This window comes from Lentzea sokolovensis (assembly GCF_033949975.1).
Taxonomy (GTDB): Bacteria; Actinomycetota; Actinomycetes; order Mycobacteriales; family Pseudonocardiaceae; genus Lentzea; species Lentzea sokolovensis.
Genome location: NZ_JAXAVU010000009.1, coordinates 619465 through 674311 on the forward strand (window position 1 = coordinate 619465; position 54847 = coordinate 674311).

The 54847-nt window shown below is 67.2% G+C and carries 59 protein-coding genes and 4 tRNA genes (2 of these 63 running past the window's edge); 38 read left to right on the top strand and 25 right to left on the bottom strand.

Annotated features, from left to right (window positions below):
- On the top strand, positions 1-344 hold the end of the coding sequence (locus tag SK854_RS20455; protein ID WP_319976699.1) for an acyl-CoA thioester hydrolase/BAAT C-terminal domain-containing protein. The gene continues 532 nt to the left of window position 1, outside the view; only the last 344 of its 876 coding nucleotides appear in the window; its start codon lies beyond the left edge, outside the window; the stop codon is at positions 342-344.
- 403 nt (positions 345-747) lie between these two features.
- Here the strand turns inward: SK854_RS20455 and SK854_RS20460 are convergent, their stop codons facing one another.
- Positions 748-1479 carry a DUF7873 family protein gene (locus SK854_RS20460; protein WP_319976700.1) on the bottom strand — a complete coding sequence of 244 codons (732 nt, stop codon included), beginning with the start codon at positions 1477-1479 and terminating at the stop codon, positions 748-750.
- Positions 1480-1621: 142 nt separating this feature from the next.
- Positions 1622-1894, bottom strand: a complete 273-nt coding sequence (locus SK854_RS20465) for a hypothetical protein (RefSeq protein ID WP_319976701.1) — start codon at positions 1892-1894, stop codon at positions 1622-1624.
- Between the two features lie 733 nt (positions 1895-2627).
- Here SK854_RS20465 and SK854_RS20470 point away from each other — a divergent pair.
- Genes SK854_RS20470 through SK854_RS20480 form a run of 3 tightly spaced genes read left to right on the top strand, consistent with a single transcriptional unit; the run spans position 2628 to position 4993 of the window.
- Positions 2628-3665: a DUF6414 family protein gene (locus tag SK854_RS20470; RefSeq protein WP_319976702.1), complete on the top strand. Its 1038-nt coding sequence runs from the start codon at positions 2628-2630 to the stop codon at positions 3663-3665.
- Positions 3666-3711: 46 nt separating this feature from the next.
- Entirely contained in the window at positions 3712-4407 is a 696-nt protein-coding gene (locus SK854_RS20475; RefSeq protein WP_319976703.1) for a hypothetical protein, read from the top strand.
- Positions 4408-4411: 4 nt separating this feature from the next.
- Positions 4412-4993 (top strand): HD domain-containing protein, encoded by a 582-nt coding sequence (locus SK854_RS20480; RefSeq protein ID WP_319976704.1) that lies wholly within the window; start codon positions 4412-4414, stop codon positions 4991-4993.
- On the opposite strand, the gene SK854_RS20485 is transcribed toward SK854_RS20480, so the two are convergent.
- Both SK854_RS20485 and SK854_RS20490 read right to left on the bottom strand, forming a co-directional pair.
- Positions 4978-5451: an NUDIX hydrolase gene (locus SK854_RS20485; protein ID WP_319976705.1), complete on the bottom strand. Its 474-nt coding sequence runs from the start codon at positions 5449-5451 to the stop codon at positions 4978-4980. The genes SK854_RS20480 and SK854_RS20485 overlap by 16 nt on opposite strands.
- Positions 5452-5461: 10 nt before the next feature.
- On the bottom strand, positions 5462-6205 hold the full coding sequence (locus tag SK854_RS20490) for a DUF5919 domain-containing protein (RefSeq protein ID WP_319976706.1): 744 nt from the start codon (positions 6203-6205) through the stop codon (positions 5462-5464).
- Positions 6206-6363: 158 nt separating this feature from the next.
- Here SK854_RS20490 and SK854_RS20495 point away from each other — a divergent pair, with 158 nt between their 5' ends.
- The 8 genes from SK854_RS20495 to SK854_RS20530 all read left to right on the top strand — a co-directional run bounded on the left by SK854_RS20495 (position 6364) and on the right by SK854_RS20530 (position 12402).
- Entirely contained in the window at positions 6364-6819 is a 456-nt protein-coding gene (locus SK854_RS20495) for a hypothetical protein (RefSeq protein ID WP_090066053.1), read from the top strand.
- A gap of 3 nt (positions 6820-6822) precedes the next feature.
- Positions 6823-7023 carry a hypothetical protein gene (locus SK854_RS20500; protein WP_090066052.1) on the top strand — a complete coding sequence of 67 codons (201 nt, stop codon included), beginning with the start codon at positions 6823-6825 and terminating at the stop codon, positions 7021-7023.
- Positions 7023-7283, top strand: coding sequence for a hypothetical protein (locus SK854_RS20505; protein ID WP_319976707.1), 261 nt, complete (start codon positions 7023-7025; stop codon positions 7281-7283). Before SK854_RS20500 ends, SK854_RS20505 begins: the two co-directional genes overlap by 1 nt.
- Positions 7270-7530 (top strand): AMED_5909 family protein, encoded by a 261-nt coding sequence (locus SK854_RS20510; RefSeq protein ID WP_319976708.1) that lies wholly within the window; start codon positions 7270-7272, stop codon positions 7528-7530. The genes SK854_RS20505 and SK854_RS20510 overlap by 14 nt, the downstream gene beginning before the upstream one ends.
- Before the next feature lie 391 nt (positions 7531-7921).
- Positions 7922-9412: an FtsK/SpoIIIE domain-containing protein gene (locus SK854_RS20515; RefSeq protein WP_319976709.1), complete on the top strand. Its 1491-nt coding sequence runs from the start codon at positions 7922-7924 to the stop codon at positions 9410-9412.
- Positions 9409-11013: a replication initiator gene (locus SK854_RS20520; protein WP_319976710.1), complete on the top strand. Its 1605-nt coding sequence runs from the start codon at positions 9409-9411 to the stop codon at positions 11011-11013. Before SK854_RS20515 ends, SK854_RS20520 begins: the two co-directional genes overlap by 4 nt.
- Positions 11014-11029: 16 nt before the next feature.
- Complete coding sequence (locus tag SK854_RS20525) at positions 11030-11224, top strand: helix-turn-helix transcriptional regulator (protein ID WP_065915790.1); 195 nt, start codon at positions 11030-11032, stop codon at positions 11222-11224.
- On the top strand, positions 11224-12402 hold the full coding sequence (locus tag SK854_RS20530; RefSeq protein WP_319976711.1) for a site-specific integrase: 1179 nt from the start codon (positions 11224-11226) through the stop codon (positions 12400-12402). The genes SK854_RS20525 and SK854_RS20530 overlap by 1 nt, the downstream gene beginning before the upstream one ends.
- Before the next feature lie 78 nt (positions 12403-12480).
- Here the strand turns inward: SK854_RS20530 and SK854_RS20535 are convergent.
- Positions 12481-12556: transfer RNA gene (locus SK854_RS20535), tRNA-Lys, on the bottom strand.
- Between the two features lie 535 nt (positions 12557-13091).
- On the opposite strand from SK854_RS20535, the gene SK854_RS20540 reads away from it, so the two are divergent.
- Together SK854_RS20540 and SK854_RS20545 are read left to right on the top strand one after the other, a co-directional pair.
- Entirely contained in the window at positions 13092-14210 is a 1119-nt protein-coding gene (locus SK854_RS20540; protein ID WP_319976712.1) for a serine hydrolase domain-containing protein, read from the top strand.
- Positions 14207-15229 carry a serine hydrolase domain-containing protein gene (locus SK854_RS20545; RefSeq protein ID WP_319976713.1) on the top strand — a complete coding sequence of 341 codons (1023 nt, stop codon included), beginning with the start codon at positions 14207-14209 and terminating at the stop codon, positions 15227-15229. The genes SK854_RS20540 and SK854_RS20545 overlap by 4 nt, the downstream gene beginning before the upstream one ends.
- 2 nt (positions 15230-15231) lie before the next feature.
- Here SK854_RS20545 and SK854_RS20550 read toward each other — a convergent pair whose 3' ends face one another.
- Together SK854_RS20550 and SK854_RS20555 are read right to left on the bottom strand one after the other, a co-directional pair.
- The gene (locus SK854_RS20550) at positions 15232-16140 is read right to left on the bottom strand and encodes a CobW family GTP-binding protein (protein WP_319976714.1); all 909 of its coding nucleotides are present in this window, start codon (positions 16138-16140) and stop codon (positions 15232-15234) included.
- Positions 16141-16151: 11 nt separating this feature from the next.
- Positions 16152-16949: an LLM class F420-dependent oxidoreductase gene (locus SK854_RS20555; RefSeq protein WP_319976715.1), complete on the bottom strand. Its 798-nt coding sequence runs from the start codon at positions 16947-16949 to the stop codon at positions 16152-16154.
- A gap of 92 nt (positions 16950-17041) precedes the next feature.
- On the opposite strand from SK854_RS20555, the gene SK854_RS20560 reads away from it, so the two are divergent.
- From SK854_RS20560 to SK854_RS20570, 3 genes are read left to right on the top strand one after another with little or no spacing between them, the layout of a single operon-like run.
- On the top strand, positions 17042-17569 hold the full coding sequence (locus SK854_RS20560) for a hypothetical protein (RefSeq protein WP_319976716.1): 528 nt from the start codon (positions 17042-17044) through the stop codon (positions 17567-17569).
- A 2-nt stretch (positions 17570-17571) separates the two neighbouring features.
- Positions 17572-19497: a flotillin family protein gene (locus tag SK854_RS20565; RefSeq protein WP_319976717.1), complete on the top strand. Its 1926-nt coding sequence runs from the start codon at positions 17572-17574 to the stop codon at positions 19495-19497.
- Positions 19494-23912: a DNA repair ATPase gene (locus SK854_RS20570; protein WP_319976718.1), complete on the top strand. Its 4419-nt coding sequence runs from the start codon at positions 19494-19496 to the stop codon at positions 23910-23912. The genes SK854_RS20565 and SK854_RS20570 overlap by 4 nt, the downstream gene beginning before the upstream one ends.
- On the opposite strand, the gene SK854_RS20575 is transcribed toward SK854_RS20570, so the two are convergent.
- Together SK854_RS20575 and SK854_RS20580 are read right to left on the bottom strand one after the other, a co-directional pair.
- Positions 23902-24387, bottom strand: coding sequence for a hypothetical protein (locus tag SK854_RS20575; RefSeq protein WP_319976719.1), 486 nt, complete (start codon positions 24385-24387; stop codon positions 23902-23904). The genes SK854_RS20570 and SK854_RS20575 overlap by 11 nt on opposite strands.
- 88 nt (positions 24388-24475) lie before the next feature.
- The gene (locus SK854_RS20580; protein ID WP_319976720.1) at positions 24476-24886 is read right to left on the bottom strand and encodes a PPOX class F420-dependent oxidoreductase; all 411 of its coding nucleotides are present in this window, start codon (positions 24884-24886) and stop codon (positions 24476-24478) included.
- A gap of 34 nt (positions 24887-24920) precedes the next feature.
- Here SK854_RS20580 and SK854_RS20585 point away from each other — a divergent pair, with 34 nt between their 5' ends.
- Entirely contained in the window at positions 24921-25733 is an 813-nt protein-coding gene (locus tag SK854_RS20585) for an oxygenase MpaB family protein (RefSeq protein WP_319976721.1), read from the top strand.
- 82 nt (positions 25734-25815) lie between these two features.
- Positions 25816-26631 (top strand): glutamate ABC transporter substrate-binding protein, encoded by an 816-nt coding sequence (locus SK854_RS20590; RefSeq protein WP_319976951.1) that lies wholly within the window; start codon positions 25816-25818, stop codon positions 26629-26631.
- On the opposite strand, the gene SK854_RS20595 is transcribed toward SK854_RS20590, so the two are convergent.
- Entirely contained in the window at positions 26628-27668 is a 1041-nt protein-coding gene (locus SK854_RS20595; protein WP_319976722.1) for a L,D-transpeptidase, read from the bottom strand. The two genes, SK854_RS20590 and SK854_RS20595, sit on opposite strands and share 4 nt — an antisense overlap.
- A gap of 454 nt (positions 27669-28122) precedes the next feature.
- Here SK854_RS20595 and SK854_RS20600 point away from each other — a divergent pair, with 454 nt between their 5' ends.
- Positions 28123-28326, top strand: a complete 204-nt coding sequence (locus tag SK854_RS20600; RefSeq protein WP_030477903.1) for a cold-shock protein — start codon at positions 28123-28125, stop codon at positions 28324-28326.
- Between the two features lie 90 nt (positions 28327-28416).
- Here the strand turns inward: SK854_RS20600 and SK854_RS20605 are convergent, their stop codons facing one another.
- The 4 genes from SK854_RS20605 to SK854_RS20620 form a co-directional block, all read right to left on the bottom strand.
- The gene (locus SK854_RS20605; RefSeq protein ID WP_030477904.1) at positions 28417-28722 is read right to left on the bottom strand and encodes a hypothetical protein; all 306 of its coding nucleotides are present in this window, start codon (positions 28720-28722) and stop codon (positions 28417-28419) included.
- Positions 28723-28966: 244 nt separating this feature from the next.
- Positions 28967-31150 (bottom strand): heavy metal translocating P-type ATPase, encoded by a 2184-nt coding sequence (locus SK854_RS20610; protein ID WP_319976723.1) that lies wholly within the window; start codon positions 31148-31150, stop codon positions 28967-28969.
- The gene (locus SK854_RS20615) at positions 31150-31356 is read right to left on the bottom strand and encodes a heavy-metal-associated domain-containing protein (RefSeq protein ID WP_319976724.1); all 207 of its coding nucleotides are present in this window, start codon (positions 31354-31356) and stop codon (positions 31150-31152) included. The genes SK854_RS20610 and SK854_RS20615 overlap by 1 nt, the downstream gene beginning before the upstream one ends.
- Before the next feature lie 55 nt (positions 31357-31411).
- Complete coding sequence (locus tag SK854_RS20620) at positions 31412-31672, bottom strand: hypothetical protein (protein ID WP_319976725.1); 261 nt, start codon at positions 31670-31672, stop codon at positions 31412-31414.
- A 153-nt stretch (positions 31673-31825) separates the two neighbouring features.
- Here SK854_RS20620 and SK854_RS20625 point away from each other — a divergent pair, with 153 nt between their 5' ends.
- The 5 genes from SK854_RS20625 (at position 31826) to SK854_RS20645 (ending at position 33246) form a co-directional block, all read left to right on the top strand.
- Positions 31826-32071, top strand: a complete 246-nt coding sequence (locus tag SK854_RS20625; RefSeq protein WP_093605799.1) for a hypothetical protein — start codon at positions 31826-31828, stop codon at positions 32069-32071.
- A 125-nt stretch (positions 32072-32196) separates the two neighbouring features.
- Positions 32197-32826, top strand: coding sequence for a ScbR family autoregulator-binding transcription factor (locus SK854_RS20630; RefSeq protein WP_319976726.1), 630 nt, complete (start codon positions 32197-32199; stop codon positions 32824-32826).
- Between the two features lie 148 nt (positions 32827-32974).
- Positions 32975-33047: transfer RNA gene (locus SK854_RS20635), tRNA-Glu, on the top strand.
- 37 nt (positions 33048-33084) lie between these two features.
- Positions 33085-33158, top strand: a tRNA-Asp gene (locus tag SK854_RS20640).
- A 14-nt stretch (positions 33159-33172) separates the two neighbouring features.
- A tRNA-Phe gene (locus SK854_RS20645) sits at positions 33173-33246 on the top strand.
- A 49-nt stretch (positions 33247-33295) separates the two neighbouring features.
- Here SK854_RS20645 and SK854_RS20650 read toward each other — a convergent pair.
- The gene (locus tag SK854_RS20650) at positions 33296-34006 is read right to left on the bottom strand and encodes a hypothetical protein (protein ID WP_319976727.1); all 711 of its coding nucleotides are present in this window, start codon (positions 34004-34006) and stop codon (positions 33296-33298) included.
- Positions 34007-34067: 61 nt separating this feature from the next.
- On the opposite strand from SK854_RS20650, the gene SK854_RS20655 reads away from it, so the two are divergent.
- Complete coding sequence (locus SK854_RS20655) at positions 34068-34277, top strand: helix-turn-helix domain-containing protein (RefSeq protein ID WP_086665473.1); 210 nt, start codon at positions 34068-34070, stop codon at positions 34275-34277.
- Positions 34274-34801 carry a Clp protease N-terminal domain-containing protein gene (locus tag SK854_RS20660; RefSeq protein ID WP_319976728.1) on the top strand — a complete coding sequence of 176 codons (528 nt, stop codon included), beginning with the start codon at positions 34274-34276 and terminating at the stop codon, positions 34799-34801. The genes SK854_RS20655 and SK854_RS20660 overlap by 4 nt, the downstream gene beginning before the upstream one ends.
- On the opposite strand, the gene yczE is transcribed toward SK854_RS20660, so the two are convergent.
- Positions 34752-35405, bottom strand: coding sequence for a membrane protein YczE (gene yczE / locus SK854_RS20665; protein WP_319976729.1), 654 nt, complete (start codon positions 35403-35405; stop codon positions 34752-34754). The two genes, SK854_RS20660 and yczE, sit on opposite strands and share 50 nt — an antisense overlap.
- Positions 35406-35466: 61 nt before the next feature.
- Between yczE and yczR the strand changes: the two genes are divergently transcribed.
- Positions 35467-36903, top strand: a complete 1437-nt coding sequence (gene yczR / locus SK854_RS20670) for a MocR-like transcription factor YczR (protein ID WP_319976730.1) — start codon at positions 35467-35469, stop codon at positions 36901-36903.
- 297 nt (positions 36904-37200) lie between these two features.
- Here yczR and SK854_RS20675 read toward each other — a convergent pair whose 3' ends face one another.
- Entirely contained in the window at positions 37201-37998 is a 798-nt protein-coding gene (locus tag SK854_RS20675) for a hypothetical protein (protein WP_319976731.1), read from the bottom strand.
- Positions 37999-38382: 384 nt separating this feature from the next.
- Between SK854_RS20675 and SK854_RS20680 the strand changes: the two genes are divergently transcribed.
- Positions 38383-39093, top strand: a complete 711-nt coding sequence (locus tag SK854_RS20680) for a S8/S53 family peptidase (RefSeq protein ID WP_319976732.1) — start codon at positions 38383-38385, stop codon at positions 39091-39093.
- Here SK854_RS20680 and SK854_RS20685 read toward each other — a convergent pair.
- The 4 genes from SK854_RS20685 to SK854_RS20700 all read right to left on the bottom strand — a co-directional run bounded on the left by SK854_RS20685 (position 39063) and on the right by SK854_RS20700 (position 43203).
- Entirely contained in the window at positions 39063-41060 is a 1998-nt protein-coding gene (locus tag SK854_RS20685; RefSeq protein ID WP_319976733.1) for a CHAT domain-containing protein, read from the bottom strand. The genes SK854_RS20680 and SK854_RS20685 overlap by 31 nt on opposite strands.
- Positions 41057-41416, bottom strand: coding sequence for a hypothetical protein (locus SK854_RS20690; protein WP_319976734.1), 360 nt, complete (start codon positions 41414-41416; stop codon positions 41057-41059). The genes SK854_RS20685 and SK854_RS20690 overlap by 4 nt, the downstream gene beginning before the upstream one ends.
- Entirely contained in the window at positions 41413-41943 is a 531-nt protein-coding gene (locus SK854_RS20695; protein WP_319976735.1) for an RNA polymerase sigma factor, read from the bottom strand. Before SK854_RS20695 ends, SK854_RS20690 begins: the two co-directional genes overlap by 4 nt.
- Positions 41944-42039: 96 nt before the next feature.
- Complete coding sequence (locus tag SK854_RS20700) at positions 42040-43203, bottom strand: pyridoxal phosphate-dependent aminotransferase (protein WP_319976736.1); 1164 nt, start codon at positions 43201-43203, stop codon at positions 42040-42042.
- Between the two features lie 29 nt (positions 43204-43232).
- Between SK854_RS20700 and SK854_RS20705 the strand changes: the two genes are divergently transcribed.
- Positions 43233-44480 (top strand): DUF445 domain-containing protein, encoded by a 1248-nt coding sequence (locus SK854_RS20705; protein ID WP_406601795.1) that lies wholly within the window; start codon positions 43233-43235, stop codon positions 44478-44480.
- On the opposite strand, the gene SK854_RS20710 is transcribed toward SK854_RS20705, so the two are convergent.
- A complete protein-coding gene (locus SK854_RS20710) occupies positions 44453-44950 on the bottom strand; it encodes a CGNR zinc finger domain-containing protein (RefSeq protein WP_319976737.1) in 498 nt (165 codons plus the stop codon). The two genes, SK854_RS20705 and SK854_RS20710, sit on opposite strands and share 28 nt — an antisense overlap.
- Before the next feature lie 86 nt (positions 44951-45036).
- On the opposite strand from SK854_RS20710, the gene SK854_RS20715 reads away from it, so the two are divergent.
- The 3 genes from SK854_RS20715 to SK854_RS20725 are packed head-to-tail and all read left to right on the top strand — an operon-like array spanning position 45037 to position 48463.
- Complete coding sequence (locus SK854_RS20715) at positions 45037-45561, top strand: PadR family transcriptional regulator (protein WP_319976738.1); 525 nt, start codon at positions 45037-45039, stop codon at positions 45559-45561.
- Complete coding sequence (locus tag SK854_RS20720; RefSeq protein ID WP_319976739.1) at positions 45558-46232, top strand: ABC transporter ATP-binding protein; 675 nt, start codon at positions 45558-45560, stop codon at positions 46230-46232. The genes SK854_RS20715 and SK854_RS20720 overlap by 4 nt, the downstream gene beginning before the upstream one ends.
- Positions 46229-48463 (top strand): FtsX-like permease family protein, encoded by a 2235-nt coding sequence (locus tag SK854_RS20725; RefSeq protein WP_319976740.1) that lies wholly within the window; start codon positions 46229-46231, stop codon positions 48461-48463. Before SK854_RS20720 ends, SK854_RS20725 begins: the two co-directional genes overlap by 4 nt.
- Here SK854_RS20725 and SK854_RS20730 read toward each other — a convergent pair.
- Positions 48399-50426 (bottom strand): NACHT domain-containing protein, encoded by a 2028-nt coding sequence (locus tag SK854_RS20730; protein WP_319976741.1) that lies wholly within the window; start codon positions 50424-50426, stop codon positions 48399-48401. The two genes, SK854_RS20725 and SK854_RS20730, sit on opposite strands and share 65 nt — an antisense overlap.
- 72 nt (positions 50427-50498) lie before the next feature.
- Positions 50499-51566: a methyltransferase domain-containing protein gene (locus tag SK854_RS20735; protein WP_319976742.1), complete on the bottom strand. Its 1068-nt coding sequence runs from the start codon at positions 51564-51566 to the stop codon at positions 50499-50501.
- 118 nt (positions 51567-51684) lie between these two features.
- Here SK854_RS20735 and SK854_RS20740 point away from each other — a divergent pair, with 118 nt between their 5' ends.
- From SK854_RS20740 to SK854_RS20760, 5 genes are all read left to right on the top strand, one after another.
- Entirely contained in the window at positions 51685-52062 is a 378-nt protein-coding gene (locus tag SK854_RS20740) for a helix-turn-helix domain-containing protein (RefSeq protein WP_090066023.1), read from the top strand.
- Between the two features lie 5 nt (positions 52063-52067).
- On the top strand, positions 52068-52730 hold the full coding sequence (locus tag SK854_RS20745; RefSeq protein ID WP_319976743.1) for a hypothetical protein: 663 nt from the start codon (positions 52068-52070) through the stop codon (positions 52728-52730).
- A gap of 103 nt (positions 52731-52833) precedes the next feature.
- Positions 52834-53127 carry a DUF2516 family protein gene (locus tag SK854_RS20750; RefSeq protein ID WP_093605924.1) on the top strand — a complete coding sequence of 98 codons (294 nt, stop codon included), beginning with the start codon at positions 52834-52836 and terminating at the stop codon, positions 53125-53127.
- Positions 53124-53780: an alpha/beta fold hydrolase gene (locus SK854_RS20755; protein WP_319976954.1), complete on the top strand. Its 657-nt coding sequence runs from the start codon at positions 53124-53126 to the stop codon at positions 53778-53780. Before SK854_RS20750 ends, SK854_RS20755 begins: the two co-directional genes overlap by 4 nt.
- A gap of 9 nt (positions 53781-53789) precedes the next feature.
- Positions 53790-54335: a type 1 glutamine amidotransferase domain-containing protein gene (locus SK854_RS20760; RefSeq protein WP_319976744.1), complete on the top strand. Its 546-nt coding sequence runs from the start codon at positions 53790-53792 to the stop codon at positions 54333-54335.
- 28 nt (positions 54336-54363) lie between these two features.
- Here the strand turns inward: SK854_RS20760 and SK854_RS20765 are convergent, their stop codons facing one another.
- Positions 54364-54847 carry the 3' portion of a MerR family transcriptional regulator gene (locus SK854_RS20765; RefSeq protein WP_319976745.1) on the bottom strand. It continues 275 nt past the right edge of the window, so 484 of the gene's 759 nt are visible here — the last part of the coding sequence; the start codon falls outside the window, past its right edge; it ends in the stop codon at positions 54364-54366.

The window sequence follows — 54847 nt, forward strand, 5'->3', positions numbered from 1 at the left end:
TGCGAGGCTGGTACGAACACAGCCGCGAGCTCTACCCCGACCACTACGAGGCAGCGGCCATCCCAGCGGAGAACACCAAGGCCGAACTGGTCCTGGTCGCCGGCGGAGACGACCAAACCTGGCCGTCGCTTCCCGCCGCGAGAACACTGCGAGACCGCAGGCTCGCCACCGGACTCCCCACCGTGCTGATCGAACGGCCCGCCGCAGGCCACCGCCCCCGCCTGCCGGGAGAAGAACCCGCAAGCCCGTCGACGTACCTCTGCTACGGCGGCACCGACGCCGACGACGCGGCCTTGGGAACAGCCGCCTGGCCGCACGTCCTGAACGCCCTGCGCGGCCCCTGAACGCGGGTGGGGCCCCGGACATGTCCAGTCCAGGGCCCCGTTTTGCCGCCCATTTGCGCACACCAGCGACGTTTAAGAGACGGATCAGTCCTTAGGTCGCCGCGCTCTTCCGTTGAGCTACGGCCGCACGAGCAGAGCGGCCAGCAGGATTCGAACCTGCACCTCGGCGAGTCTTGTCCGTTCTCGGGTGATCTGGCGTTCGGCGGAAATGCTGATTCTGGAGCGAGAGTCTGAGCTTGATCCCGGCTGCCTCTACCGATTGGGCTACCCCGGCGTGATGGTGCCGGGGACAGGATTCGAACCTGCACTGGTGACCGAGTGGTTCAGGCTGACGTTTCAGTTTCAGCTTTCACGCTCCCAACGGGAGCGCACCCCCGCGCTCCAGCGGGGGAGTCTGTGGACGCTATCGGAACAGGTAGTCGAAGACCACCGCACCGACACGCTCGTCGGTGATCTCCATGTTGTTGGCTTCCTCGCGGGCGAACTTCACCGCGTGCTGAAGCTTCTCCACCCGGTCGACGAGCTCGTTGACCCGACGGGCAGGCAGCGCACCGGAGAACTTCACCGTGGTCCAGTAACCCACCGGAATGTCCTCGTAGTACACCTCGACCTGCGCCGGGTGCTTCTCCGTCGCCTCAGCCTTGACGTGGTTGCGCGGCACCTTCTTGGTGCGAATGGTCCGAACCTGCTCGGTGCGCCAGTAGTCAGCGGACTCGTCGAAGTTCCAGTCCTCGGCCGCGTCCAGCAACGGCAGCTTCTTCACGAAGGTGTGCAGGTCGGTCAGCTGCTTCTCGAGGAACAGCAGATACGACACAGGCACGTCGCGAAGCAACGTCTGCCCGTCCACCACCACATCAGCCTTCGCGACGCAGTTGGCCCAGTCCTTGGTCGCCGTGACGTCGAAGAGCCGAGTCATCACGGAAGCGGTCTTCCGCAGCACGTCCTCGGCCTTGATCTGCACGCGAGTGGACTCCGGCGGCAACACCTCGCCGTCCTCGTCCTTCGGCTGGTACGTCCGGGAGATACCGGCCAGCAGCGCGGGCTTCTGCAACCCGTGATGCGCGTCGGTGAGGTCCCGAAGCGTGCCCCCTTTGACACTCTTCTCCACCGCGATGATCTGGTTCAGCTTCGTCATGCCGCACCCCCCTTTGGTCTCGCGCACCCTACGTGCCGGAAAGCCGTGCCTGCACGCGATTTCAGCTCGCCGCGGCAACGGACGCCGGTTGAGTTTGGGCCAAGGTGCTCATTCCTGTCCCGAAGCGGTGCTGCCGGCCATGTCATGCCGGCACGTCGGGGTCCTGCGCCTCGCCCGGCAGAACCTGGTCGACCCATGCGAGCAACGCGGGCAACGCTTTGTCGGAGCTGTAGCAGTCTCGGTCGGTGCCGAGCACCTGCGCTTCCAGATGCGGCCATCCCATGCGCAAGGCGTTGTAGTGCGCCTGGCCTTCGCGCTGATCGGGGTATCGCCGCATGACCTCTTCCACGAGATCGAGGTATCTGCTGATCGCGTCCACGGCGTCTCCCTCGGGTGAGGCCAGGCCCGTGGCCATGCCCGGAGTTGTGAGGCTAAGTGAGGGGTGGCTCCGCCAATGCGAAACCCCCAGGCCTGTGACCTGGGGGTTTGGTGGGCCGCCAGGGACTCGAACCCTGAACCCGAAGAGTAAGAGCCTTCGCTTGGCGTTGTTCGTCGATCTTCCTCGACAGTGCTCACTACCTGCGCGGATGCGGTCTTGATCTGAGCACTGTGGACAGTCGCTTTGCGACGTTTATCGACGTTTTGCGAGACTAAAGCACATCATGATCTTGGTCCTTCTGGGACCGTCCACACCCCTGCCATCATCCCGACACTGAGCCAAGAACGCGGCCGGTGGTGCTGGGTCAAGGTACTCGTTCCAGCCTTGACGCGGCGCTGTCGGCCGTTGTCATGCTCGTGGCGTCGGGGGTGGCCCGGCTTGGTGCTCATCGAGCGCTCCTGCGGCTTCGCCTGGTGCCTGATCGGTGGCAAGGCGGCGAAGCCGGCGCGGCAGTCGAGCGCCAGGACCGGCAGTCCGCGGTGACCCTGACGGCGCTCGTAGGGAGCTGCTGGCCGGCATGGCACTACGGGCGAGCTCGTCGGCTTAGGCAAGGCCGGAGGACGGTGCGCTGCGCCGCCCGGCCGACCGGCGCAGCGAAGCGGATGCCGGGAGTGCCGGGATGGAAGGTGTTCGCCGTACACGCGGAGCGTGCCGCCAGCGGCGGCCTTGATCCAGTAGAGGACAATTCGGCAAGGTGTTATTGTCGCGTATGACTAGCGAAGATAGGTTTCCTCGCCAGATTCTGCGGGACTACCTTTATGTTGATGTTGACAAGGTTAAGTCCATTGCTGGCCAACTGGATTCGGGTGTGCCAGAGGAATCAAGGCTGACCGCTAAAGACAATAGTAGAACGACCGTGGGCTGGAACAAGGTACTTTCATACGCTCCGGAGCATGGTTCAGAGTCGTATATTCAAAGGTCAATGCTTGACTCGCTTTTCCCTGAGCTTGAGGAAGCGCTAGAAGACGGTTGGCTGACTGATATTAGTGATCTCTTCAGTGAGGACGGTGGAGAGGTATTCGACGATGTGAAATCGATCTGTCCTGAGGGCTCTCTATTTCGCCTGACTGCCGATGGGTTTTTGTTTGACAGCACGTATCTTGGGGCGATGTTTGGCAATCTGTCTACAGCGCTAGCGGGTTACCAGGCGTTTAATTCCGCTATTGAAGAGATGTCCGGGCAAGAGGAGGATCAGCCCGTTCGATCAAAGAAGAATCAGCCCAAGCGTCCAAGTAAGTTGCCGTCCGGCGAGAAGCAGGTGGTGGAAGATACTAGACTTGAAAGTAAGATCGAGGATTTTGGGGCAGAGTTTGGTTACTCTGCGGATTTCTTGCGTGCGATTGTGCGGACCTCGCGAGGTCTGTTCTCCCCCGGATTGAACCTGGTCCAGGTGAGTTCGGGTGCGCGCAACAACATGACTGTTAATGCAAGGCTTCTTGAGAATCGTCGCTACTTGGATGCGGATGCCCCCATAATCGGATCCCGGTTCGGCGCTTCATCCCAAAGCTGGACGGTGGTGGGCACGGTCGGTCACTACTCAAAATCAACCGAAGAGGTCGAGGGGCGAACTGTGGAGAACTCTGCATCTTCGCAGGCAATGCAAGGAAAATTCGACCGGAACAATTTTGTTCGAATGGTTAATGGAATGATTGAGGAAGTGGCTGCCACGGGATTGACGGATCTGCCGCAGCATCCTGCTCTTTCGGTCATTCCAATTGCGGTTTATCGGGTTATTGAACGAAAGTAGATGCTGAGTTTTTCTTGGGCCTTGTTTGGTGGAGTCATGACTCCAGTTGGAGCGCCGTCAAGGTAATGCACGTGCATGGATCTCGATGCTGGCTAATAGTGGCAGGAAGGCAATGGCGACACCGATGGAGTCGAGTTATGATGCGCCGCGAAAGTATTTCGATCAGCTGAGGCTCGTTGTTTTTGAGACAGAAGACCAGATGGCCGAAGAGGCTTCTAGTGAATGGCATCTGATTGTTCATGGTGGCGGCAAAGGTATTGATCTAGGTGAATTTGAGGTTGCTGTAGAGAGTTTCATTCGCGAAGCTGGTAGCGTCGAATATGAAGGCGTCAAGCAGCCTCCATATTTCAACCTGAAGATCGAGAAGAGCCACTTCAACTGGGGTGCCGATGCAGTAGTAATCGGTGCTGTTGTTGCGGTGTCAGGCTGGGTTGCCTCGAATGTGGCGTGGGATCTGCTGAAGTTTTTCGGGCGTAAGTTGGGGGATCGCGTATTCGACGAGCCTTACGTGGAGCCGCTTACCGAGGATGAGGCGGTTCGTCTGGTCAAAGGTATGATTTATCGTCGACACGCGGTCTCGCCTGATCTGCTTAGGCTGACTAGCGCAGATGTAAATGAGCAAAATCATGCCAGGCTTGCGTTCGTCGACCATAACGAAATTGAATATGACGTCAACGTCAAGAAGGATGCTGGAGTGGCTTTCATTGTGAATATTTCTCGCAAGTTCCCTCTTGGTGAGTAGTTAGATGGCACGCGACTCGGTTGTTGATCTAGAAGCTGCGTTCTTTCTCTCGAAGAAGGCGCTTGCAAAATCGTTGCCTCGTCGGTGGCGACATGTTCAGGGTGTAGCTCGGGCGGCTGAGTTGTGTTCCCCTCTGTTCTCACGCGACGATGCAGACCTACTAGTGGCAGCAGCTGTGCTTCATGACATCGGATACTCTCCTGAGCTGGCGAAGACAGGATTTCATCCGCTTGACGGGGCTTGCTATCTGAGGGGCGTCGGTATGGATGGGCGCCTTTGTGCGTTGATTGCTCATCACTCATGTGCATACCGTGAAGCGGAGTTGCGCAATCTTTCTGCGCAGCTCGCAGTATGGGGTGACGAGGAGGGCGCGCTTCGTGACGCCTTATGGTGGGCGGATATGACGACGACGCCCGACGGTAAGCCAACGAACGTGCATGACAGAATCGAAGAGATCCAGAAGCGGTACGGCCCAGAAGACCTGGTGACTTTCTTCATTCGGCAGGCCAAGCCCGAGTTGGTCGCTGCGGTCGAGTGCACTGAAGAACGCCTCCGCGCGGCAGGAGTCGACTACACCGCGAAGTAGGGCGTCGATCGCTCCTCGAACCCGTGCTCGATCCGAAGCCGGATGGACGGGTGGATGTTGAGCACGTCGAGGTCTCCGCGGCTTACCCAGTGAACTTCGCTGGACTCGTTGCTCGTCCGCAGCTCGCCACCGATCAGCCGTGCCCGGAAGCAGATGGAGAACTGCTGCCGCACCTCGCCATCCGTGTAGGCGATGACGTGCGCAGGGTCGGAGTACACGCCGATGATGTCGACGGGCTCAACGTCGATCCCGGTCTCTTCCTTGACCTCGCGGATGACGGTGTGGCCGATGGTCTCGCCAACGTCCTGCGCCCCGCCAGGGATTGAGTACAGGTCGTTGTCGGTCCGCCGGATCATCAACAGCCGGCCTTGCTCGTCCTGCACGAACGCCGTCACCGCTACGACGATGTTGGTCGCCTTCGGTGCGTTCGGGTCGTTGTAGTGATCAGTGCGAGCCATGCCTACCTGCCTACCACTTCGGCGGCTTCGCGCCATCCCAGACGCCTTGGAAGCTCTCGGCGTACGTCTCGAACAGGTCGCCCCCGGACAAGCGCCGCAGGTGCAGGACCGGCGCGTGGGCTGCCATGAAGCCGTGCACGTGCGTGTTCACGAGCATCTCGTCATCGAAGCGGTAGATCGAGTTGTAGAGCGTCGTGCCGTGCACGCGGATCTCCACGCCTGACACCTCGGCCAACGGCTTGTAGACCGCGAGGGCGTTACGGATCTTCGCGCCAAGCGTGGTCTTGCCGATGCCCTCTTCTTCGCTGCGGCGCGCGACCTCACGGCTTGCGGGGTCTCCGAGCAGCAAGCGGATCTTGACGCCGCTCTCCGCCTTCTGGCGCAGCGTCTTGATCAAGGCTGGGTTGTCCACCATGAACATGCCGGCATAGACGAGGATCGAGATGCTGATCTTGGACTGCTCGATCAGGTGTCCCCAGATCTCCTGCGGCACGGCATGGCGGTGTGCGTAGACCTGCACGACCTCGGACTCGTTGATCTCTTTCTTCTTCTCTGGCGCGACGGCGTCTGGCCAGAGGTAGGTCTCGGTCTCGCGGACCATCGCGGCGATGGCGTGTCGGTGGCGTGGGTACGGTGTCCGGTCCTGCGTGATCCACCGTTCGACGGTCTTCGGGTCTACGCCGGTTGCCTTGGCGACTTCATCGAAGCCCAAAGTGTTGCGCAGCAACGCATCCCGCAGGCGTTGGTTCGGCATGAGCCACCCTCCGTACAACTAGGGACGACTTCAATGTAGCTGAGACGTCTGTAGTTGTCCTGTTGTGTGGTGTTGACGTCCTCTCGATTCGTCGAAAGTCGTAGGTGTCGAGATGTCGGGGAGCGGCCCCGACCGGCACAAACGTCAGGAGAACGACGATGGCGATCACAGGTGGGAGCAGGTTCCCGGCGGGTCACGACTTCGTGTTCCCGAGGGGCGCGCTCGTGATGGGCGTCGAGCCGGTGCTCAAGTTCCAGTCGGCTGAAGAGCGCGCCAAGGGCCTCCCCGTCGAACAGGAGAAGGACAAGGAGACCGGTCAGCTCGTGTGGTCCGTCCTGGTTATCGACCAGGCTGCGGAGCGCAAGGCGGACGCTGCGGTCACGGTCAAGATCTCGGCACCTCACCAGCCGGTGCCGCCGGAGGCGATTCCGGGTACGGACATCCGCCCGGCGATGTTCGAGGGCCTGACGGTGACGCCGTGGATCGATGACAAGGGCTGCCGTGGCGGCCACGTCGGTGAGCGGCACCGCTGCCGGGCGAAGCTGGGTTACAGCCTGCGGGCCACCGGCATGAAGGCCATCGTCGCGGCCAAGCCCGCACCTAAGGCGGCGTGATCCGTGCCCGACTTGATGCGTCTGCACCTGACGGCGAACCTGCCGATTCGGGTGGAACCGCTCGTCTTCGCCGGACGGGTCGAGTTCCGGTTGGGCAACGCGTTTCCGGCAGTCCTGGTGGTCGACGCGGAAGCGCTGCCCCGGCTTGCTGAGGCGGTCGCGGAGGGTCAGACGGCTCTCGATGCGGCGCGGGGTGGTCAGTGATGGGGTTCAACGCCACCTGCACGCCCGGTCAAGACGCGGGCGCGGCCATGGTCCGGGTGACGCCTGAGGTTCCGGCGCTGGCCATCTACCTCGACCCGGTCAACATCGCGATTCAGCTCCCGCCCTTCCCCGGCGGCTCGGACGTGCTGATGCGGTTCTGCCGGGAGTTGTCGCGTGAGGCTTCCAAACTGGCGGATCACCTCGGCGGTCAGGAAGGCCGGCACGCCTTGGCGGAGGGAGATCCTGATGTCCGCAGTTGAGGCGATGCACTGGGGCCTTGCTGAGCAGGTTCGGACGCTGAGCGAGGCGCACGACGTGCTGAGCAAGCTCCTGCCCAATCCCAAGTCTGCGCCCGCTGTGTTGAAGGACTACTACCTCCGCTCGGCCGCCGTCTATGCACGCGTCGCGGAGACCGATCGCAGCCACCACCACGAGGCCATGTATTGGGCGAACCGTGAGCGTGAGAAGGGGGAGGCGATCAAGGTCACGAAGACGGCGAAGAAGTAGCAACAGTCCTTATTGGACGGAGCGCGTGACTCTGCTGGGTCATGTGGCGATTCCGCACGTCTTGTTGCGGTGCAAAGAGAACGTGAGACGCAGGAGCGGAACCCGGCTACCAACCTCGCCGCTCCTGCGTTGTCCACCCAACTCAGGAGTGAACAACGATGAGCGTAGAGCCTGAGCGCATTCGTGCGCTAGACGGGGATCGGATGATCTCCACCAGGCAGACCGTTTCCAGCTACGTCGTGATGCTCGATGGCGGCTCGCTGGAGACGATGGAACTCACGGCTGCGCAGGCTAGGGGCTTCGAATGCCTGACCTGTAGGGCGCAGCACACCGCCGCTTCGGGAGCGTTCCAGCCTGTTGGGCGCATCCCGAGCGTGGGCAGCGTCTTTCAGTGCCTCAAGTGCGCTGGCGGTGCGCGATGAAGGGCAACCGCTGGGTCGATCCCGCGCCGTTCGAGGGCGCACGTCCGCAGGTCCCTTGGTGGGTATGGCTTCCCGGCTGGGTCAAGCTCGTGCTCGCGCCGTTCGCGCTGCTCTGGCTCGCCGTCCGCCTGGTCGCGCTACTGGCTGTTCTGGCGGTTCGATACCCGGTCGCAGCCACGGCCGGCCTCGGCGGCTACGGCGCCTATCACCAGTTCGGTCTCTCGCCGTTGGTGATCGCGTTGCTGTCGCTCGTGTGCGCCCTGACCGTCTGGTACGGCCTCGATCGAGACTCGTTCCTGCGGCACGGCTGGTACCGCGTCCTGACCGAGTGGCGGCGGCTCACGGTGTACGTGCCGCAGTGGCGCACCGTCATGCGATTGGCTGAGCTGTCCAAGGACAACCGGGGGCGTGAGTACCGGCCGAAGCTGCGCCGTGTGCGCTCCGAGGGCTGGCGGGACAAGGTCCGGGTGCGCATGATCCCGGCGCAGTCGCCTGAGCAGTGGGAGCTGCGGCGGGAGAACCTGGCGCACTCGTTCAACGCGCGGTCCTGCCGTGTTCGTGTGCTCAAGCCTCGGGTGCTTGAGCTCGACTTCATCCACGCTGACCCGCTGGCGCGTCCGGTCGCGGTGCCTCAGCTCGCCGACCCCGGAGAGGTCGACCTCAAGCGCGTAGTCGTCGGCCGTACGGAGACCGGCAAGCCCTGGCGGCTGCGGCTGCTCGGCTCTCAGGTACTCGTGGTCGGCGTGCCCGGTGCGGGCAAGGGCTCGGTGCTGTGGTCGATCGTCTGGCAGCTCGCCCCAGCCATCAAAGCTGGAATGGTCCGCCTCGTCGGCATCGACCCCAAGGGCGGCATGGAGCTGGGGCAGTGTCCGGACGCGTTCGAGAAGGTCGTCTACGACAACGGCCCGGAAGCTGTTGCCCTGCTTGAAGAAATCGCCGCTGAGGTCAAGGAGCGCGCCACTCGATACCGGGGCATCCGGCGGCTCTGGGCGCGCAGCACTGGTGAGCCGTTCACGGTCCTGATCGTGGATGAGCTGGCGGACCTGATCGCCTACCAGTCGGACCGGAACCTGCGTGAGCGCGCGACGCGGGCTATCCAGACGATCACATCTCAGGGACGTGCACCTGGCTACGCCGTCGTCGGCCTGGTCCAGGACCCGCGCAAAGAGATCGTCGGCTTTCGGCACCTGTTCACGACTCGTGTGGCGTTGCGCCTCGATGAGCCGGTGCAGGTGGACATGGTCCTCGGGGATGGCGTTCGGCAACGGGGTGCGGCTGCTCACGAGATCAGCGAGAACACGCCTGGTGTCGCCTGGGGCAAGGAAGACGGGCAACGCGAACCCGAGCGTGCAAGGGCCTTCAACGTCACCGACGCGGACTTGGTCGAGCTGGGCGTCTACCTCGCCCCGGCCACGGTTCACGAGTTCCCCGAGTGGACGGATGGGAGGGCTGCGGCATGACCGAGTACCTGACGCGCTCAGAGCGAATGAAGCAGCCGGCCGCGCTCGACGTGGTTCGTGCCGTCGCTGAAGAGCACGGCGTGTGCATCCGGCCGTTGGCCAAGGAGCGGATCGACCTCGACACCGGGCGCGTGGACATCGTGCCTGTGCCGTGCGGCTCGACCGTGGCCAGTGTGTGCCCCACCTGCGCGGAGAAGAACCGGCGTCTGCGGATGGCGCAGTGTCGCGAGGGATGGCACCTCACTGAGGAACCCGACTTCACGCCGGACGCTCCGAGCGACGATCAGCGGGAGCTGACCGCCTACCGGGCTGACCTCGTGAAGGCCTTCCGCCTGGCCCTCGACGAGGGCGACGAAGTCGGAGCCGAAGAGGTTCGGGAAGACGTCGCGGAGGTCGACACCGAACTTCGACAACTCGGAGTCCGCGGTTCACTCCCCTCCCTGGAAGTGCCGCTCAAGGCAGCTCGGAAGCGGTCGACCAAGCGGCGGCAGGACGCGCCCAACCTGCCTCGGCGGCCGGTCAGCAAGCGCACGGTCGGCAAGGTCTTTGGAGGCAAGTACCAGCCCTCGACGTTCCTCACGCTGACGCTCGACACCTACGGCAAGGTCCGGAGCGATGGCACGCCTGTTGATCCGGCCACCTACAACTACCGGCGTGCTGCTCGGGACGCGGTGCACTTCGCGGCGCTGCTGGACCGGTTCGTTCAGAACCTTCGGAGGTGCGTCGGCTGGGAGGTTCAGTACTTCTCGGCGGTCGAGCCGCAGAGGCGGTTGGCTCCGCACTGGCACGCGGCGGTTCGGGGCAGCATCTCGCGGGCTGAGCTGCGCGCGGTTGCTGAGGCCACGTATCACCAGGTCTGGTGGCCCGAGCACGACGAGATCAAGTACAGCGGTGACAACCTGCCGGTCTGGGACGTCCGGGCCAAAGGGTTCGTTGATCCGCAGACTCGAAAGGCCTTGCCTACCTGGGAAGACGCCATCGACCAGGTGGAGCGACCCGCACACGTCGCGCGGTTCGGGGTGCAGGTGCACTCGAAGGGCATCCTCGGCGGCACGGAAGAGGCCGGCCGCCACATCGGCTACCTGACGAAGTACCTCACCAAGAGCATCAACGAGTGCTTCGACGCCCAGACCGCCCGGCAGGAAGACCACGCCGAACGGCTGTGCGCTGAGCTGGCCGTGACGCCCTGCTCGCCGCAGTGTCCCGTGTGGCTGCTCTACGGCGTCCAGCCTCGGGGAGCGCGGCTGTCCACGGTGCCGGGCAAGTGCAATGGCAAGGCACACAAGCGAACCACGCTCGGCGTTGCTGGTCGGCGGGTGCTCGTGTCGCGGAAGTGGTCCGGGAAGTCGCTCGCTGACCACAAGCACGACCGGAAGACGTTCGTTCGGCAACTGCTCGCGGACGTCGGCATCAAGCACGAGGACCAGCCCCAACGGGTCGTCTGGAACAACGTCGAGCCCGGCGACCCGAACGTGCCACCACGGGCACACCTGCTGTTGAGCGCCGTTGCAGAGCGCCGCAGGTGGAAGGCCGAATACACGGCCGCGCTGCTTGCATCCGCCGGACCTCCGGGGAGTTCGGCAACACCGCACGCTGCTTGATCTAAGGGGGAACATCATGGAGACACACCAGTTTGAGCCACTGTGGACAGTCAGTGACGTTGCGGCCTACCTGAACGTCCCGGTCCACACGCTCTACGGCTGGCGGACGAAGAACTACGGCCCGCCCGCACGGCGCTTGGGGAAGCACCTGCGGTACCTGCCGTCCGAGGTGCGGAGCTGGTTCGAGCACCTGCTTGAGGAGGCGGCCTGATGCCTCGTCCACCACTCGACATCGGCACGTACGGCAAGATTCGTTGCAATCAAACGGAAGCAGGCTGGACCGCCGTCGCGAACTACCGCGATTTCGACGGCAAGACACGGCCGGTGCTTCGCAGGGGGAAGACCAAGCCTGAGGCTGAGCGGAGGCTCAAGAAGGCGCTCTCCGAGCGCAAAGGCCCGACGGGAGACTCGTTGACGCCAGACAGCCGGTTCAAGGACGCGCTTGAGGCGTGGCAGATGAAGTTTCAGAAGCTCGTGGACATGGGCAAGCGGTCACCGAGCAGCCTCGACACGTACCGCAGCATCCTCGGCCGGCATGTGCTTCCGGGCCTCGGTGAGCTGCGGATTCGTGAGATGACCGTGGCACGGATCGACGCGTTCCTGGGCATGGTGTGGCGGTCGGTTGGGGTCGACAGCGCCAAGACGGCGCGCTCGGTGATCTCGGGTGCCCTGCGGATCGCTGTTCGGGATAGGGCGCTCGACACGAACCCCGTGAGGGACACGGACCCTCTGGAGAGCGGGCGTAAGAAAAGCCCGAGGGCGCTCACGCGGGAGGAGCGCTTGTTGTGGCTGGAAATGCTGGAGTCAGACCCGGTAGCGGTCCGGAAAGACCTGCCTGACCTGTCGCGCTTCATGATGGCCACGGGCGTGCGGATCGGTGAGGCGCTGGCCGTCTACTGGGACGACGTCGACTTCGAGGCCGGAACGGTCGACGTGAACTACACGGTCATCCGGGCCAGCGGGCTCGGGCTGATCAGGAAGTCGACCAAGACGGAGGCGGGCGAGCGGATGCTACAGCTGCCCAAGTGGGCGCTCGACATGTTGCGGCGGCGACGTGGGGTCACGCTGTTCCCGAACGGGCCGGTCTTCCCGAACAGCCTCGGCGGCCTCCGGGACCCGTCGAACACTCGCAGGGACCTCCGGAACGCCCGTGGAGGCGATGAGTTCGCGTGGGTCACCTCGCACGTCTTCCGGAAGACGGCGGCCACGATTCTCGATGAGGCGGGGCTCTCTGCACGGGTCGTCGCGGACCAGCTCGGGCACGCCCGGCCGTCGATGACCCAGGACACCTACCTGGCTCGGAAGGTGGTCGACCGGAAGGCCGCCGACGCGCTGGAAGGGGCACTCGACCGGCCTGAGCAGGACGAACCGGGAGAGGCTGGAGGTTGAGAGTCGCGGAGTAAAGCGCATCAAAGGCGTATCAGTGATCTTCCAAAGCGAAACCCCCAGGCCTGTGACCTGGGGGTTTGGTGGGCCGCCAGGGACTCGAACCCTGAACCCGAAGATTAAAAGTCTCCTGCTCTGCCAATTGAGCTAGCAGCCCTCGCCGGGACAGCCTACCGATCTCCACCTCCGCATGTCCTCCGGGTTGCCAACCTCACGGTTGAAGCACCACCTCCACGGCCGGACCAGGCCCAAGAAGCAGCCACGGAGAGGATCAGGCAAGGAGACAGCAGCGGGTACTGAAGCGGCTGAACACCAACTACTTCGACCTCTGCTGGATGCACAACTGGGATTCGGAACACCCCGATCCAGGAGATCGCGCGGACCCTCGACGACCTGGTGGGATCGGGCAACCTCGACGAGGTCACGCCGACACAGGAACAGATCGCCAGGCTCAGCCACCTCTCGCAGCCCGAGCTCAACTACCCCGCGGCCTCGACGGCGAGCCGCGGGCGATGCAGTTCGCCGAGGACCACGGTGGACGGCGAGGCCTCGGGGATCACCCGCCGCTGCGGCAGGGCGACGTTCGCCACTGGGGTAGAGCCTGCTCCACCCCGAGAACGGAAGCGTGCGTGACTGCGACACCAGGCACGCGGTTGGCAATCTGTCCTCACCACGGCAAGGGGAGGCACAGGATGAAGAAGACGCTGGTAGGAGTGCTGGCAGCGGCCATGCTGTTCACCGGGACGGCGATGGCCGCGCCGGCGAGTGGCGTGCAGAAGCAGCTTGATGGGCTCACGAAGCAGCACGAGTTCCCGGCGGCGCTGGCGACGGTCACCGAGGCCAACGGCCGGACGAGCGCCTACACCTCGGGCACGTCCGAGTTGAACAAGCGGACGCCTGTTCCCAGGAACGGGCAGGTGCGGGCCGGGTCCAACACCAAGGCGTTCGTTGCCACTGTGGTCATGCAGCTCGTCGGTGAAGGGAAGGTCGAGCTCGACAAGCCGATCAACCACTACCTGCCCGGCGCGATCAAGGACGACCGGATCACGGTCCGGCAGTTGCTCAACCACACCAGCGGGCTCGCGAACTACACGAACTACATGGGGCTGGAGAAGTTCGAGGAGGTGCGGCACCGCTACCTGGAGCCGCGCGAGTTGCTGGACATCGGGAACGCGCACCCCGTCACCAACGAGCCGGGCGCGAAGTTCAAGTACAGCAACACGAACTACGTGCTGCTCGGTCTGTTGATCCAGAAGACCACCGGGCGGCCGGTCGCGGAGAACGTCGACCAGCGCATCGTGCGGAAGCTGAACCTCAACGACACCTACTGGCCCGGTGTGGGTGACGAGACCATCAAGGGCAAGCACCCGCACGGGTATGCCAGGACCGGCAACGGGATCGAGGACGTCACGGAGCTCGATCCGAGCTGGGGCTGGGCGGCCGGCCAGATCATCTCCACCACCAAGGACCTCAACACCTTCTACCGCGGCCTGTTGAAGGGCGACCTCGTCAAGAAGGCGCAGCTGGACGAGATGAAGAAGACCGTCGACACCGCCGGTGAGATGTGGCCGGGCGTCGAGTACGGGCTGGGCATCGCCAGTGCGCCGTTGTCCTGTGGTGGACGGTCGTGGGGTCATGGTGGCGACATCCACGGTTACGAGACGCGGGGCGGGGTCACTGACAGCGGCAGGGCGTTCTCCGTTGCTGTGACGGCGTTGCCCGGCACTTTCCAGGACACGCCCGAGGAAGGCGCGAAGGCCCACGACGCTGTTCTGGCCACTGTGGACGCTGCTCTGTGTGGTGCCAAGTGATCGCGGTCGCGGCGCTCACGGCCCTGACTCTTCTTGTCCCCCAGCAACTCGACCAGATCGTCAAGGACGGCACGCCTGGTGTCGAGGCGCACGTGAACGGGCACGACCTCGCGCGCGGCAACGCGCCGGTCAACGGGCAGGTGCGCATCGGGAGCATCACCAAGTCGTTCGTGGCGGTCGCCACGCTGCAGCTCGTCGCCGACAACAAGGTCGAGCTGGACGGGCCCGCGAACAAGTACGTGCCGCACATCAAGGACGGCCGCATCACCGTGCGCCAGGTCCTGCAGCACACCAGTGGACTGCCCGACTACGTGCTCGACGTCGGGGTCCCGAAGATCGCCGACATCCGGGACAGGTACTTCGCGCCGCACGACCTGCTGGACGTCGCGCTGGCCAAGCCGCCGAGTTTCCAGCCGGGCGAGAAGTACGAGTACAGCAACACGAACTACGTCGTCGCCGGGCTGCTCATCCAGAAGGTCACCGGACGCCCGGTCGGCGAGGCGATCCAGCAGGTGATCACCAAGGCGGGCCTCAAGGACACGTACTGGCCGAACCAGGGCGAGCAACGCATCCGCGGCCGTCACGCCCAGGCCTACGCGCTGAGTGACCTGCTCGACCCGAAGTCCGAGGTGGTCGACGCGACGGAGATCGAAACGTCCGCCGCGTGGGCGTCCGGCGCGATGGTCTCCACGCCCGCTGACGTCGCCAAGTTCTTCAAGACGCTCATGCAGGGCGGACTGCTCAAGAAGGCGCAGCTCGACGAGATGCGCAAGGCCGTCACCGTCGACGAGAAGAGCGCCTACGGCCTCGGGCTGGAGAGCACCAAGCTCAGCTGCGGCGGGGTCTGGTGGGGGCACGGCGGGTCGATCCACGGCTGGGCGTCGCTGGGCGGTGCGACCGACAGCGGCAAGAGCGCGGCGGTCACGCTCACCGCGCTCCCCGGCACGTTCGGCGACGACCCGGCGAAGAAGTTCCAGCAGGTGTTCGACGTGATCGACACCGCGCTCTGCAAGAAGTGACGTCAGCGGGCGTACCGGAGGACCCAGAGCATGTCCTGCTCGGTCACCGGTTCGTCCGCCACGCACGCCAGCAACCAGTCCGTCAGCGCTTCCGGATCGATGCCCGCCCCGATCAGCACCAGCTGAGTCGGGGCGTCGTCGACTGGTGTGAACGAGACGTACGCGCCGACGGTCTGCAGCATGAACGTGCCGAGCGGGAACCGCACGAAACCCTTGGCGCGGAACAACCCCTCCGGCCGTGCACCCAAGAAGTCCATCAACAGCTTGGGGTGCAGCGGATCCGTGTATTCGAAGGACACGCTGTCAAAAGAGGCGTGCGCGTGCGTGGAGTGGTCGTCCAGATCGTCGAACGACAGCTGCCGCGGTCCCAGGTCCGGCGGCCGCACCTCGAACAGCAATGCCGGATCGATCTGCCCGTGGGAAACCGGAATCACCGGCGCCGAACAAGGCAGCGAAGGCAACGACGAAACCCGGTCGATCTTGTTCAGCACCACCAGATCGGCCATCGCGAGATCGCGTTCCAGGTGAGGCACGGCATCGAGTTCCACCGCGTCGGCCACGTAGATCAGCCCGCCGTAGGACACGCCTGGCGCCTGCAGCACCATCCGGACCATGGCCGCGGGCTCGGCGAGCCCGGACGCCTCGATCACGATGACGTCCAGGTCCGCCGCGGCCAGCCGGGTCAGCATGTCGTCGAGCTCGGTGCCGTCGACCGCGCAGCACAGGCAGCCGTTCGACAGCGACACCATCGAGTCGACCTGGGCCGAGACGGAGAACGCGTCGATGTTGATCTGCCCGAAGTCGTTCACCACGACGCCGATCCGCGTGCCGCCGGACGTGCGCAGCAGGTGGTTGAGCAGGGTGGTCTTGCCGGAACCGAGGAAGCCGGCGAGCACGACGACGGGGATCACGACGTCCGAGGCTAGCCGGTGAACTCGGCGTTCCGCCGCAGCACCTCGTCCACGGTGCCGTCGAACATCGGCGGGTAGATCACCAGCTCGTCCACGCCCAGGTCCTCGTACTCCCGGACCACGGACGCCGTCAGCGGCACCTGCGCGGACACGCTGATCCGGAACTCGGAGGGGCGTGAGGGGAACCGGGCCAGGTGGCCGCGGATGTCGTCGGGCGTCCCGATGCCGAACCACCCCTGCGCACGGGTCACGGCCCGCCGGAACGCCGAAGGGCTGTGCCCGCCCACGACCACGCGCACGTTGGACGGCCGCGGATGCGCGTCCACCCCCGAGAACGACACGAACTTGCCCGCGAACGCCGGCGAGGGCGCGTGCCAGAGCTGGTCCATCGCGTCCAGGTACTCGTCGGTCCGCGCGCCGCGATCGTCGAACGACACCCCGACCGCGGTCATCTCCGGTTCGAGGTAGCCGGCACCGACGCCGAGCGTGAACCGGCCGCCGCTGAGCAGGTCGAGCGACGCCACCTGCTTCGCGAGCACCAGCGGGTTGCGCTGCGGCAGGATCACGATGCCGGTCGCGAGCTCCAGCGTGGACGTGACCGCCGCCACATAAGCCAGGTGGGCCAGCGGATCCACGATCACGGCGTCCGGTTCGGACGGTGACGGGTCGACCCGCGGCGACGGCAGCACCACGTGGTCGGACGCCCACCACGATCGATAGCCGAGTGATTCGGCCAGTTGGGCGAGCCGCCGCGTCTCGTCCGGTCCCGCGTGGTCGCCGATGTTGAGCCCCTGCACCCCGATGTCCATGGTCGGGCCAACCATCGATTTGCGTCGATCATTCCCGAAAGTGCAACGGAACAGGCACTTCGCGCATCAGAATGACGAGAAGGGGGGCGATGATGACCGAGTTCCTGGCTGCCGCGCTGGCGTTTCCGACCGTGGTGTTCAGCTTTCTGTTGCTGATAGTGCTGGCCTACTGGCTCACGGTGGCGTTGGTGGGCCTGGACTTCGACGCCCCGGTGATGCCGATCTCCATCTCGATGTTCGTCGTGATCACGTGGTTCGCCGCGCTGGTCGGCACGGTGCTCACTCCTGAGGGTTCGCTCCGGTACGCCATTCTCGCCGGGGCGCTGCTCGTGGGGGCACTCGTCACGAAGATCCTTCTCATCCCGGTCAAGAACTGGACGAAACCGGAGAAACCGGCGTCCCGCAACGATTTCGTGGGTCGTACCGCGATCGTCAGGACGACCAGGGTCACCGAGCGGTACGGGCAGGCCGAGGTGACCGCCGACGACGGCGGTACGGCGGTCGTTCAGGTGCGAGCGGCGCAGAGCACCGATCTCAAGGCGGGCCAGACCGCGTTGATCTTCGACTACGACGCAGAGGGCGAGTTCTTCTGGGTCGTGGACATCACCACAGGGGGCTGAACATGGGTGCGATCTCCACGGGGCTGATCGTGCTGATCGCCGTGATCGCATTGGTGCTGATCCTGGCACTGATCACGCTGAGCAGACTTTTCAAGAAGTGCGAGCAGGGCAAGGCTCTGATCGTCTCGAAGATGCGCAAGGTCGACGTGACGTTCACGGGAACCGTTGTGCTGCCTGTGCTGCACAGGTGCGAGACGATGGACATCTCGGTGAAGACCATCGAGATCCGCAGGGCCGGCAACGAGGGCCTGATCTGCAAGGACAACATCCGCGCGGACATCCGCATCACGTTCTTCGTGCGGGTCAACAAGACCGTCGAGGACGTCATCAAGGTCGCGCAGGCGATCGGCACCGAGCGGGCGAGCCACGAGCAGACGTTGCAGGAGCTGTTCAACGCCAAGTTCTCCGAGGCGCTCAAGACCGTCGGCAAGCAGCTCGACTTCGTCGACCTCTACACCCACCGCGACGAGTTCCGCGACCGGATCGTGCAGGTCATCGGCACCGACCTCAACGGCTACAGCCTCGAGGACGCGGCCATCGACTACCTGGAGCAGACGCCGCTCAAGCAGCTCGACCCGGCGAACATCCTGGACGCGCAGGGCATCCGCAAGATCACCGAACTGACCGCGATCGAGCACGTCAAGACCAACGAGTTCACCCGCAACGAGGAGAAGGAGATCACGCGCCAGAACGTCAGCGCGCGTGAGGCGATCCTCGAACTCGAACGGCGCCAGGCCGACGCGGAGATCAAGCAGAAGCGCGCGATCGAGACCGCCCGCGCGCAGCAGGAGGCGGAGACGCAGAAGGTCCAGGCCGAGGAACGCCTCAAGGCCAACACCGCCTTCATCCGCACCGAGGAACAGCTCGGCATCCAGACCGAGAACAAGGCCCGCGAGATCGCCGTCGCCGAGAAGAACCGCGAGCGCGTGATCGCCGTCGAGACCGAGCGCATCGAGAAGGACCGCATGCTGGAGGTCATCGCCCGCGAACGCGAGACGTCGCTGCGCATGATCGAGAAGGACAAGGAACTGGAGCACGAGCGCCGCGCGATCGCCGACCTGGTGCGCGAGCGGGTCGCCGTCGAGAAGACGGTGGCCGAGCAGGAGGAGAACATCAAGCGCCTGCGTGCGGTCGAGGAAGCCGAGCGCGACCGTCAGCAGATCATCATCCGCGCCGAGGCCGAGGCCCAGGAGTCGCTGGTCAAGGACATCAAGGCCGCCGAGGCCGCGGAGCAGTCGGCGCAGCACAAGGCCCGCGAGGAGGTCGTGCTCGCCGAGGCCCGCAACAAGGCCGCAGAGCTGGACACCCGTTCCAAGATCCGTCTCGCGGAGGGCGCGCAGGCGGAGGCCGCGGCCAAGGGCCTGGCGGACGCACTGGTCAAGGAACGCGACGCCGCCGCGTCCGAGGCGTTCGGTCGCGCCGAGGCCGTGGTCGACCGCGAGAAGGCGCTCGCCGACGCCGAGGGCATCAAGGAACGCCTCAAGGGCGAGGCGGAAGGCCTGTCGCACAAGGCGGAGGCGATGGCCGCACTCGACACCGCGACCCGCGAGCACGAGGAGTACCGACTGCGCCTCGAGGCGGAGAAGGAGATCCGGCTCCGGGGCATCGACGTGCAGCGCGAGATCGCCGAGGCCCAGGCCATGGTGCTCGCGGCCGGTCTGGAGAAGGCCGACATCGACATCATCGGTGGCGACACGATGTTCTTCGACCGGATCGCCAGCTCGATCACCGCGGGCAAGCAGGTCGACGGCTTCGTCGGCGGCTCGGACGTGGTGCAGGCGCTGGGCTCGAAGTGGATGGACGGGTCGGCGAACTTCCCGGAGGACCTGACCAAGATCCTCAGCTCCTTCACCACGGGTGACGCGCAGAACATCGCCGCGGCGATCGCGCTGACCCAGATGGCCAAGAACAACGGCCAGAACGCATGACACAACTCGACGCGGGCACTTACGAGGTGCTGCGGGCAAGACTGGCCGACCAGGCCGCCCAACTCGCCCGCAGCACCGAGGCGCTGAACGACCGGCGCGTCGAGACGTTCGGCAGCACAGCCCTCGAACTCGTCGCCACCGAACGCATCCGCACCGAGAACAACTGCGTGCCGCGTGACATCGTCGCGCTCGGCGACGTGATGCTGTTCGGCTACAACGTCTTCATGGGCCTCAAGCCCGAGACGACGGTCAACGACGTCTTCGCGGCGCACGACAGGGACTTCGCCACGGTCGAGGCGGAGTTCCTGCAGGACCCGAGGTTTCGCAACGACTTCGCCGAGCTGTACCGGTACTACCGGGAAACGCGGCTGCTCCAGCTGCGCACGGTCGAGTCGAGGCTGCTCGCGGTGTTCCAGACCGGCGAGCAGATCGAGGACCTCCGCGTCCTGCGCTGGGACGTCAAGGTCGACGGCACCGTCACGTACGTCGACAACCGCGGCGACCGGGACCACGTCTTCCCGCCCTCGCACGACTTCACGTGGGTCGAGACGACCCGCGAGCAGCACGTGCTGGGCCGGCACCCGCACATCGCCATCGACAACGAGGTCTTCGTCGAGACGGTCGGCGGCACGCTGACCGTCAAGATCGAGGACAACACCGAGTCGGGCGAGGGCGTCTACGAAGAGCCCGTCGACGAGCCGTTGCAGAGCCTCGCGGACGCCGAGATCCACTATGCCCGCGTCGGCCCGTTGATCCTCCTCAAAATCCTGCCGTACAAGGAGACGGCGTGGCGGCACCTGGTGTTCAACACCCGCACCAAGGAGGTCACCAGGCTCGACGGCATCGGCCAGGCCTGCCAGCGCCTGCCCGAGGATCAGGGGATCATCTTCCCCGGCGGCTACTACCTCGTCACGGGCGCGGACAAGACGTTCGACGTCGACACCGACGAGCTGGAGTTCGAGCGGGTCGTCCGGTCCGCGAACGGCGAGGACGTGCTGTACGTCTTCCACGCCCGCCGCGAGGGCCGCAGTCTCCTGTTGCCCTACAACGTGATCCGCAAGGAAGTCGCGACACCCATCACCTGTCACGGCTACTCGCTCTTCGCCGACGGCACGCTCGTGGTGTTCCGCGAGACCAGCTCCGAGGCCGTGCGCGTGCACCCGATGCAGGTGTGGCGCACGCCGTTCGTGCACGACGAGGTGCTGCCGGACCAGGCGGGCCCGCTCGCCCGCATCGGCAACGCCGATCTCGTTCGCGGCATCTCGGACTGCCTGTCCATCACCAGGATGAGCGCCGGGATGACGCCGAGCGCACCGGTGTTCGAGGGGCTGATCGCCCTGTGCACCAGGGTGATCGACGGCGTGTTCTGGCTCGACGAACTGGGCCTCAAGCAGGACGTCCAGGCCGTCCGCGCCACGGCGGAGCAGGTGCTGGACGAGTTCGAGGCCGTCCGCACGCTCACCGAGCACGCCGCCCAGCAGCTCCACACGGCCGGTGAGAAGCTCGCCTCACTGGTCAGGCTCGCCAGGTCGGCCGCGCCCAGAAGCGCCGACGAGTGGGTGCGGTTGCTGGCCGATCTGCGGTCCGCGCAGGGCCGGCTGATCACGCTCAAGGACCTCAAGTACGTCGATCTCGAAGAGATCGACCGCCGCGAGGCCGAACTGGTCGAGGAACTCGGCGCGTCCGCGCGCAGGGCGGTCGCGTTCCTCAGCGGTGAGGGCGCGTTCTCCCAGTACCACGAGGAAATCGACCAGATCGCGGCCGCGGAGCTGAAGACCGCGGCCGAGGCGAAGCCGTTGCGCGAACGCCTCGCGCAGCAGCAGACCGGGCTGGAGGTGCTGACGGAGGTCGTCAGCACGCTCGACGCCGCCGACACGACGACCCGCACGCAGATCCTCGCGAGCATCGGCGAGGTGCTGGCCGCGGTCAACCGCGCACGGGCCACTGTGGACGGTCGTCGTGCCCAGCTCGCGAACGCCGAGGGCCGCGCCGAGTTCGCCGCGGAGTTCGCACTCCTCGGCCAGGCCATCACCGGCGCCCTGTCGGTCGCGGACACCCCGCAACGCTGCGACGACCAGCTCGGCAGACTGTTGCTGCAGCTGGAGAACCTGGAGTCGCGGTTCGGCGAGTTCGACGACTTCCTCGCCCAGGTCGGCGCCAAGCGCACGGACGTCTACGAGGCGTTCTCCGCCCGCAAGCAGACGCTGCTCGACGAACGCGCCCGCAAGGCCGACCGGCTCGTGCAGTCCGCGGAACGGGTGCTCGGCACGATCCGCCGTCGCGTCGGGAAGCTGACCTCGACCGATGAGATCAACACGTACTTCGCCGGCGATCCGATGGTCGCCAAGGTTCGCGCGGTCGCCGAGCAACTCAGGGAACTCGGTGACGTCCGGGCTGACGAGCTCGACGCGAGTCTGCGCGATGCCCGGCAAGAGGGAGGCCGGGCACTGCGGGACCGGGCCGATCTGTACGACGGCGCGTCGATCGTGCTCGGTCGTCATCGCTTCCCGGTGACGACCGAGCCGATGAACCTCACCCTGGTGCCACGCGACGGCCGCCTCTACTACGCGGTCACCGGCACCGACTACCGCAGCGAGGTCACCGACCCGGAGTTCGGGAAGACCACCGGGTTCTGGGACCAGCTGCTGGTCTCCGAGACGCAGGACGTCTACCGGTCCGAACACCTGGCCGGATGCCTGCTCGCCGAAGGCCGCACCGACGTCACGAACGCCGCCGCGGAACGCTACGACGAGGGCTACGAGAAGGGCGTCCACGACCACGACGCCGAGAAGATCCTCGCTGTCCTGCAACGATTGCACGCCGGCGCCGGCCTGCTCCGATACCCGCCGCAGGCCCGTGCCAAGGCGCAGATCTTCTGGTCCGAACAGCCAGAAGACCAACGCGCGGTGTGGACGCGCAAGGCCGAGTCGCTGGCCCGCGCCCGCACGATCTTCGGTGGCACGCACGGAATTCCGGAGCTCACGAAGCAGTTCGGGCTCGACGACCTCAGCGCCGAGTACCTGTTCGAGGAACTCGCCTGCGAGCCCAGGGGATTCGTCACCAGCAAGGCCGCCCGCGCGGTGATCGACCGGTTCCGCGCGGTCGTCACCGAGGAACTCCGCGACCGCGACCTGATCGAGGCGTGGCTCAGTGCGTTCCTCAAGGACGAGGACTGCCCGGAGTTCCCCGAGGTCGTCGCGATCCTGCTGACCGACCTGCCGCGCTACGACTCCAGCGCGTCGCTGACCGAGACCGTCACCGGCCTGCTCGGCACGCACCCGCGCGTGCACGACCAGTCGATGGACCTGCGCCTGGACGAGACCCTGACCAGGCTCAGGACGTTCAACGCCGAACAGGTGCCCGCCTTCCGCGCCTACCAGCGCCAGCGCGACGAGTTGCTGGCCGAGGAACGTCGCAGGCTCCGGCTCGACGACTACAAGCCGGCCGTGCTCAACACCTTCGTGCGCAACAGGTTGCTGAACGAGGTCTACCTGCCGTTGATCGGCGACAACCTCTCCAAGCAGCTCAACGACGGTACCGGCCTGCTGATGCTGATCTCCCCGCCCGGCTACGGCAAGACGACGCTCGTGGAGTACGTCGCGAACCGCCTGGGCATGGTGTTCGTCAAGGTCAACGGCCCGGCGCTGGGCACAGGCGTCACCTCGCTCGACCCGGAGGAGGCACCGAACGCCACCGCGCGCCAGGAGGTCGAGCGGATCAACTTCGCGTTCGCCCTGGGCAGCAACGTTCTCCTGCACCTGGACGACATCCAGCACACCTCACCCGAGCTGCTGCAGAAGTTCATCTCGCTCTGCGACGCCCAACGACGGATCGACGGCGTCTGGGACGGCGAGGCACGCACGTTCGACCTGCGGGGCAAGCGCTTCGCGGTGTCGATGGCCGGCAACCCGTACACCGAGACCGGCCGCGCGTTCCGCGTCCCGGACATGCTCGCGAACCGCGCGGACGTGTGGAACCTCGGTGACGTGCTGTCCGGCCGCGACGCGCTGTTCGCGTTGAGCTACCTGGAGAACGCGTCCGGTTCGAACCCGACCCTGGGCGGCGTCGACGTGGAACCGTTGGTGCGCTTGGCGAACGGCGAGAGCGTCCGGCACGACTACGAAACCGTCGAGCTGGAACGGATGCTGTCGGTGGTCCGGAAGCTGCAACGGATCCAGCAGGTCGTGCTCAAGGTCAACCAGGCCTACATCGCGTCCGCCGCGGACCCGTCCGGGCAGCCGTTCCTGTTGCAGGGCAGCTATCGCAACATGAACAGGATGGCGGCGAGGATCGTGCCGGCGATGAACGACGCCGAGGTCGAGGCGTTGATCGACGATCACTACCTCGGCGAGGCCCAGTTGCTCGGCTCGCTGGCGGAAGCGAACCTCGCGAGGCTCAGGGAGCTCAAGGTCTAGGTTTGTCGCAGTTCAGCACCAACGGCTTGCCGTCCGGTCCGCGCAGGTCGACCGGTTGCAGGTGGTACTTCTTCAGGAGATCGCAGAACTCGTCGCTCATCGGCCATTCCATGCAGCGCTTCAACTCGTCGCCGAGCAGCTTCGAGTCGCAGCGCAGCAGGTCGAACAGGGTCGCCTGGGGCGCTCCCTGGCCCGGCGGAGGCGGTGGCGGCCGGTGGTCGGGCCGGTGCCGGGGCGGCGGGTTGACGCCAGGGGGCGGCGGCGGAGGAGGCGGAGGCGGCGGCCGATCGGCACCGATGACGGAGACGGTGGTCGTGGCGGTCGCGGTGATGACCTCGGGCGGCACGGGCGGTGGAGCCACGAGGCGGATGTCGACGGGCTTGTCCGGGGGTGCCGAGAACAAGACCGCGACGAGGGCAGCGCCCATCACCGCGACCGCGGCTGTGAAGTAGCCGCGGCGTCTGACACCAGTCATCGCTTTCGCTCCCCAGGTTCCGCCTGCCCGGTAGCCGCCGTCCCCGTGGAATCGTTGTGCCCGCTAACGGTGTTACGGGATCGGGAAATCAGCCCGTCCTGTCAGGCCCCGCGCTGGTCAGCGAGATCCGCAGGATCACGCGCTGCTCACGTTCCATCGCGGACCGGTAGTCGTTCCAGTCGGAGTGCTCGCCGGAGATGGTCCGGTAGTACTCGACCAGCAGGTCCATCGCCTCGGGCAACGGCACCACCGTCGCGGTGCCGTTGATCTGGATCCAGCGCCCGAAGAAGCTGTCCGGCAGCACGCACAACGAGACGTGCGGATCGCGCTGGACCTGTTTCGTCTTGTAGGCGGTGGCTCGCGTGGAGACGAGCACGTCACCGTTGTCGTCCAGTGCGACGAGCACCGGCGACATGGACGGCGTGCCGTCGGATTTCACCGCGCAGAACACCGCGCGGTGCTGGCTGCGGAGCACTTCCCGTGCCTGGTCCAGTTCCATGGTCTTCATCCTGGCGAGACGGGACGATGTCCGCATGCCCGATCCGAACTCCGTCAGCTGGCAGCTGCACGCGGATCCGACGATGTGGATCGCCGGAATCGCGAGCCTCTACCTGCAGGCACTGCACCCCAGGGCGGTCGCGGGTGTCGTGCAGAACTCGAACTTCCAGGCAGATCCGCTCGGCAGGCTCAAGCGCACGGCGGATTTCGTCGACCTCGGCGTCTACGGCACCGACGAGGAGATCGCCACCGCGGCGGCACGGGTGCGGGCCACGCACCGCAGCCTGCGCGGCGTCGTCGACGGCAGGACGTTCCGCGTCGACGACCCCGAACTGCTGCTCTGGGTTCATTGCTCGGAGGTTTCCTGCTTCGAAACAGTGCTCGACCGCGCGGGGTACGGGCTGTCCGGGAGGCAGAAGGACCTCTACTACGCCGAACAACGATCTGCGGCCGCTTTGGTCGGATTGCACCCGGATGAAGTACCGGGATCCAGGCGCGAAATGGCCGAATACTTCGACTGGATGCGTCCGTTTCTGCGTCGAACGACCGATTCTGATGTGATCTACGACTTCTTGCACGGTCCGCCCGTGCAAGGGTGGCTCCGCCACGGACTGCCCGTGTACCGGGTTCTGGTGGGCCACCTGGCGTACTCGGTACTACCCGAGTGGGCGCTCGAACTACACGGCCGCGAGCCCTACGTTCACGCCGATCGATGGCTGCGAATGATGCGCCGAGCTGCGCTTATCGTGCCTTTCAAGATCAGAAAGCTGGCTCCGCCCGGCCATCTCAGGCGCGCGATCGAGCGGCAGGGCAGGCATGTGACACCCAGTAAAGCGAGGCTTCCGTAGTTGTCATACATCACAGTCGATCATCGCCGCAGGTCCGTAGCATTGCGCACGAATCCACAACACCCCCGGAAGGCCTGTCGTGATCCGTCGTGCCGCGCTCCTGATCGCCGTTGCGGTGCTCGCCACCGCCTGTGGGAGCGGTGACAGCAGCACAGTCATCGGACGTGCCGACTCCGGGAAGCTGACCATCGGCATCCGCTACGACCAGCCGGGCCTGAGCGAGCGGCGTCTCGACGGCCGGTACGTCGGCTTCGACGTCGACGTCGCCAAGTACGTGGCGAACGAGCTCGGCGTGAAGGACACCGGCATCACGTTCAAGGAGGCCCGAGGCGCCGCCCGCGAGTCGATGCTGGAGAACGGCGAGGCCGACCTGATCATCGCCTCGTACTCGATCACCGACGCCCGCAAGGAGAAGGTCGCCTTCGCCGGCCCGTACTTCGAGACGGGCCAGGGCATGCTGGTGCGCTACTCCGAGCAGGACGTCCAGGGTCCGGAGACGCTGAACGGCCGCAAGCTGTGCTCGGTCAAGGGTTCCACCTCGGCGCAGAAGGTGAAGTCGGACTACTCCAAGAACGTGCAGCTCGTCGAGTACGGCCAGTACTCCGACTGCGTGATCGCTCTCATGGCGGGCAACGTCGACGCCGTCTCGACCGACGAGGTCATCCTCGCCGGGTTCGCCGCGGAGAACCCCGAGCTGCTCAAGCTCGTCGGCAAGACGTTCTCCAAGGAGCGCTACGGCATCGGTGTGCCGAAGGGTGACGCCGAGTCGCGCGACGCCGTCAACGACGCCATCGAGAAGATGATTTCGAGCGGTGAGTGGAAGCGGGCTCTCGAACGCAACGTCGGTCCGTCGGGTTACGAGATCCCGCAGCCACCGCAGATCACGGAAAAGTCCTAGCTGATGGCCGCGGACTTGGCGGTCCAGGCCGCCCAGTCCAGCGTCCACTGCCAGTAGTCGTTGTGAGCCGGCCCGTTCGGGTCGGCCAGCCCGAGCTGCACCGAGGAACCCACGACCTCGACCGGGTCACCGACCATCGTCAGGTCGAAGAAGATCCTGGCGTTGGGGCCGGACAGGTTCGCGCACCCGTGCGACACGTTCTCCTTGCCCTGGCTGGGAATCGTGTCATTGTTCTCGTGCACGAACTCGCCGTTCTGCGAGATCAGCACCGCCCACGTGACCGGGACGTCGTAGTTGTACACGGTGCTCTTCATCCGCCGTGAGGCTTCCTTCTGCTGCACCACGTGGATGCCGGACCGGGTCACCCTGCCCGGGTCGCTCTCCTTGCCGTACGACGCCGGGAGGTCGTGCAGCAGCACGCCGTCCCGGTAGATCTCGAACCGCTTGGTCTGCGTGTTCGCCTTGGCCACCAGCGCCCGGTCCGCGATCTTGAACTGCGCGTGCACGTCGCTCTTGCCGAAGGCACCCCCGCCGAACGGCACTCCGTAGACGTTCACGTCGAGCGCGACCTCGGTGTTCGGCTTCCAGTACTCCTTCGGCCGCCAATGCGCCTCGGTGTCGGACAGCCACGCCCACGCGCCCTCGGTCGGCACGGACGTCTTGACGGTCATCGCCTTCTGCACGGAAGCCTTGTCCTGCACGGGCGCGCTGAAGGTCACCTTCAACGGCATCGCGATGCCGTAGGTCTGGTTGTCGTCGACGTTGAGCTTCGCGCTGGTGAGCCGTTGCGGCTTGATCGTGCGGAACGAGCCGGTGATCGGGACGTCGGTGCCGTCCTCGCCCTTGGCCGAGCCCGACCACGTGTAGGCCTTGTCGTAGCCCAGATCCTCGGTGGCGACCCACCTGCCGGCGGTGAGTTCCCCCTTCACCACCCGGCTGTCGGCGCCTGTGAGCACGACGGAGGTCAGCGCGCCACCGGTCATTCCGACCTCGAATGGTCCGGCCGGGCTGATCCCCTCGCCCGATGCGGGCGTCACCGTCAGTACTGCCTTCGCTTTCTGCTCCGCGGCCGGAGCAGCAGGCGACGAACCAGCCCCAGGCGCACCCTCGGGCGCGGCGCTGCAGGCGGTCAATCCCAGTAGTACAGCCAAAACCAGTGGCCTGAACACGTGCCCCCCAAGATCCCCTCGTCCAACGCTGAAGAGGACGCACGGCCGTGGAACACGTTGCTCGGGAAATTGCGATCACCCACCCGGACCAGCGGGTTTCCCCCTATTGAGGCACACAACTGGCCAGTAATGACCTGTAGTGCTATGACCAATCACACGTTAGGCTGACCCGCGCAGGCCGTGGTTTCTGTGTTCGTGCTTCACACGCTCGCGGAACGACACGCGGGCGTGCGGTGCGCTCTCAGCGAGTTTGCCGAACGCCCCCGGGACGGCCGGGGTTGCACGGTGCAGCCCCAAGCTTTCCTGCGATGGAGGCAGGTACATGGCACAGGGCACTGTCAAGTGGTTCAACTCCGAGAAGGGCTTTGGTTTCATCGCCCAGGACAACGGCGGCGCTGACGTCTTCGTCCACTACTCGGAGATCCAGGGTCAGGGCTTCCGCACCCTGGAGGAGAACCAGCGAGTGGAGTTCGAGGTCGGCCAGGGCACCAAGGGTCCGCAGGCCCAGAACGTCCGCGCGGTCTGATCAGATCTGCAACACGCCGCAGTTGAGTCGTAAGTGAGAAGGACCCTCGACCGGGCTCGGTCGAGGGTCCTTCTTCCGTTGTGTCTGGGTCTAGTGGCCGCGCTGGCGCGCTTCCCACTCCAGGCGCTGCATGACCCACTCCGTGGCGAGAGCCTGCGGGGAGGTCTGGCGCTCGGCGGCGAGCTCCTTGAGCTGCTCGTTCGCCATGAGTTGCAGCCTCAGCTGGTACACCTGCGCGCTGCCGAAGCCCGACGCGGTGGTCTCGTTGTCCGCGTCCGGGGCCAGGGCGGCCAGGTAAGAGGTCAGCTCTTCGTCGTGCGACGTCTCCGGTTGCTGCGGTTCGTCCGCGGGGCGGTGACGGCCGGACTTGGAGCGTCCGAGGGATCCAATGGGCACCGGGACACGATAACGGCTCGGTCACGGAAGCCAAACCCCTGTGAGCCGGGTCACCCCAAGGTGTAAATGGCTCTACTCAGAGTGGATCTACCGGGGGCCCTGCTGGAGAGCTGCGGAGGCCCCCGCGCCAGGGGGAGGAACGCGGGGGCCGGAGGGGATCTCCACAGGCGCTGACCGGGGGTGTGTCAGCTTTTGGATTGTTGCATGCGCACGAGCTTGTTGGGGAGTGTTCCCAACGAGATTCTTATGCTGCCGATGGACGGAAACCCCGCAGTCGCAAGCTGTTGGTAACAACGAACACGCTGCTGAAGGCCATCGCGGCGCCCGCGATCATGGGGTTCAACAGGCCCAGTGCCGCGAGTGGGAGTCCAGCGACGTTGTAGGCGAACGCCCAGAACAGATTCCCCTTGATGGTGCCCAAGGTCTTGCGGGACAACCGAATCGCGTCCGCCGCCACGCGCAGGTCGCCGCGCACCAGCGTCAGGTCGCTCGCCTCGATCGCGACGTCGGTCCCGGTTCCCATGGCCAGCCCCAGATCCGCGGCCGCGAGTGCCGGCGCGTCGTTCACGCCGTCGCCGACCATGGCCACAACTCGGCCCTGTGCCTGGAGATTCCGGACCGCTTCGACTTTGCCGGAGGGCAGGACGTCGGCGATGACCTCGTCGATGCCCACCTCCGCCGCGACCTCGGCGGCCACCGCGGCGTTGTCGCCGGTCAGCAACACCGGGCGCAGGCCGAGCCCCTTGAGTTCCGCAATCGCTTGTGCGGACGTGGGTTTCACGACGTCCGACACGACGATGGCGCCGACAACCTTGTCATCAAAGGAAACCGCGACCACAGTCCGAGTTGTGTGAGCAACCAGGGCCTCAGTCATTTCCTGTGAAAGGACAACGTTCCGCACCCGGCCGACGACGACGCGTCGTCCTTCGACCACGCCGCTGACGCCCACGCCGTCCGTGGACACGAAGTCCGACACCGGCGGGACGTCGTCGACCTCGCGGACGATCGCCGCGCCGATCGGATGTTCGGACGCGTTCTCGACGGCCGCCGCGAACCGCAGCACCTCGTCGCGTTCCGCGCCGTCCGCGGGGATCACGTCGACCAGCGTCAGGCGCCCGGTCGTGACCGTGCCGGTCTTGTCCAGCACGACGGTGTCCACGCGCCGGGTCGACTCGAGCACCTCTGGACCCTTCACCAGGATCCCGAGCTGTGCGCCGCGGCCGGTGCCCACGAGCAACGCCGTCGGCGTCGCCAGTCCCAGCGCGCACGGGCATGCGATCACGAGCACCGCTACCGCCGTCGTCACCGCGAACTCCAGTGGACGGCCGGCGAGCAGCCACGCGCCGAACGACACCAGGGCGATCAGCACGACGACCGGGACGAACACGGAGGACACCCGATCCGCCAGCCGCTGCACCTGCGCCTTGCCCGCCTGGGCCTGCTCGACCAGCTTGGCCATCCGCGCGAGCTGCGTGTCCGCGCCGACGCTCAGCGCCTCGACGACCAGCCGGCCGCCGGCGTTGACCGTCCCGCCGACCACGGAATCGCCCGCGCCGACCTCGACCGGCACCGATTCCCCGGTGACCATCGACCGGTCCACAGCCGAACTGCCCTCGACCACTAGGCCGTCAGTGGCGATGCGCTCACCCGGACGGACCACGAACCGTTCGCCGGCCCGGAGCCGGCCGATCGGCACGCGGGTCTCCACGCCGTCGCGCAGCACCGCCACGTCCTTGGCGCCGAGCGCGAGCAACGACCGCAGGGCCGCACCCGCGCTGCGCTTCGACCGGGCCTCCAGCCAGCGTCCGAGCAGCAGGAACACGGTCACGCCGACCGCGACCTCCAGGTAGATGTCACCGGAGGTGGTGGGGCGCGGCAGCAGGCTGAACTCGTGCCGCATCCCGATCGTCCCGGCCTCGCCGAACACCAGCGCGTAGAGCGACCAGAGGTACGAGACCGTGACGCCCATCGACACGAGGGTGTCCATGGTGCTGGCGCCGTGCCGTGCGTTGACGGCGGCCGCACGGTGGAACGGCCAGCCGCACACCCACACGACCACGCTCGCCAACGCCAGCGACACCCACTGCCAGGTGGGGAACTGCCACGCCGGGACCATCGAGAACGCGATCACCGGCACGCCGAGCACCGCGGCGAGGGTGACCCTCAGCCGCAGCTCACCGGCCTCGTCCACCTCGGGAGCCTCCGGCCGGGGCTCCTCGGCGTCGTAGCCCGCCGCGCGCACGGTCGACACCAGGTCGTCCACGCGCAGGCCGTCCGGGAACTGAACGCTGGCCTTCTCGGTCGCGTAGTTCACAGTGGCGGAGACGCCGTCGAGCTTGTTCAGCTTGCGTTCGATGCGGTTCGCACAGGAAGCGCACGTCATGCCGCTGATGGCGAGCTCGACGTGACGAGGCTCGGTCGTGGTCATCAGGCGACCTTGTACCCGGCCTCGGTCACGGCGGCGACGACCTCGTCACGGCCGAGTTCGCGGTCGCTGGTGACGGTCACGGCGCCGGTCTCGAGGACGACGTCGACGCCCGTGACGCCGGAGACCTCGGTCAGCTCCTCGGTGACGGAGCTGACGCAGTGGCCGCAGGTCATGCCGGTGACGGTGTAGGTGGCAGTGACGGACATGAGAGCCCTTTCTCTGTACGGGGCTCCGAGTCTATACCCCCCTGGGGTAAGGGATCTACTGAGGACTCTCGGGTTTGGGCTGGTCCAGGTTGTGGAGATCGCTCTCGATCTTGTTGACCAGGTCGTCGAGGCCTTCGAGCATCTTGTCGAGCTCGGCCATCCTCGAACCGAACGCGGACTCGATGTCGGCTTCGATCGTGTTCAGGTCGATGCCGCTGAGCGCCTTGAAGATCGCTTCCTGGTCGACGTCGGGCGGTGGCTGAGACGCGTTTTGGCCCTCTGCATCGGGGGAAGGCTCCGGCGTGGGGTCGGTCATCGGTCCATCATCCACTGGCCCGTTCCCATGAGGCACACAACGCACCAGTACAGAAAGTAACGCTGGGTGGCGGTGGAATCACTCTGCGGGGGGCTGCGGCCGTTGTCCCAGGTCGCTTAGCCTCGCGCCACACCTCAAGTCGGGGAGGGTGCAATGAGCGGGTCACTGGAAGTGCGGAAGTTCCTGTTCACACAGGACGACAGCATGTCGCGACAGGGCGGGCCGAACGTGCCGGCCCAGCGGAGCGGAGAACCCTCGCGGATCTCCGACGATCAGGTTCACCGGGCCAGGCTCGCGGTCGCGCGCAGCGCGCTGGGCGCCGAGGACTGCCGGATGCTGCTGGACATGCTGGGCCTGTCACCGGGCGAGGACGGCGGGCTGCCACCGGCGCAACGGTGACGGCGTGCGCACGCGAAAGCGGCCCTGACTCCAGGCGCGCACCCCCCGGAGCGCGTCTGCGGAGCAGGGCCGCAACCGGAAACATACCCACGGGTCTCTTTTGCGGCAACGGCTAACCTTCACCCATGCCCCAGCAGGACCGGGCGTACGCGACACGTGAGGCGATACTCCACGCCGCGGCGGAGGAGTTCGACCGGCTCGGTTACGAGCGCACGTCGCTGACCGCCGTGCTCGCGCGCACCGGGTTGACCAAGGGCGCGTTCTACTTCCACTTCCCCTCGAAGGAAGCGGTCGCGGACGCCCTGGTCGAACGGCAGAGCGAGCTGTGGGCGCGGATGAGGGAGACGTGGCGGCTGCGCGGCCTCGATCCGCTCAGCGCCCTGCACGGGATGTTCGCCGAGTCGGCCGACCGGATGGCCGCCGACGTGGTGCTGCGTGCCGGCGTGCGGCTCAACGCCGATCGGGAAGTCGGATATCCGGGCGTCCCGAACACGCACCTCCTGTGGGAGAAGCTCGTCGCCGCCTACGTGTTCGAGGCGGCAGAACGCGGAGACCTGCGCCCCGGCGTCGATCCCGAAGCGGTCGCACGGACGTTGTGCAGCGCGGCGCTCGGTTCGCGGCTGATCTCCTCCGCGACGACGGCGTGTGCGGACTTCCCCGAGCGGATCCGCGAGGTTCTGGGGCACGTGCTGCCCAGCGTCACGTCCGCCGGCTGGAAGTTGTCTGGATCACAAACTGCGTCTGAAACCCCGTGAAGGGCCTCGAAGGCCCTGAACAGGCGTTTGTTGATCTGCTCGATCTCGGCCCGCAGGGGGTTTCGGCAGGTCAACGCATAAGTGGGACCCCGTTTTGGAGATGCGTGGACCTATGGCATATGCTTACGATGCTTCCAGAGACCAGCTAGTCCCCATCATCTAGCGGCCTAGGATCCCGCCCTTTCAAGGCGGTCGCGCGGGTTCGAATCCCGTTGGGGGCACGCAGTAAAGTACGGTAAGGTACGACAGCAAGAGCAAGGCCCAGTGGCGCAGTTGGTTAGCGCGTCGCCCTGTCACGGCGAAGGTCGCGGGTTCGAGTCCCGTCTGGGTCGCTTTTCTTTTCCATGGCCAGGTAGCTCAGTTGGTACGAGCGACCGCCTGAAAAGCGGTAGGTCGGCGGTTCGACCCCGCCCCTGGCCATCCTTCTTCGAAAGAAGCCCTCGCAGAACGTTGCGAGGGCTTCTTTCGTTTATGCGCTGAAGTCGATTCGAGCGATGGCTTGGTCGTCGTGCGTTTTGTAGCGGGGCCAACGCTTGTGCTCCGAATCACCGCGCTCGGCTTCCCGGATTCGGTCGAGCACTTCGCCCAGTGGCAATTGCTTCAGGTCCTCCCAGTCGAAGAGCCCGTAGTCGGACACTCCACAGGAGACACCGTCTGTGAGAGCGATCACACGCGTGACCTCCGCGCGGGACCAGGAGGCGGTCAGGGCGTGGTGTCCCGCAACGGGATCGGCCTCCGCGACCCAGTAACCGCCGGGCTTGTTCTTCCACCTGAGGATGTCCGGGTCCGGCCGGAGGTCCTCGAGTCTGGTGTCCTCAAGCACTCGGGTGGACTGTCCGAACGCGACAACAGGGGTGTCGCACAGGACGAGCGCGTCGATCGTGTCGTCGTTCCAGCGGACGATCGCCGCGGTGGACGACGGGGAGTCGCCGGGGATCAGGTCGTGCTTCTCGGCGAGATTCGCGATGGCGCGGGTGAGAACGTCGGTCAACGGGTCGGTGGCGTTGATCAGCCCGGCCAGTTCGCCGGCGAGTTCCGAGGCGTACCAACCACCGTTGCGATCAGGCGGCCTGGTTCGCGAGGTCACGCCGTCGAGCACGACGACGGCGTTCGGCAGCACCCTGATCCGATCCTCGGTGACTCGGCCCGGAGCCCCCTGCTCGGCGGTCTCGATCTTCACGGCTCCACCGTACGTGTCAACATTGGTTGACGGATCCGGATTGTCAACGTACGTTGACGGCATGACGGAAGCGACGGATCTCGCCACAGCGGCTGGGGATCGTGACCCGAAGGTCGGGTTGCGGGCCGTCACCGCGTTGCGGCGACTGCTGGAACATCTGGAGGCCGCCCAGGTCCGCAGTGCGCGGGCCCAGGGCTGGTCGTGGCAGGACATCGCGGCGGAACTCGGGGTGTCCCGCCAGGCGGTCCACAAGAAGCACGGGGGTCGATGATGATCGCGGAGCGGTTCACCAAGGAAGCCCGTGAGGCGGTCAAGACCGCGGTGCGGGAGGCGGAACAGGTCCACGCGAGCGAGGTCGGCGTGGAGCACCTGTTCCTGGCGTTGCTCGACGCGCCGGTGCTGGCCGGGTTCGACCTGCCGCGCGATGAGCTGGAGACGGCGTTCCGGGACTACCGGCGCAAGGGCGGGCTGACCAAGGCCGACGCGGAAGCGTTGCGGGGCTTGGGAATCGACGTCGACGCCGTGATCGACTCGGTGGAGCAGTCGCTCGGGACCGGGGTGTTGCGGCAGGGTCCGCGCCGGCGGTGGTTCGGGATGCCGCTGGAGAAGGCCGTCAAGAAGGCGCTGGAGAACTCGTTGCGCGAGTCCCGCGACCTCGGCCACAACTTCCTGGGCACCGAGCACGTCGTGCTGGCTCTGTTGCAGGGCAAGGGAATCGTGGCCGAGGTGCTGACCGAGCGAGGCGTCACGTACGAGGAGATTCGCAAACGGGCCGCGAGCGCTCGCGCCAGGTGAGCGCGGGCAGGAACAGCTGCGCGAGCGGGCCGATGCCGAGCGCGTAGAGGACCGTGCCGATGCCGACCGTGCCGCCGAGCAGCCAGCCGGTGCCGAGCACGATCAGTTCGAGCACGGTCCGCGTGACCCGCAGGGAAATGCCCGTGCGGCGGCAGAATCCGGTGACCAGGCCGTCGCGCGGGCCCGGTCCGAGGCGGGAGCCGACGTACGCGGCGAACGCGACGGCGTTCAGCACGATGCCCAGTGTCAGGAACACGATCCTGGGCAGCAGTCCTTGCGGCGCGGGCAGGATCGCGAGCGTCACGTCGACGCTGACGGCGATGAGGACGACGTTCGCGATCGTGCCGATGCCCGGTCTCTGCTTCAGCGGGATCCACGCCAGTAGCACCAGGACGCCGGTGATCGCGGTGATCAGGCCGAAGCTCAGGCCGGTGAGTTTCGCGAGGCCCTCGTGCAGCACGTCCCACGGGTTCAGGCCGAGGGTCGCGCGGATCTGCATCGCCATGCTCGCGCCGTAGAGCCACAGGCCTGCGACGAGCTGCGGGAGGCGACGGGCGGGTGAGATCCGGACGGAGACCTGGTGGAGTGCGGTCATGGAGGCCATGTGGCCATACTGAGCTTCGATTGGCCTGGTAATCCATAGCCAATTCAGGATAATTGGCCTCATGCTCCCACCAGGTGGACGTGTATCCGGTGCTCGACTGGCTCGGCTGCTCGGTGAGTGGCGTCGTGGTGGTGCCCGGCAGGGGTCCGCAGACCTCGCCTCGGCGTTGAAACTGCTGATCGCGGACGGGCGGTTGCCCATCGGGACGCGGCTGCCGTCCGAACGCGAGCTCACCGACGCGCTGCCCGTGAGCCGCACCATCATCACCACCGCGCTGGACCAGCTGCGCACCGAGGGGGTCGTGGAGTCGCGGCGCGGGGCCGGATCGTGGATCAACGGTCCGGTGGGCGCCGGCGGCGGCATCACGGGTGGCGACGACACGTTGATCGACCTGACCCGGTGTGCCCCGCCGGCACATCCCGGACTGCGGCAGGCGATGGTCGCGGCGATGGCCCAGATGCCCGAGCACCTGGCGTCGCACGGCTATCACGAACGCGGGTTGCCCGCGCTGCGCCAGGTGATCGCCGACCGGTACACCGCGCGAGGACTGCCGACCTCCGCGGACCAGATCGTGGTCACGTCAGGAGCGCAGCACGCGTGGGCGTTGACGCTGCGGTTGTTCGCCGGGCCCGGCGACCGGGTGCTGGTCGAGCAGCCGACCTATCCCAACGCGCTGGAGGCGGTGCGGGCGGCGTCGGCGATCCCGGTGCCGGTGCCGATGACGGACGACGGCTGGGACGTCGACGCGTACGAGGCGGCGTTGCGGCAGGTCGGGCCCCGGTTGGCCTATCTCATCCCCGACTTCCAGAACCCGACCGGTGCCCTGCTCTCCTCCGCCGGGCGGGAGAAGCTCGTCGCCGTGCTGCGGAAGGCTCACACGCCGGTCGTCGTCGACGAGACGCTGGTCGAGCTGTCGCTGACCGACGAACCGATGCCGTTGCCCATGGCGGCGTTCGGCGGGGATCTGGTGGTGACACTGGGATCCGCGAGCAAGTCGCACTGGGGAGGGCTGCGCGTCGGGTGGATCCGGGCATCGGCGGAGATCGTGCACCGCTTGACGTCCACGCGGGCGGCGATCGACCTCGGGACGCCGGTGTTCGAGCAACTGGTGCTGACCGACCTGCTGCAGGATCCGGAACCCGTGCTGCGGCAACGGCGCCTGGAGTTCGCCGCGCAGCGTGACGTCGCGGTGGAGGCGCTGGCGCAGCATTGTCCACAGTGGAGCTTCCGGGTTCCGGCCGGTGGCCTCGGCCTGTGGTGCACGCTCGATGCGCCGGTCAGCACCAGGATCGCCGTGATGGCGCAGAACCACGGCCTGCGGCTCGTGCCCGGTCCCCGGTGGGCCGTGCACGGCGGATGCGAGCAGATGCTCCGAGTGCCGTACACGCAGTCGGCCGAAGTGCTGCGGGAGGCGATCGGCCGTTTGGGTGTGATAGCTGCATCTGTTGCAGGAACAGGGTTTCCGGCGGATGCCGAGCTGTCGACGCCGGTCGCGTGAAACACGTCGGCCCGGTCTCCCGCAGCGGGGGAGACCGGGCCGACGAACTTGCAAACGAGAGGCCTGCGGAGGGGAACGTCCCAGGGATTGGCGTTCCCCGTCCGCAGGTTTCCCGTGTGGTCCGAGACTGCGGGGGCAGCGCGGCACTCGGACCAGACCCGACCTGCCAGGGCGCGGTTGGCAGGTCAGGAAGACTGGGGGTTCCTTGCGTACAACGGGAAATGACAGAAGGAGTTACTGGCGCGACGGCACGAGACGGTCACAAATCGCGCAGAGGGCAGACTTGTCCTGTCGGACTCAGTCGGGTGACGTGCTGGGCAGACCCGGAATGCTGCCGGGCTCAGTGCCGTCGCGACGCTCCTCGACCGACCACGTGGCGGGCGGGAAGAGCGAGTTTTGCGACGTCAGAACAGCGAGCACGCCGCGCGTGCCGCCGGAGTTGTCGGTGTGGCCGGACGACGCGGAGGCCGTGGCGACCACGGGTGCCTGCTGCGGTGCGGGCAGCGGAGCGTCCGGTCCGGGAGTCGACCAGGTGAGGTCGCTCACCGGCGCGGGCTCGGCCTTCACGGGAGCGGACACCGGAAGATCGGGCAAAAGCGGCACGGACTTCTTGACCGCCACGACGGGTGCGGCGGGCGGCGGCGGAGGAGGCGGCGGCGGGAGTTCGGCCGCGAGCTTCGCGGCGATCTTGGCGGCGCGGACCTGAGCCTTGGCCGCGATGACCTCGGGCGGTGCCTCGTTCGAGACGGAGCCGGAGCGGGTGTTGCCCTGCGAGCCGCCGGTGAAGTCGAGGATCGGACCCTCGTCCTCTTCCTCCTGCGGCTCTTCTTCCGCGGGCCTCGTCACGACGGGCGGCGGAACGAGCCTGGCCGGCTGATGCCTCTCGATCACCGACGCGGTGAAGGCCTCGGCCCACCCGGCGGGATCTTCCAGAAGCTTCGGGGCCTCGACGGCGGTCTCGGTGGTGATCTCGACGGCCGGGGGTTCCTCGGGACTGGCGGACGCGGACGTCCCGCTCAGCAACCAGGCGGCGGCGGTCAGCCCGCCGAGCGCAGCGGTCCGCAGCAGCAGTGCGCCAACTCCACCACCTGCCACAGGATCACCACCCGTCCACCATTTCAGGTCACCCTCAACGCACAGCGCGCCGTCGGAGGTCGACGTAGAGCTATGTCTAGCACCGGTGAGTGACTTTGCGAACCAACTCGGCGCGAAACACCCGGAAGGGCGGTCTCGTGCGGCTGTCCGTGTTGCCCTGATCAGGCATGAACACCGTCAGTGTCGTCATCGGATCGAGTGACTTTGCGCCTCGGTCCCCTGTGGACCGTGTCGCGGCGGGGGATGGTGTCCGATGTGGACGCGCCCAAGCAGGTCAGCAGCCTCTCTGAGCTGGTCGATCACGCCTCCCGTGCACTCGGCCCTGTGATCGCGCACGACCCAGCGGGTCCAAACGAGTGTTTGGTCCGTTCGGGGGAACTGATCGTGCTGCCGACAGACGCACCCACTGTGCGCAAGCGTTTGCGAGGCGTCTACTCGCACGAGGAGATCGCTTCGGGCGTCATCCGCATGCACCTGAAAGCGTCCGAACGAGAGCGCGTCGTCGCCATCGCGCTTGATGTGGGGGCAACGCCGAACCACGTCCACCTCGCCTGCCCGATCATGATCGGCACGTCCCGCCCGGTGGTCGGTGAGCGCTTCCCGGATCTGCTGGGCGAGGGCACGGTCGCGTTGCTCGACACCCCTCTCGACGCGCCGCACGGAGCGTTGGTCGCCGGTGTCCTCCGCCACCACGGCGCCTTGGTGCGCCCGTTCCCCGTCCTGGGTGCCTCGGGCTTCGGCGACGACCTGACCCTGGCCGCGGCGTTGAAGGCCACCCGCGACCTGCCGGTGGTGCTGGTCGCGTCCGGCACCTACACGTTCGACGACGAATGCCCGCCGGTGCTGTCGGGCTGCGGGCGCAACGTCGTGGCCGCGGCGGGCAACGGCGGTTCCGCCCGCCCGTGGTGGCCTGCCGCCTTGCCCGACGTCACGGCGGTGGGTGCGTCCGAAGCCTTCTCGGGGCACGGGCCGTGGGTGGACGTGGTCGTGTCCGGCGTCGACGTGCCCGCCACGGTCGGTTCGTCTCAGCTGCTGTGCACCGGCACCTCGTTCGCGGCTGCGCTTCACGCCGCGACCCTGGTCCCGGTGCCGTAACAGCTGAACCCGAGGTGCGCGACGGCTCGCGCTGCCTCGGCGGGATGGCCGATCCGGCGGTGAACCTCGGCCATGGACTCGCTGACCCGCGCGTCCGGTACGGGGAGGGTGGTCGCGATGACCGCTCGGGTGCCGGCGTCGAGGAACGCGCGGGCGAGGCCTGACTCGCAGGCGGACAGGACGACGATCTCGGGCGGGGTCTCGATCCTGGCGATGTCGTAGCCGTAGAGCGGGCCGTCGTCGAGTTCGAGGTAGGAGAACAGCGGGTTGTCCGGGTTGACGTGCCCGTGCGCCGCGATGTGCGCGATCCCGGCGCCTTCCAGTGCGTTGATCGTTGACTCCACAGTGGACTTGGCGACCGTTCCGCCGTGCTCCTGTTGGAGTGCGGGCACTTCATCGTTCTGGAGGTGAGGGCCGGTGATCCACGTTCGGTGTCCGCCGCGACTGGACGGCCGCCAATGCCGCAGCGACGGGAGGACGTGGACTCGGCGGCCGAGTGCCGCCCACGGCATCTCGTGGAGCACGCCGTCCGGGATCACGATGACTTCCTCTTCGTCCGGCAGGAGGTCCGTGGTGATGGCGCGCCCGGCCTGCAGTGCGAGCTTGGCGGTGCGGACGAGTTCGGCGGGCTGGGGGATCACTCGCATTCGGGCGCGTCCGTTGATCAGCGTGACTGCCCGCATCTGTCCTTCGTGGACGATGAAGCTGACCAGTGGAAGTTCGGGAGGCGCTGCCACGTCGCTCCGGGCTCGCGGATCGGCGGCGAGCGTCAGCCGCCGGACGTCCCGCTCCAACGCCTCCAGGGGAAGTCCGAACGCTCTCGCGCGCCTCAGGTCCGTCAGCACCCGTGCGAGCTCAGGATCGTTGGGAGGCAACGGAGTCGAGCGCCGATGCTGCTCCGACCAGTGCAGCACCTCACGAGCGGTTCTGGCGAGCCCCAGCGCGTGCCCGGTCAGCTCGCGGCGCGGCCAGTCGCCGTGGTGTTCGTCGAGCAACTTGAGGCCGGCCCGGCACGCGGCCAGCGCCCCGCGCCGATCTGATCTTCGTGCCTGTGCGAGCCACCCGAGCGCCCGCGTCTGCACCGGCCCGCGAAACCGATGTGCCGCAACGGCATCGAACTTCCCGGCGGCGAGCATGAACTCGACGTCCGAACCTCCCAGCCTCAGCGCGGGGGCCCGATCTCCGTCGCGCAACGCACACCGAGCACTCAGCACCGCCAGTTCGGGCACGTGCCGCTTGCACCGGTTCAGCAACTCAAGCGCGGGAGCCAGCACCCGCCGCGCTTCGCTCACGAGTCCGCCGGCGAGCAACGCCTCCGCCCGGTCGACCAGGGCCTCCGGCCGGCTCGTGGAGTCGAGACCGGCCTTCGCGGCCTCCTCGTACCGGCGGAGGGCGAGCGGCAGATCCCCGGCGAGCATCGCGACGAAACCCCGGTTGTGCAAACACATCGCCGCACGTCCAGGCTCACCCATGGCGTGCAGCAACGTCTGCGCGGAGCTGAAGTCGGCCTCGGCCGCAGTGAGTCTGGTGGCGTTGCACCGGGCGATCCCACGCCCGATCAGCGCGTTGGCCAACCACCGCTCATCGCCGTACCTCCGCAGTTCCTTGATGACGGACGTGAGTTCGGCGATCGCCAGCCGCGGTTCAGCCGACTGACAGAGGTGCAGCCCACGCAGACACCTCGCCCGCGCCAGTTCCCCGCCACGCAGACGGGGTGTGGCGAGATCCAGGTGGTGGAGGCTCTGCCTGTGGCGGCCCCGATCGAGGTCGATCCACGCGAGCGTGAGGTGGAACCGGGCTTCGCCACTGAGCCGCAGCCCGCGCTGGGCAAATCGGGCGGCGACGTCCAGGTGGCCGAGCTCGACGTGGGCGATGCTCAGGTCGTGCAGGGCGTCGGCGCGCTGGGCTTTCGTGCCGCGAACCTCGGTGGTCGCGATGGTCGCCTGTGGATCGGCGCTGGCGCTCACGCGACGAACCAGCCCGTCGTGAGGCCCAGTTCGGGGATGGTCACGCACACCGGGCCGGGCTTGACGGTGGCGCGGAACCAGCCCTCGGGATCGGGTCGCAGGGCTTGGACGGCGGACGGCGAATGGATCTCGACGGAGACGCCGCGCTCGTCCAGCACTCCGGTCAGGTGGCCGGGGTCCAGCCGCAGGTGCAGGCGGCCGGCACCGAGGTGGAAGACGAGCTGGTGGGAGGCGCCGCGGACCGGTTCGTCCACAGGGGCCATGGGTTCGAGGCCGGTCGGGCGTGGAGTGAGAGCGGCCGGTGGCGCGTCCGAGCGGAAGAGGCCGACGATCTCGTCGAGCAGCGAGTCCCTCATCGCAGGTCCTCCAGCTTCCGCCGCAGCTCAGCGAGGCAGCGGCTGCGCGTGGAGCCAACGCTCCCCACCTTCATCCCCAGGGCGACGGCAACCTGTGCATAACTCAGTTCGGGGCTGTGGGCAGCGATGCGCAGGAGGCGCTGGCACCGTTCGTTCAAGGTCATCAGGGCGGACCAGAGCCGGCGCTGCCGATCGGTGGTGATCGCGACCTCGTCGGGCGTGGGGAGGACCGACGTCGGCTCCCACAGGTCGTACGACACCTCGCGGCCCCGTGTGCGCAGGACGGTGAGCGACTGGCGGGTGGCGGTACGGACCAGCCAGGTGCCGAGGCGATCCGGTTCCCGGAGGCGGGTCAGGTGTTCTGCCAGGCAGAGCCAGGTGCACTGGTAGACGTCGGCGGCGTCGGCATGGCTCAGGCGGAACGATCTGGGCACCGACCAGACCAGGCGGGAGTAGCGGTCGACCAGGGCGTCCCAGCCGGACAGGCCGGAACGCCAAGCCGCGAGAACCTCAGTGTTCGAGTCCATGCCATTTGGAGTCGAACTCCGGTGCTGCGGCTCCCGGCCTCACTCGAAAGTGGGTTGTCCACAGTTGTGGAGAAACTTGTCCACAGCTGTGGACAACTACAGTTTGTGGAGGCGCTCCACGGCTTCGTCGATCACGGCGTCCTGCTTGCAGAACGCGAAACGGATCAGGTGCTGCCAGTCCGCCGGGCGGTCGGTGAACACCTGGACGGGAACGGCGGCGACGCCGATTCGGGCGGGCAGTTCGCGGCACAGGGCCAGGCCGTCCGTGTGGCCAAGGGGGCGTACATCGGCGCAGATGAAGTACGTGCCCTCGGAGGAACGCACCTCGAAACCGGCCGCACGCAGGCCCTCGGCCAGACGCGCGCGCTTCGAGGCGAGGGAGTCGCGCAGCCCGGTGACCCAGTCCAGTTCGGCGGTCAGTGCGTGTGCGACGGCGGGCTGGAACGGTGCGCCGCCCACGAAGGTCATGAACTGCTTGGCCGCGCGGACCGCGGAAACCAGCTCGGCGGGGCCGCAGACCCAGCCGATCTTCCAGCCGGTGCAGTTGAACGTCTTGCCGGCACCGGAGATCGACAACGTGCGTGGTGCCATCCCCGGCAGCGAGGCCAGCGGGATGTGGACGAGCCCGTCGAACACCAGGTGCTCGTAGACCTCGTCGGTGATCGCCAGCAAGTCGTGCTCGACGCACAAAGAGGCGATTGCTTGGAGCTCCTCCAAGCGGAACACGGTCCCGGTCGGGTTGTGCGGCGAGTTGACCAGGATGGCCCGCGTCCGAGGCGTCACGGCGGCGCGCAGGGCGTCCACGTCCAACGCCAGCCGGCCCGACTCGTCCTCGCGCAGGCCCACGGTCACCCGCGTCGCGCCGGCCATGGCAACGGAGGCGGCGTACGAGTCGTAGTACGGCTCGATCAGGATCACTTCGTCGCCGGCCTCGACCAGCGCCAGCAGCGACGCCGCGATCGCCTCGGTGGCGCCGACGGTCACCAGGACTTCCGAGTCGGGGTCGTACGAGAGCCCGTACCGCGAGCGGTGGGCGGCGATGGCGCGGCGCAGCACCGGCATGCCCGGGCCGGGCGGGTACTGGTTCACGCCCGACGCGATCGCCGACTGGGCCGCCGCGAGCATCGACGACGGGCCGTCGGTGTCGGGGAAGCCCTGACCGAGGTTGACGGCGTCGTGCTGCACGGCCAGCGCCGTCATCTCCGCGAAGATGGTCGACGTGAACGGCTGCAAACGAGGAACTAGCGCTGGTACCCGCACAACGCAGGATCTTCACGGACAATGTGGTTGTGGAGCAACTGACCGCCGCTGACCAGCAGAAGCGCACGGACCTGCGCAAGATGAAGCTCGTCGCGACGAGCTTCCTGATAGGCGCGACGATCATCTTCTTCGGCACGCACGCCTTCGAGGGCGCGTGGGTCGGGTACGTGCGGGCCGCCGCCGAGGCCGGCATGGTCGGCGCGCTCGCCGACTGGTTCGCCGTCACGGCCCTTTTCCGCAGGCCACTGGGGTTGCCGATCCCGCACACCGCGATCATCCCCGAACGCAAGAACATGTTCGGGCAGACGCTCGGCGACTTCGTGGGCGTCAACTTCCTGAGTCCCGAGGTCGTGCAGGACAAGCTCCGCCGAGCGGGCATCGCGGAACGCGCCGGCGCCTGGATCAAGCAGCCCGAGAACGCCGAACGGATCACCAACGAGCTCGCGAACGTCATCAAGGGCGCGATCACGGTCCTCAAGGACGAGGAGGTCCAGGCCGTCCTCGAACAGGCGATCGTCAAGCGGGTGACGGAGAAGCCGTGGGGTCCGCCGCTGGGCAAGCTGCTCGGCCAGGTCCTGACCGATGGCGCGCACCACAAGCTCGTCGACCTCATGTGCGACCGCGCCTACGAGTGGGTGCGCGACAACTCCGACAAGGTCAGCCTCATCGTCACGGACCGCGCGCCGACGTGGTCGCCCAAGTTCGTCGACGCGCTGCTCGGCGACAAGGTCTACACGGAGCTGGTCAACTTCGCCTGGGCGGTCAAGACCGACGTCAACCACCCGATGCGGCTCGCCGTCGACCAGTTCCTGATCGAGTTCGCCACCGACATGCAGACCGACCCGGCCACCATGCACCGCGCCGAGCAGGTCAAGCAGCAGGTCATCACCCACCCGGACGTCCAGAAGCTGATCAGCTCCGCTTGGGGCACGGCCAAGAAGATGCTCATCGACGCCGCCGAGGACCCGTCGAGCGAGCTTCGCAAGCGCGTCACGCAGGGCCTGATCACGCTCGGCACGAACCTCACCGATGACCTCGAACTGCGCGCCAAGGTCGACGGCTGGCTGGAGCAGGCCGCCGGGTACGTCGTCTCCAACTACCGCGCGGAGATCACCACGCTGATCACGGACACGGTCGAGCGCTGGGACGCGGAGGAGACCTCGCGCAAGATCGAACTGCAGGTCGGCAGGGACCTGCAGTTCATCCGGATCAACGGCACCGTGGTCGGCGCGCTCGCCGGCCTGGTGATCTACACCGCGGCCAGCTTGCTGTTCTGAGGCGGGTTCTGGGCGCGGGTCCGTTTTCGGAACGTGCGGGCCTTCTCCCGGTTCCCGCAGACCTGCATCGAGCACCAGGTGCGCGAGCGGTTGCGAGAGCGGTCGAAGAACGCACGCAGGCAGTCGTCGGCGGGACAGATCTTGAAGCGTTCCCAGGAACCCAGCACGGCCAGGCGGGCGGACGCGGCGAGCACCGCGCCGAGCGCGTCCGAGCTCGACAGCACCGGAACGCCGTCGGTGAGCTCGATGTGGACGACGCCCGCTGCCGTCTGAGGCCCTGACGAGCCCTCGATCGACGACCGCAGCGCCGCACGAGCGGCGCGCGCCTGCGCGATTTCACTGCTCCGCCCGAGGCCGCGCTCGGTCACCCATGCGCGCCAGGAGGCTTCACTGTCCAGTACGTGTCGAGTGTTCAGGAAGTCGAGCAGCAGCTCGACGTCGTGATCCCAGCCGACAGTCAGACCAGTCACCCCACCACTGTAGGCGTCACGGCGGTCGCCCGTCAGGGCATCCGATGAATACACCGGGTGTATACCTCGTGTGTATAGTGCTGCTCATGTCGATCGGACACGCACTGTTGGGGCTGCTAGAGGGCGGTCCAAGGCATGGTTACGACCTCAAGCGCGCTTACGACGAGCGCTTCGGGCACGACCGGCCGCTGCACTACGGACAGGTGTACTCGACCCTGTCGAGGCTGCTGAAGAACGGCCTCGTGAGCGAGGCGGGCGTGGAGGCGGGCGACGGCCCGGAGCGCAAGCGGTACGCGATCACGGACGCCGGGGTCACCGATGTCGAACGCTGGCTCGGCACTCCGGAGAAGCCGGAGCCGTACCTGCAGAACACCCTCTACGCGAAGGTCGTGCTGGCCCTGCTGTCCGGCCGCAGTGCGACCGAGGTGCTCGACACCCAGCGTTCCGCGCACCTCACCACGATGCGCGACCTGACCAAGCGCAAGGTGGACGGCGACCTCGCCGACCAGCTCATCTGCGACTTCGCTCTGTTCCACCTCGAAGCGGACCTGCGCTGGCTCGAACTGACCGCGGCGCGCCTCGACAAGCTGGCCCAGGAGGTCAGGAAATGAGCCTTTTGAGGGCCGAGAACCTGCACAAGTCGTTCGGCAGGACGCACGCGCTCGAAGGTGCGGGCCTCACCGTCCGCGCGGGCGAGATCGTCGCGGTGATGGGTCCTTCGGGCTCCGGCAAGTCCACCCTGCTGCACTGCATCGCGGGCATCCTGCCGCCGGACTCCGGTGTCGTCAGCTACGGCGACCGCGAGCTCACCTCGATGTCCGACCGGGAACGCAGCGAGCTGCGGCGCACCGAGTTCGGGTTCGTCTTCCAGTTCGGCCAGCTCGTGCCCGAGCTGACCTGCCTGGAGAACGTCGCGCTGCCGTTGCGCCTGAGCGGGACGAAGCGCAAGGACGCCGAACGCGCCGCGACCGACTGGCTGGCCAAGCTGGAGGTCGACGATGTCGCGGACCAGCGGCCCGGCGAGACGTCCGGAGGCCAGGGCCAGCGGGTCGCGATCGCCCGTGCGCTGGTCACCGGACCGAAGGTGATCTTCGCCGACGAACCGACCGGCGCACTCGACTCGCTCAACGGCGAACGGGTCATGCACCTGCTCACGGCGGCCGCGCGGGAGACCGGCGCCGCGGTCGTGCTCGTGACGCACGAGGCCCGCGTCGCCGCCTACTCCGACCGCGAGGTCGTGGTGCGCGACGGCAAGGCCAGGGACGTGGAGTTCGCTCGATGAACCAGGTGGTCAGCGACCTCGCTCTCGGCGTCCGGCTGGCCGTCGGGGGCAGCCGGAAGTCGTGGGGCAGGCTCCTGCTGCAGGGCGTCGGCATCGGGCTGTGCGTCGCGGTGCTGCTGCTCGCCGCCGCGATCCCGAACGCGCTGAAGGCGCGTGACGACCGGGCGGACACCCGCAACGAGGTGGCGCAGGGCAGCGGGCCCGCGCCGTTGCTGGTGGAAGTGATGTACGTCCACTTCCGTTCGCACGACATCCCCGGCAACTACGTCAACGCGCGCACGCCAGACGCTCCGGTGCCGCCGGGACTCGACCGGCTGCCGAAGGACGGCGAGATCGTCGTGTCGCCGGCTCTGGCGGAACTGCTCGCCTCGCCTGATGCCGGACTGCTCAAGCCGCGTTTCCCTCAGAAGATCATCGGCACGATCGGCCAGGCGGGCCTGGTCGGGCCGCACGACCTGCTGTTCTACGCGGGCGACGACTCGATCGTCGAGGACGAGGGCAACCGGGTCTACGGCTTCGGGGTGGCCTACGGGCGGATGGGGCTGCCCCCGGTGCTGTTGATGCTCAGCCTGGTCGGCATGGTCCTGCTGCTGTTCCCGGTGCTCGTGTTCGTCAGCGTCGCGACCCGGCTGGCCGCCGCCCAGCGCGATCGCAGGCTCGCGGCGTTGCGGCTGGTCGGCGCGGCCGCGGGCAGGGTGCGGCTGATCGCGTCCGGGGAGACGCTGGTCGGCGCGCTCGTCGGGATCGTGTTCGGCACCGCGTTCTTCTTCGCGGCCAGGCCATTGGCCGACGACATCTCCATCGTTCAGCTCGCGGCGTTCCCGAGTGACCTGATGCCCACGCCGTCGCTCGCGGTGCTGGTGCTCTTGGCCGTGCCGGTGCTCGCGGTGCTGACGTCGTTGTTCGCCATGCGCCGCACGATCATCGAACCGCTCGGTGTGGTCCGGCACCAGAAGCCGGTGCGGCGCAGGCTGTGGTGGCGCCTCACGCCCGTTGTCGCCGGTGCCGCGTGCCTGGCGAGCCAGTTCGGGGCGACCGGGGAGAAGGACGCGACGTTCCAGCTCGTCGTGATCGCCGGGGTGGTGCTGTTGATGCTGGGCATTCCGGTGCTGCTGCCGTGGCTGGTGGAACGGGTCGTGAACGGGCTGCGCGGCGCGACCCCGGCACTGCAGCTCGCGGTACGCCGGTTGCAGCTCGACGCGGGCACGGCGGCCAGGGTCGTCGGCGGTGTGGCCGTGGTGCTCGCGGGCACCGTGACGTTGCAGATCATCCTCGCGAGCGTCGAGAAGGACGTGCTCTCCGAGGAGAAGCGCGACGCCGCCCACAACTTCGTCGCGCTGACGCCCAAGGCCGACTTCGACACCACCGAGATGAAGAACGCCGTGGCGGCCAGCACCGGGGTACGGGCCGTGGGGGTGCTCGACCGCACCTTCGCGAGCCTGCCGGACGGCCGCACGACGAACATCTCCGTCGGCACGTGCGCGGCTCTGAAAGCGCAGGCGGACGTCACGGACTGCGCGGACGGCAAGGCCTACCAGGTGAGCTTCGGGAGGGGCACGTTCGAGGCGACCTCCGGCGAGGTGCTGATGGTCCGCGACCAAAGCCCTTGGACGGTGCCCGAACTGAAGGAAGTGGAGGGCACGGCTTCCGGCATCTTCCTCACCCCGGCCGCGGCCAAGGGCATCGATCTCTCCCAGAGCAAACCCCAGCTCCAGGCCGAGCTCGACCTCTCGGTGCCGGACGCCGCCGAGCACATGCGCAACGCCATCGCGCCGTACAGCTGGCGGGTGCACGCGTACTTCGTCGGTCAGGACGACTCGGCCGAGGTCGCGGCGATCTTCGCCGGGATCCGGCGGGCGCTGCTCGCGGGCTCGGTGCTCACGCTGCTGCTCGCCGGGGCTTCATTGCTGGTCATGGCACTGGAGCAGGTGCGGGAACGCCGTCGGCCGCTCGCCGTCATGGCGGCCAGTGGCGTGCCCCGCGGCACGCTCGCGCGGTCGTTGCTCTGGCAGAACGGCGTGCCGCTGGTGTTGTCCACCGCGATCTCGGTGAGCACCGGTGTCCTGCTCGGCGTGATGGTCACGCGGGTGTTCGAGGCCGAGGTCGCCTACGACTGGACGGGCATCGCCTCGCTCACCGGCGCCTCGGTGGCGCTGGTGCTCGCGGTCACTGCTCTGACGTTGCCTTCGCTGAGAAGGGCGACCGGAGCACTTGGCCTGCGGACCGAGTAGTCCTGCTCGTCGTCTCGTGCTCTGCCAGGCGGTCCTGCACCAGTCCGTGCCGGAACTGGTAGCAGGCTCCCGCCCGGCAGAGCACGCCGAGCTTGCGCGAGTCCTCCAGGAACACCATCAGCTCCCAGGGCAGCTTTCCGCGCAGTGCCAGCCAGATCCGCGCGACGGTGAACCACCACCAGCGCAGGTGCAGCACGGCCAGCGCGAAGCCGAGCATCAGCCCGGACGCGAGCCCCAGCCCGACCATGCCGGTCTGGCCGGGTCCGAACACCAGCGCTGCCGCCGAACCGAACACCACGGCCAGCACGAGGGATCCGGTCCACACGGCGATCCGGTCGCGGGACATCGTCCACTGAGGACTGGAAGCCTGCGAGAGTTCGGCCGCGCTCGTCAACGCGAACCGCAGCGCGATCGCCACGGCGAGCCCGAGGCCGACGACGAGTCCGGCGGAAAGTCCGTACAGCGCACCGAAGACGAGTCCGGCGGCGAGTCCGAGCACGCCGGGCACGAGCAGCAGACTGCGCCAGATTCCCAGGCGCGGCTTGGCTTTGCGCTCGTGTGACGCGGTCAGGGCCGCCGCGCCGACACCGATGCCCGCGACGAGACCGGTGATCGGGGCGAGCGACGGCGTGATCGAGTAGGCCATCAGCCAGCCGACGCCGAACCCGCCGATCGCGCCCAGCACCAGCGCGCCGAGCACCGCGAGCCACGTGCTGCCGACCGAACGGCGCAGCTCCCACCAGGCCAGTTCGCGGATGCCGCGGTCGCGCATCTCGTGTGCCAGGAACTCGAGCCACTTGCGGGCCCTGTCCCGCGGCCAGACCTGCGTGGTGTTGGCGTGGTGGGCGAACGCCCTGTTGCCGAACGCGCGCGACACCAGTTCGTCGCAGAGGTGGTCGGAGATCGCCCGCGCGTCCGGGAAACGGCCGCGGTCGAGCAGTTCGGTCGGCTCGGCCTCGCTGTCGGAGTAGACGATGCTGGCCAGCCACATCGTCAGCGGCGTGGACAACGCGTCCGCGAGCCTGCCGTCCGGTTCCTCGCGCAGCTGGATGAACACCGGCTCCCAGCGCGCCGCGCCCCAGCTGTCGGCGCTCGCCCGCAGGTAGGCGGCGACCTCGTCCAGGTCGAGCGGGGCCAGTTCGACGACGTCGGCGCCGGGCAGCGGACCGGCGAGGTGCACGGCCTGCGCGAACTCCGCCGTGCGGCAGGTCAGCACCAGCGGGCGGTTCGCGCCGAACGCCTTCGAGATCCGCGCGAGAGCGTCCGCGCGCTGGTGGGCGGGGATGTCGTCGAGGCCGTCGAGCACGGGCAGGACCAGGTGCTGCTCGACCAGCAGGTCACCGGCGTAGCTGCCGTACAGCTCGGTGTTGCGCAACGCCGGATGGTCCTCGTACAGCCTGCGCGTGAGCCACGTGCGGACGTCCTCGACCGCCGGGTTCCACGTCGACAACGGCAGCAGCACCGGCACCATGCCGCCGTCGTAGCGGTCCAGCAGGCCGCACGTCAGCAGCATCGCGACCGTCGACTTGCCGGTGCCGGCCTCGCCGATGATCACCATCCGGCGGTTGATCTGCCGTTCGAACGCGCCCACGACGGCGTCGCTGCGTCCCGCCGGCGCGTCCGGCTCGTCGCTCACGTCCAGCTCGGGGGCGATCCAGTGCAGGTCGAGGACGTCCGGGTCGGTGAGGCCGCGGGAACGGACCTCCTCGTTCCACTGCGACTGCAGGCCGATGGCGAGCGCCCGGCACGCCGCGTCGAGGTGCTCGTCGGTGCTGAGCGCGGCGTTGTGCCTGCGCCGGACCCACGGGTCGAGCAGAGCCAGAAAGCCCAGGAACGCCAGCGCGAGCACGATCAGCCACAGGTGCGGGTGGATGCCGTGGTCGGTGACGAACAGCCCGGCCGCGGTGAGCAACGCGGTCAGCACGCACCCGGCCAGCAGCGCCTGCTGACGGAATCTGGACATGCGAGGCATCATGACGCACCGCATCCGCCTGGGGTCGATTCAGTGACCCGTGTCGTGACGTTCAGTTGTTGATCACAGATGCCAGCGCAGATCGCCCAGCGTCAGGTGCTGGCCGTCGTCGCCGATCGTGATCCCGAACTGGCTCCGGCGCGGTTTGCCCAGGTCGTTCCAGTCGGCGAGGGCCTGCTCCGCGATGTCCCACAGCCGGCGCGGGCCGCCCTGGTCGACGTGCGAACCGTGGTGGTGCACCCAGGATCCGTCCGAATGGGCCAACCAGTCGCGGCCGGCTGCCACCTCCGGCAACGCGATGCCCGCGAAGAACTCGAACGGGCTGGCCGGGTCGATGACCGAGTTCAGCCGCAACGAGGTGGTGCGGCGGTCGAACGAGCCTTCGCCGGCCGGCGAAGGCGGCCGGGCGTGTGCGCGCAACGGCATGAAGCGCCCGTCCTCGCTGAGCACGCGTCCTTCGCCGGTGCCGTCGCCGTTGGACGCGATCACCACCAGCCCGGCGCCGATCGGGCGGTGCAACGTCGTCACCACCAGGCCTCCCCGCCGCGTCTGCTCCAGCCAGGCGGGCGGGATGGTCGACACGGAGCAGGTGGCCAGCAAGCGGTCGTACGGTGCGCGGGCGGGGTGGCCCAGCGCGCCGTCGCCCGTCAGGCAGGTGGGGAAGAAACCGGTGCGGTGCAGTCGTTTGCGTGCTCGTCGCGAGATGTGCGGGTCGACGTCGATCGTGGTCACGTTGCCGGAACCCACGGCGTGGCACAGAAGTGCCGCGTTGTACCCCGTGCCCGTCCCGACCTCGAGCACCGACTGTCCGTTGTGGACTTCCAGGGCCTCCAGCATGATCGCCATGATCGTGGGCATGCTCGACGAGCACGTCGGTGTGCCGCCGGTCATGGTGTCGTCGCCGTCGAACTGGGTAACCCACACCCGGTCGGCGTAGACCAGTTCGAGCCAGTTCGGGTGCCGTGCGGTGACCCGTTCCCATTCGCCGGTGTGCAGCTGGCGGTAGAAGCGGGGCAGGAACTCGTGCCGTGGAACGACGCGAAAAGCGTTGAGCCACTTGGGATCGTGCAGCACACCGTCACCGAGCAGGTGATCCGTCAGCTCGGCTCGTAAGGCCCCGGCGCCGTCCATGTCGCCTCCCACGGTATCCCTGTGGCGGAGCACACGCAGCGATTGCTAGCAGAGTGCTTGCAACAGCTAGCACTCGTCGCTAACGTGGTTGGTGGCACGAGGAACGGGAGCGGGAACAGTGGACAAGTCCATCGACAAAGCAGTCGCGGACCTCGGCCGCAACATCGGTGAGTACATCCGCGAGCAACGCAACACCGCCAAGATCTCCTTGCGGGAACTGGCGAAGCAAGCAGGTGTCTCCAACCCATACCTCAGCCAGATCGAGCGAGGACTGCGCAAGCCCAGCGCGGAGATCCTTCAGCAGATCGCCAAGGGGCTGCGCATCTCGGCCGAAGTGCTCTACGTCGAGGCCGGGATCCTCCAGCAGCGCGAAGGCGGTGCGTTGGCGGACGCCATCGTCGCCGCGACCGATCTGACCGAGCGGCAGAAGCAGGTGCTGCTCGACGTTTACGAATCTTTCCGGCGGGAGAACACCGCCACCAACGAGGAGGACTGATCTCCATGCCGAAGCTCACCCAGGACGACGTTCGCAAGGCCGCCGAGCAGGGCGCCCACGCCGCACGCCAGGCGCTGCTCGCCGCGCTCGGTGCCGGTGACCTCGCCGCGAAGGCCGTCGTCGAGGCCCTGACCAAGGCCAAGGAGCGCGCCGAAGAGGCCCGCACCCAGGCCAAGGACCTCCCGACCGAGCTGAACGACCTGCGCGACAAGCTGCAGCCGGCCGAGCTCAAGAAGCTCGTCGACGCCTACACCGCCTCCGCGGTGAACCTGTACACCTACCTCGCCGACCAGGGCGAGCAGACGCTGGAGCAGATCAAGGCCCAGCCGCAGGTCAAGCAGGCCGTGGAGCAGGTCGAGCACGCCGTCGAGGCCGCGCAGAAGCGCGCCGAGTCCGCTGCCGCCGACGCCCGCGTCATCGCGGACGACGTCCTCGGCAAGGTGACCCGCCGCACCCGCTCGGTCGGCGAGAAGGTCGCCCTCCAGGTCGAGGACAGCGCCGAGAAGCTGGCCGAGGAGATCGTCGAGGCCGGTGGCGAGGCCGCGCACGAGGTGCGCAGCACCGCCCGCAAGACCGCGAACCGCACGGCGCCGCGCAAGCCGGCGACGACGACCCGCACCACCACGACCACCGCGGCGAAGAAGACCACCCCGAACACCGCCAAGTGAGTCTGTGAATTTTCTCCGGGAGGGGAGCAGTCCGACAGGGCTGCTCCCCTCCCGTCGTACGTCCACGTAGTCTGGGTGCGTGTTCTACGTGCCGATCTTCAGCATCTGGAACCTCGACGGCATCGTGTACTTCTTCGCCGACCTGGGGTTCAGCATCTTCGGCCTGTTCGCGTTCTTCCACGCACTGAGTCAGCGCCCCGACGCGTACACCGCGATCGAGCGCATGACCAAGCCCGCCTGGATGGGTATCACCGGCGGTGGAACGGCGGCGTTGCTGCTGTTCGGGCCCGGTGGGGTCGGGTCGATCTTCTGGCTGGCCGGGCTCATCGCGGTGCTCGTGTACATGGTGGACGTGCGCCCGAAGCTGATCGAGGTCCAGCGCGGCCCTCGTTGGTGATCACCCACTCGTACGGCTCCGGCTCACCGGTGACGCTGGTCGCCCACGGGCTCGGCGCCACGCCCGGCGAGGCGCGCATCCCCGCCTCCGGGCTGCCCGGCACCCGCGTCGTGCTGACGCTGCCGTCCCACGGCGACGCCCCGGACGCACCGGAGGGGTACTGGGACTACGGCCGGATCGCGGCCGATCTGGGCACCGTTCCCGCCGACCACGCCGTCGGTGTCTCGCTGGGCGCCGGTGCGCTGGTGCGGCTGATGTCCCTCGAACCCGATCGTTTTCAGCGGGTGGCTCTGCTGCTGCCCGCGGTGCTCGACCAGCCTCGGCAGCCGATCACGTTGCAGCAGCTGTCGGATCTGACGGTCGGGCCGCCCATCTACGTCGCCGAGCGGCGGGCCGCGCTGCAGCGCCTGGAGGCCGCCGCCGAGCAGTTGCCGGGTCAGGTGGCTGTGCCCGACGCTTCCGCCTTGGCGGCCGTGTCCACTGCGGTGCTGGTCATCGGGGCTGTGGGCGATCCTTTGCATCCCGAAGACGTGGCCAAGGCGACGGCGGCCGCGTTCCCCAACGGTGAGCTGTGGCTGATCGACTCGCCTTCACCGATGATCACCCACCGCACTGAGATCCGGCACCGGTTGGTCTCCTTCTTCGCCGGGTAGCCGAAGTGCATGGCTGAACAGAAGAAGATCGCGTTCCTCGTCGCTGAAGAGGGCATCGAGCAGGTCGAGCTCACCGATCCGTGGGCGCACGTCGAGAAGGCGGGCGGAGTGCCGCGCCTGATCGCGCCGAAGCTCGGTGAGGTCCGCGGGTTCAACCACCTCACGCCCGCCGACTCGTTCCCCGTCGACACGACCTTCGCCGACGCGTCCGCGGACGACTACGACGGCGCGGTGATTCCGGGTGGTGTGGCCAACAGCGACTTGCTGCGCATGGACAACGACGCCGTCGAGCTGATTCACGCGCTGGTCGCCGCGGGCAAGCCGATCGCGGCGATCTGCCACGGTCCGTGGCTGCTGGTCGAGGCGAGCGTGGTGCGCGGCAAGATGCTGACCTCGTTCCCGAGCCTGCAGACCGACATCCGCAACGCGGGCGGCGACTGGGCCGACGAAGAGGTCCGGGTGTGCGACATGAACGGGTGGACGCTCGTGACGTCCCGCAATCCCGACGACCTGCCGGCGTTCAACCGAGAGGCTTTGAAGGCCTTCGGCCTGTGATGCGGGATCTGCAGCTCCCGCATCGTTCCTAGAGGCGCGTCTCGGCGTAGTGCGCCATGGCGTCACGAGTCCACTCGGCCATGTTGCCGCCGCCGTCCACCTCGAAGTTGACCCGGAACTCTTCCGAGTCGACGTAGAGGTCGCCGAGACCCCGGTAGGACTCCCTGTTGGGCGTCCAGCTCAGGCAGATCCAGCGGTAGTGGCGATCGATCTGCTCCTGCGTTTCCGGAGCGTCGATCGCCGCGCCCGCCGTGTACAGGGCACCGAGCTTCTGCGCGATGTCCCGCCACTCGGCCATGAACTGGTCCGCGTCGGCACGCGTCCAGCCCTTCATCTTCTTGCGGCTCTCGGCGATGTGCTCACGGGCACCTTCGCCGTAGCGCTCGACGAGCTCGGCCTCGTGCCGTTCCTGCTTCTTCGCGTCGAAGCCCTCGAACAGCTCTTCCATCTTCACTTCGTCCCCTCCTTCCAGTTCTTCGATCGTGCGCGCGACGGTGCGGGCGAGCCGGTCC

Bases quoted from the DNA above. Each gene is read 5' to 3' on its own strand.
- SK854_RS20470 (WP_319976702.1), top strand. From the start codon at position 2,628: ATGACTAGCGAAGATAGGTTTCCTCGCCAGATTCTGCGGGACTACCTT.
- SK854_RS20465 (WP_319976701.1), bottom strand. From the start codon at position 1,894: ATGGCCACGGGCCTGGCCTCACCCGAGGGAGACGCCGTGGACGCGATC.
- SK854_RS20600 (WP_030477903.1), top strand. From the start codon at position 28,123: ATGGCACAGGGCACTGTCAAGTGGTTCAACTCCGAGAAGGGCTTTGGT.
- SK854_RS20660 (WP_319976728.1), top strand. From the start codon at position 34,274: ATGATGATCGCGGAGCGGTTCACCAAGGAAGCCCGTGAGGCGGTCAAG.
- SK854_RS20485 (WP_319976705.1), bottom strand. From the start codon at position 5,451: ATGGCTCGCACTGATCACTACAACGACCCGAACGCACCGAAGGCGACC.
- SK854_RS20715 (WP_319976738.1), top strand. From the start codon at position 45,037: ATGTCGATCGGACACGCACTGTTGGGGCTGCTAGAGGGCGGTCCAAGG.
- SK854_RS20530 (WP_319976711.1), top strand. From the start codon at position 11,224: ATGCCTCGTCCACCACTCGACATCGGCACGTACGGCAAGATTCGTTGC.
- SK854_RS20540 (WP_319976712.1), top strand. From the start codon at position 13,092: ATGAAGAAGACGCTGGTAGGAGTGCTGGCAGCGGCCATGCTGTTCACC.
- SK854_RS20630 (WP_319976726.1), top strand. From the start codon at position 32,197: ATGCCCCAGCAGGACCGGGCGTACGCGACACGTGAGGCGATACTCCAC.
- SK854_RS20585 (WP_319976721.1), top strand. From the start codon at position 24,921: ATGCCCGATCCGAACTCCGTCAGCTGGCAGCTGCACGCGGATCCGACG.
- SK854_RS20575 (WP_319976719.1), bottom strand. From the start codon at position 24,387: ATGACTGGTGTCAGACGCCGCGGCTACTTCACAGCCGCGGTCGCGGTG.
- SK854_RS20460 (WP_319976700.1), bottom strand. From the start codon at position 1,479: ATGACGAAGCTGAACCAGATCATCGCGGTGGAGAAGAGTGTCAAAGGG.
- SK854_RS20745 (WP_319976743.1), top strand. From the start codon at position 52,068: ATGCCGAAGCTCACCCAGGACGACGTTCGCAAGGCCGCCGAGCAGGGC.
- SK854_RS20720 (WP_319976739.1), top strand. From the start codon at position 45,558: ATGAGCCTTTTGAGGGCCGAGAACCTGCACAAGTCGTTCGGCAGGACG.
- SK854_RS20620 (WP_319976725.1), bottom strand. From the start codon at position 31,672: ATGACCGACCCCACGCCGGAGCCTTCCCCCGATGCAGAGGGCCAAAAC.
- SK854_RS20490 (WP_319976706.1), bottom strand. From the start codon at position 6,205: ATGCCGAACCAACGCCTGCGGGATGCGTTGCTGCGCAACACTTTGGGC.
- SK854_RS20510 (WP_319976708.1), top strand. From the start codon at position 7,270: ATGTCCGCAGTTGAGGCGATGCACTGGGGCCTTGCTGAGCAGGTTCGG.
- SK854_RS20580 (WP_319976720.1), bottom strand. From the start codon at position 24,886: ATGGAACTGGACCAGGCACGGGAAGTGCTCCGCAGCCAGCACCGCGCG.
- SK854_RS20555 (WP_319976715.1), bottom strand. From the start codon at position 16,949: ATGGACATCGGGGTGCAGGGGCTCAACATCGGCGACCACGCGGGACCG.
- SK854_RS20610 (WP_319976723.1), bottom strand. From the start codon at position 31,150: ATGACCACGACCGAGCCTCGTCACGTCGAGCTCGCCATCAGCGGCATG.
- SK854_RS20520 (WP_319976710.1), top strand. From the start codon at position 9,409: ATGACCGAGTACCTGACGCGCTCAGAGCGAATGAAGCAGCCGGCCGCG.
- yczR (WP_319976730.1), top strand. From the start codon at position 35,467: ATGCTCCCACCAGGTGGACGTGTATCCGGTGCTCGACTGGCTCGGCTG.
- SK854_RS20725 (WP_319976740.1), top strand. From the start codon at position 46,229: ATGAACCAGGTGGTCAGCGACCTCGCTCTCGGCGTCCGGCTGGCCGTC.
- SK854_RS20570 (WP_319976718.1), top strand. From the start codon at position 19,494: ATGACACAACTCGACGCGGGCACTTACGAGGTGCTGCGGGCAAGACTG.
- SK854_RS20525 (WP_065915790.1), top strand. From the start codon at position 11,030: ATGGAGACACACCAGTTTGAGCCACTGTGGACAGTCAGTGACGTTGCG.
- SK854_RS20730 (WP_319976741.1), bottom strand. From the start codon at position 50,426: ATGTCCAGATTCCGTCAGCAGGCGCTGCTGGCCGGGTGCGTGCTGACC.
- SK854_RS20625 (WP_093605799.1), top strand. From the start codon at position 31,826: ATGAGCGGGTCACTGGAAGTGCGGAAGTTCCTGTTCACACAGGACGAC.
- SK854_RS20690 (WP_319976734.1), bottom strand. From the start codon at position 41,416: ATGAGGGACTCGCTGCTCGACGAGATCGTCGGCCTCTTCCGCTCGGAC.
- SK854_RS20735 (WP_319976742.1), bottom strand. From the start codon at position 51,566: ATGGACGGCGCCGGGGCCTTACGAGCCGAGCTGACGGATCACCTGCTC.
- SK854_RS20505 (WP_319976707.1), top strand. From the start codon at position 7,023: ATGGGGTTCAACGCCACCTGCACGCCCGGTCAAGACGCGGGCGCGGCC.
- SK854_RS20480 (WP_319976704.1), top strand. From the start codon at position 4,412: ATGGCACGCGACTCGGTTGTTGATCTAGAAGCTGCGTTCTTTCTCTCG.
- SK854_RS20655 (WP_086665473.1), top strand. From the start codon at position 34,068: ATGACGGAAGCGACGGATCTCGCCACAGCGGCTGGGGATCGTGACCCG.
- SK854_RS20495 (WP_090066053.1), top strand. From the start codon at position 6,364: ATGGCGATCACAGGTGGGAGCAGGTTCCCGGCGGGTCACGACTTCGTG.
- SK854_RS20760 (WP_319976744.1), top strand. From the start codon at position 53,790: ATGGCTGAACAGAAGAAGATCGCGTTCCTCGTCGCTGAAGAGGGCATC.
- yczE (WP_319976729.1), bottom strand. From the start codon at position 35,405: ATGGCCTCCATGACCGCACTCCACCAGGTCTCCGTCCGGATCTCACCC.
- SK854_RS20560 (WP_319976716.1), top strand. From the start codon at position 17,042: ATGACCGAGTTCCTGGCTGCCGCGCTGGCGTTTCCGACCGTGGTGTTC.
- SK854_RS20565 (WP_319976717.1), top strand. From the start codon at position 17,572: ATGGGTGCGATCTCCACGGGGCTGATCGTGCTGATCGCCGTGATCGCA.
- SK854_RS20615 (WP_319976724.1), bottom strand. From the start codon at position 31,356: ATGTCCGTCACTGCCACCTACACCGTCACCGGCATGACCTGCGGCCAC.
- SK854_RS20695 (WP_319976735.1), bottom strand. From the start codon at position 41,943: ATGGACTCGAACACTGAGGTTCTCGCGGCTTGGCGTTCCGGCCTGTCC.